The 57,671-nt window shown below is 67.9% G+C and carries 49 protein-coding genes and 3 tRNA genes (2 of these 52 cut by a window edge); 25 read left to right on the plus strand and 27 right to left on the minus strand.

Annotated elements, in window-relative coordinates; all coding sequences use genetic code 11:
* On the plus strand, positions 1–154 hold the final stretch of the coding sequence (locus OG584_RS16910; RefSeq protein ID WP_405778776.1) for an FMN-dependent NADH-azoreductase. Its footprint begins 461 nt before the window's first position; only the last 154 of its 615 coding nucleotides appear in the window; its start codon lies beyond the left edge, outside the window; its stop codon occupies positions 152–154.
* 168 nt (positions 155–322) lie between these two features.
* Here the strand turns inward: OG584_RS16910 and tatA are convergent, their stop codons facing one another.
* Positions 323–640: a Sec-independent protein translocase subunit TatA gene (gene tatA / locus OG584_RS16915; RefSeq protein ID WP_405778778.1), complete on the minus strand. Its 318-nt coding sequence runs from the start codon at positions 638–640 to the stop codon at positions 323–325.
* Positions 641–902: 262 nt separating this feature from the next.
* Here tatA and OG584_RS16920 point away from each other — a divergent pair, with 262 nt between their 5' ends.
* Positions 903–2,624 (plus strand): LCP family protein, encoded by a 1,722-nt coding sequence (locus tag OG584_RS16920; RefSeq protein WP_405778780.1) that lies wholly within the window; start codon positions 903–905, stop codon positions 2,622–2,624.
* A 208-nt stretch (positions 2,625–2,832) separates the two neighbouring features.
* Here OG584_RS16920 and mgtA read toward each other — a convergent pair whose 3' ends face one another.
* Positions 2,833–5,622, minus strand: coding sequence for a magnesium-translocating P-type ATPase (gene mgtA / locus OG584_RS16925; RefSeq protein WP_405784109.1), 2,790 nt, complete (start codon positions 5,620–5,622; stop codon positions 2,833–2,835).
* Positions 5,623–5,668: 46 nt separating this feature from the next.
* Positions 5,669–6,028, minus strand: a complete 360-nt coding sequence (locus tag OG584_RS16930; RefSeq protein ID WP_405778782.1) for an ArsR/SmtB family transcription factor — start codon at positions 6,026–6,028, stop codon at positions 5,669–5,671.
* A gap of 340 nt (positions 6,029–6,368) precedes the next feature.
* Here OG584_RS16930 and OG584_RS16935 point away from each other — a divergent pair, with 340 nt between their 5' ends.
* The 3 genes from OG584_RS16935 (at position 6,369) to OG584_RS16945 (ending at position 10,140) form a co-directional block, all read left to right on the plus strand.
* Positions 6,369–6,977: a TetR/AcrR family transcriptional regulator C-terminal ligand-binding domain-containing protein gene (locus OG584_RS16935; RefSeq protein WP_405778784.1), complete on the plus strand. Its 609-nt coding sequence runs from the start codon at positions 6,369–6,371 to the stop codon at positions 6,975–6,977.
* A 10-nt stretch (positions 6,978–6,987) separates the two neighbouring features.
* Positions 6,988–9,336, plus strand: coding sequence for a DHA2 family efflux MFS transporter permease subunit (locus OG584_RS16940; protein ID WP_405778786.1), 2,349 nt, complete (start codon positions 6,988–6,990; stop codon positions 9,334–9,336).
* 231 nt (positions 9,337–9,567) lie between these two features.
* Positions 9,568–10,140, plus strand: coding sequence for a helix-turn-helix domain-containing protein (locus tag OG584_RS16945; protein ID WP_405778788.1), 573 nt, complete (start codon positions 9,568–9,570; stop codon positions 10,138–10,140).
* A gap of 153 nt (positions 10,141–10,293) precedes the next feature.
* Here OG584_RS16945 and OG584_RS16950 read toward each other — a convergent pair.
* Positions 10,294–10,376, minus strand: a tRNA-Leu gene (locus OG584_RS16950).
* Positions 10,377–10,720: 344 nt separating this feature from the next.
* Between OG584_RS16950 and OG584_RS16955 the strand changes: the two genes are divergently transcribed.
* The 6 genes from OG584_RS16955 to pknB all read left to right on the plus strand — a co-directional run bounded on the left by OG584_RS16955 (position 10,721) and on the right by pknB (position 18,794).
* A complete protein-coding gene (locus OG584_RS16955) occupies positions 10,721–11,554 on the plus strand; it encodes an FhaA domain-containing protein (protein ID WP_405778790.1) in 834 nt (277 codons plus the stop codon).
* Positions 11,555–11,564: 10 nt separating this feature from the next.
* Positions 11,565–12,083, plus strand: coding sequence for an FHA domain-containing protein (locus tag OG584_RS16960; RefSeq protein ID WP_405778792.1), 519 nt, complete (start codon positions 11,565–11,567; stop codon positions 12,081–12,083).
* 129 nt (positions 12,084–12,212) lie between these two features.
* Positions 12,213–13,718, plus strand: coding sequence for a Stp1/IreP family PP2C-type Ser/Thr phosphatase (locus OG584_RS16965; protein ID WP_405778794.1), 1,506 nt, complete (start codon positions 12,213–12,215; stop codon positions 13,716–13,718).
* 24 nt (positions 13,719–13,742) lie between these two features.
* Positions 13,743–15,137: an FtsW/RodA/SpoVE family cell cycle protein gene (locus OG584_RS16970; RefSeq protein WP_405778796.1), complete on the plus strand. Its 1,395-nt coding sequence runs from the start codon at positions 13,743–13,745 to the stop codon at positions 15,135–15,137.
* Positions 15,134–16,597: a peptidoglycan D,D-transpeptidase FtsI family protein gene (locus tag OG584_RS16975; RefSeq protein ID WP_405778798.1), complete on the plus strand. Its 1,464-nt coding sequence runs from the start codon at positions 15,134–15,136 to the stop codon at positions 16,595–16,597. Before OG584_RS16970 ends, OG584_RS16975 begins: the two co-directional genes overlap by 4 nt.
* 172 nt (positions 16,598–16,769) lie before the next feature.
* On the plus strand, positions 16,770–18,794 hold the full coding sequence (pknB, locus tag OG584_RS16980; protein ID WP_405778800.1) for a Stk1 family PASTA domain-containing Ser/Thr kinase: 2,025 nt from the start codon (positions 16,770–16,772) through the stop codon (positions 18,792–18,794).
* A 158-nt stretch (positions 18,795–18,952) separates the two neighbouring features.
* On the opposite strand, the gene OG584_RS16985 is transcribed toward pknB, so the two are convergent.
* The 6 genes from OG584_RS16985 to OG584_RS17010 all read right to left on the minus strand — a co-directional run bounded on the left by OG584_RS16985 (position 18,953) and on the right by OG584_RS17010 (position 23,635).
* Positions 18,953–19,684, minus strand: coding sequence for a class E sortase (locus OG584_RS16985; RefSeq protein WP_405778802.1), 732 nt, complete (start codon positions 19,682–19,684; stop codon positions 18,953–18,955).
* A gap of 61 nt (positions 19,685–19,745) precedes the next feature.
* Positions 19,746–21,086: a class E sortase gene (locus tag OG584_RS16990; RefSeq protein WP_405784111.1), complete on the minus strand. Its 1,341-nt coding sequence runs from the start codon at positions 21,084–21,086 to the stop codon at positions 19,746–19,748.
* Positions 21,087–21,253: 167 nt separating this feature from the next.
* Positions 21,254–21,892 carry an aminodeoxychorismate/anthranilate synthase component II gene (locus OG584_RS16995; protein ID WP_405778804.1) on the minus strand — a complete coding sequence of 213 codons (639 nt, stop codon included), beginning with the start codon at positions 21,890–21,892 and terminating at the stop codon, positions 21,254–21,256.
* A complete protein-coding gene (locus OG584_RS17000; RefSeq protein ID WP_203598953.1) occupies positions 21,889–22,065 on the minus strand; it encodes a hypothetical protein in 177 nt (58 codons plus the stop codon). The genes OG584_RS16995 and OG584_RS17000 overlap by 4 nt, the downstream gene beginning before the upstream one ends.
* Before the next feature lie 60 nt (positions 22,066–22,125).
* Entirely contained in the window at positions 22,126–22,848 is a 723-nt protein-coding gene (locus tag OG584_RS17005) for a class E sortase (RefSeq protein ID WP_405778806.1), read from the minus strand.
* A 19-nt stretch (positions 22,849–22,867) separates the two neighbouring features.
* The gene (locus tag OG584_RS17010) at positions 22,868–23,635 is read right to left on the minus strand and encodes a DUF881 domain-containing protein (protein ID WP_405778808.1); all 768 of its coding nucleotides are present in this window, start codon (positions 23,633–23,635) and stop codon (positions 22,868–22,870) included.
* Between the two features lie 145 nt (positions 23,636–23,780).
* On the opposite strand from OG584_RS17010, the gene crgA reads away from it, so the two are divergent.
* Positions 23,781–24,038, plus strand: coding sequence for a cell division protein CrgA (gene crgA, locus OG584_RS17015; RefSeq protein WP_405778810.1), 258 nt, complete (start codon positions 23,781–23,783; stop codon positions 24,036–24,038).
* Between the two features lie 335 nt (positions 24,039–24,373).
* Here crgA and OG584_RS17020 read toward each other — a convergent pair whose 3' ends face one another.
* Positions 24,374–25,270: a rhomboid family intramembrane serine protease gene (locus tag OG584_RS17020; protein ID WP_405778812.1), complete on the minus strand. Its 897-nt coding sequence runs from the start codon at positions 25,268–25,270 to the stop codon at positions 24,374–24,376.
* 176 nt (positions 25,271–25,446) lie between these two features.
* Positions 25,447–25,980, minus strand: a complete 534-nt coding sequence (locus tag OG584_RS17025) for a peptidylprolyl isomerase (RefSeq protein ID WP_405778814.1) — start codon at positions 25,978–25,980, stop codon at positions 25,447–25,449.
* Between the two features lie 282 nt (positions 25,981–26,262).
* Between OG584_RS17025 and OG584_RS17030 the strand changes: the two genes are divergently transcribed.
* Both OG584_RS17030 and OG584_RS17035 read left to right on the plus strand, forming a co-directional pair.
* Entirely contained in the window at positions 26,263–26,958 is a 696-nt protein-coding gene (locus tag OG584_RS17030) for a DUF5324 family protein (protein ID WP_405778816.1), read from the plus strand.
* A gap of 201 nt (positions 26,959–27,159) precedes the next feature.
* The gene (locus OG584_RS17035) at positions 27,160–27,735 is read left to right on the plus strand and encodes a sensor domain-containing protein (protein WP_405778818.1); all 576 of its coding nucleotides are present in this window, start codon (positions 27,160–27,162) and stop codon (positions 27,733–27,735) included.
* Between the two features lie 441 nt (positions 27,736–28,176).
* Here OG584_RS17035 and OG584_RS17040 read toward each other — a convergent pair whose 3' ends face one another.
* On the minus strand, positions 28,177–31,323 hold the full coding sequence (locus OG584_RS17040; protein WP_405778820.1) for a BTAD domain-containing putative transcriptional regulator: 3,147 nt from the start codon (positions 31,321–31,323) through the stop codon (positions 28,177–28,179).
* A 1,052-nt stretch (positions 31,324–32,375) separates the two neighbouring features.
* Positions 32,376–32,448: transfer RNA gene (locus OG584_RS17045), tRNA-Ala, on the minus strand.
* Between the two features lie 151 nt (positions 32,449–32,599).
* Here OG584_RS17045 and OG584_RS17050 point away from each other — a divergent pair.
* Entirely contained in the window at positions 32,600–33,148 is a 549-nt protein-coding gene (locus OG584_RS17050) for a helix-turn-helix domain-containing protein (protein WP_405778822.1), read from the plus strand.
* Positions 33,149–33,185: 37 nt separating this feature from the next.
* The gene (locus OG584_RS17055) at positions 33,186–34,544 is read left to right on the plus strand and encodes a serine/threonine-protein kinase (protein ID WP_405778824.1); all 1,359 of its coding nucleotides are present in this window, start codon (positions 33,186–33,188) and stop codon (positions 34,542–34,544) included.
* A 44-nt stretch (positions 34,545–34,588) separates the two neighbouring features.
* Here the strand turns inward: OG584_RS17055 and OG584_RS17060 are convergent, their stop codons facing one another.
* From OG584_RS17060 to dnaA, 11 genes are all read right to left on the minus strand, one after another.
* Positions 34,589–35,755 (minus strand): hypothetical protein, encoded by a 1,167-nt coding sequence (locus tag OG584_RS17060; protein ID WP_405778826.1) that lies wholly within the window; start codon positions 35,753–35,755, stop codon positions 34,589–34,591.
* Positions 35,756–36,499: 744 nt separating this feature from the next.
* Positions 36,500–36,634 carry a DLW-39 family protein gene (locus tag OG584_RS17065; protein ID WP_003958712.1) on the minus strand — a complete coding sequence of 45 codons (135 nt, stop codon included), beginning with the start codon at positions 36,632–36,634 and terminating at the stop codon, positions 36,500–36,502.
* 153 nt (positions 36,635–36,787) lie between these two features.
* Positions 36,788–36,861 (minus strand) — tRNA-Ile (locus OG584_RS17070).
* A 59-nt stretch (positions 36,862–36,920) separates the two neighbouring features.
* On the minus strand, positions 36,921–37,451 hold the full coding sequence (locus OG584_RS17075; protein WP_405778828.1) for a DUF3566 domain-containing protein: 531 nt from the start codon (positions 37,449–37,451) through the stop codon (positions 36,921–36,923).
* A gap of 93 nt (positions 37,452–37,544) precedes the next feature.
* Positions 37,545–40,169 carry a DNA gyrase subunit A gene (gyrA, locus tag OG584_RS17080; protein WP_405778830.1) on the minus strand — a complete coding sequence of 875 codons (2,625 nt, stop codon included), beginning with the start codon at positions 40,167–40,169 and terminating at the stop codon, positions 37,545–37,547.
* A gap of 41 nt (positions 40,170–40,210) precedes the next feature.
* The gene (gene gyrB / locus OG584_RS17085) at positions 40,211–42,274 is read right to left on the minus strand and encodes a DNA topoisomerase (ATP-hydrolyzing) subunit B (RefSeq protein ID WP_405778832.1); all 2,064 of its coding nucleotides are present in this window, start codon (positions 42,272–42,274) and stop codon (positions 40,211–40,213) included.
* Between the two features lie 361 nt (positions 42,275–42,635).
* On the minus strand, positions 42,636–43,241 hold the full coding sequence (locus tag OG584_RS17090; RefSeq protein WP_405778834.1) for a DUF721 domain-containing protein: 606 nt from the start codon (positions 43,239–43,241) through the stop codon (positions 42,636–42,638).
* A complete protein-coding gene (recF, locus tag OG584_RS17095; RefSeq protein WP_405778836.1) occupies positions 43,238–44,368 on the minus strand; it encodes a DNA replication/repair protein RecF in 1,131 nt (376 codons plus the stop codon). Before recF ends, OG584_RS17090 begins: the two co-directional genes overlap by 4 nt.
* A gap of 31 nt (positions 44,369–44,399) precedes the next feature.
* The gene (gnd, locus tag OG584_RS17100; protein WP_405778838.1) at positions 44,400–45,278 is read right to left on the minus strand and encodes a phosphogluconate dehydrogenase (NAD(+)-dependent, decarboxylating); all 879 of its coding nucleotides are present in this window, start codon (positions 45,276–45,278) and stop codon (positions 44,400–44,402) included.
* A gap of 111 nt (positions 45,279–45,389) precedes the next feature.
* Positions 45,390–46,520 (minus strand): DNA polymerase III subunit beta, encoded by a 1,131-nt coding sequence (dnaN, locus tag OG584_RS17105; protein ID WP_405784114.1) that lies wholly within the window; start codon positions 46,518–46,520, stop codon positions 45,390–45,392.
* Between the two features lie 815 nt (positions 46,521–47,335).
* Positions 47,336–49,093 carry a chromosomal replication initiator protein DnaA gene (gene dnaA / locus OG584_RS17110; RefSeq protein ID WP_405778840.1) on the minus strand — a complete coding sequence of 586 codons (1,758 nt, stop codon included), beginning with the start codon at positions 49,091–49,093 and terminating at the stop codon, positions 47,336–47,338.
* Between the two features lie 365 nt (positions 49,094–49,458).
* On the opposite strand from dnaA, the gene rpmH reads away from it, so the two are divergent.
* The 9 genes from rpmH (at position 49,459) to OG584_RS17155 (ending at position 56,385) form a co-directional block, all read left to right on the plus strand.
* On the plus strand, positions 49,459–49,596 hold the full coding sequence (rpmH, locus tag OG584_RS17115) for a 50S ribosomal protein L34 (RefSeq protein ID WP_030990579.1): 138 nt from the start codon (positions 49,459–49,461) through the stop codon (positions 49,594–49,596).
* 18 nt (positions 49,597–49,614) lie between these two features.
* Positions 49,615–49,986: a ribonuclease P protein component gene (gene rnpA, locus OG584_RS17120; RefSeq protein ID WP_405778842.1), complete on the plus strand. Its 372-nt coding sequence runs from the start codon at positions 49,615–49,617 to the stop codon at positions 49,984–49,986.
* Positions 49,983–50,312 (plus strand): membrane protein insertion efficiency factor YidD, encoded by a 330-nt coding sequence (gene yidD, locus OG584_RS17125; protein ID WP_405778844.1) that lies wholly within the window; start codon positions 49,983–49,985, stop codon positions 50,310–50,312. The genes rnpA and yidD overlap by 4 nt, the downstream gene beginning before the upstream one ends.
* Positions 50,313–50,315: 3 nt before the next feature.
* Entirely contained in the window at positions 50,316–51,668 is a 1,353-nt protein-coding gene (yidC, locus tag OG584_RS17130) for a membrane protein insertase YidC (protein WP_405778846.1), read from the plus strand.
* A gap of 15 nt (positions 51,669–51,683) precedes the next feature.
* Entirely contained in the window at positions 51,684–52,199 is a 516-nt protein-coding gene (locus tag OG584_RS17135; protein WP_405778848.1) for a protein jag, read from the plus strand.
* A gap of 106 nt (positions 52,200–52,305) precedes the next feature.
* Positions 52,306–53,022 (plus strand): 16S rRNA (guanine(527)-N(7))-methyltransferase RsmG, encoded by a 717-nt coding sequence (gene rsmG / locus OG584_RS17140; RefSeq protein ID WP_405778850.1) that lies wholly within the window; start codon positions 52,306–52,308, stop codon positions 53,020–53,022.
* A 251-nt stretch (positions 53,023–53,273) separates the two neighbouring features.
* Positions 53,274–54,350, plus strand: coding sequence for a ParA family protein (locus tag OG584_RS17145; protein WP_405784116.1), 1,077 nt, complete (start codon positions 53,274–53,276; stop codon positions 54,348–54,350).
* The gene (locus OG584_RS17150) at positions 54,347–55,456 is read left to right on the plus strand and encodes a ParB/RepB/Spo0J family partition protein (RefSeq protein ID WP_405778852.1); all 1,110 of its coding nucleotides are present in this window, start codon (positions 54,347–54,349) and stop codon (positions 55,454–55,456) included. The genes OG584_RS17145 and OG584_RS17150 overlap by 4 nt, the downstream gene beginning before the upstream one ends.
* A 311-nt stretch (positions 55,457–55,767) precedes the next feature.
* Positions 55,768–56,385, plus strand: a complete 618-nt coding sequence (locus OG584_RS17155; protein ID WP_405778854.1) for a GNAT family N-acetyltransferase — start codon at positions 55,768–55,770, stop codon at positions 56,383–56,385.
* A gap of 87 nt (positions 56,386–56,472) precedes the next feature.
* Here OG584_RS17155 and trxA read toward each other — a convergent pair whose 3' ends face one another.
* Complete coding sequence (trxA, locus tag OG584_RS17160; protein ID WP_405778856.1) at positions 56,473–56,820, minus strand: thioredoxin; 348 nt, start codon at positions 56,818–56,820, stop codon at positions 56,473–56,475.
* A 50-nt stretch (positions 56,821–56,870) separates the two neighbouring features.
* Positions 56,871–57,671 carry the 3' portion of a thioredoxin-disulfide reductase gene (trxB, locus tag OG584_RS17165; RefSeq protein WP_405778859.1) on the minus strand. It continues 174 nt past the right edge of the window, so only the last 801 of its 975 coding nucleotides appear in the window; its start codon lies beyond the right edge, outside the window; it ends in the stop codon at positions 56,871–56,873.

The raw sequence follows: 57,671 nt of genomic DNA on the forward strand, positions 1-57,671 counted from the left end.
AGCCGAGGTCGACTTCATCATTCCCGAGCTGACCCTGGCCGCCTCGCAGCCCGCCATGGCTGAGTTCATCCCGCTCGCCGAGGCCTCTCGCACCAAGGCGCTGGAAGACGCGGCGTCGAAGGCAAAGGCGCTTGCCACGCGCCTGGCGGCCTGACGGAGCAGCCCGTACGGGCCCCATGGGCATGTGGGCCCCATAGCCATAGGGACACAGCAGGTTCCGCACACAAGCAGGTCCGTGCACGACGGATCCACACACACCTGAACCCCCGCACAGGGCATTACCTGTGCGGGGGTTTCACGTGAAACCTCAAGACGCCTTCGGTCAGGCCGCGCCGTCCGCCGCCAAATGCCCCTCGACCCGCGGGCTGTCGGCCGCCTGCTGCGCACTGGTTGCCTGCTGAGCGTCGAAGGCAGTCGGCGACTGAGCCCCCGAGGAATCAGGCTCACTCGAGAGCGTCACACCCGAAGGCTCCCGGGAGGCCACCCCGTCCTCCTTCATCGCCTTCGCCTCACTCTTGAGAATGCGCATCGACTTGCCCAGCGCGCGGGCGGTGTCGGGGAGCTTCTTCGATCCGAACATCACCATGACCACGATCGCCACGATGAGCAGGTGCCACGGCTCCAGTCCGTTGCGGAGCATGCCCACCCCACCCTTCTTCTCGTCGGCCGACGGCCAGTACCGCCGGAGGCATCACCAGAAAAGCTTGCTACATTGCGCAACTGTACAACCATGGGGCGGGGCCATTCGTCCCCTTCTGTACGGACGGATCTGCACGGCCGAACGGATCTGAACGGGCCGACTTGATCTGCACGGGCCGACTTGATCTGCACGGGCCGACTTGATCTGTACGGACGGATCTGGCTGAACAGATCCGTGGGGACAGACGAATGAAAGCGCGCACATGAAAACGAGCGATCGGACGACATCCGGCAACGACCGGATCCCCCGGCCCGCGCGCAGCGGGAAGAAGAGCAGTGCGAGGAGCCACACGAGCCACGGGGCGGCCGACGACGGAGCCGGTAGGCGTTCGGCTCCCGGGGCGGCCGGCGGGGGACACCACGGCACGGGCCGGGTGTCCGCGCGCCGCTCCCACCGTAAACGCAGCCACGTACGGGTCGTGCTCGCCATAACCGTCGCGCTTCTGGTGCTGGTCACCGCGGGCGCCGGGTGGGTCTACCTCCGACTGAACGGCAACATCAACTCCTTCGGCTCGGACGGGATTTCAGCGGATCGCCCCACCGGCTCAACCAAGGGGGAGAACGTGCTGGTCATCGGGTCGGACACCCGGACCGGTGGCAACAGTGCCCTGGGCGGTGGCGACAAGAACGACGTGGGCCGGTCCGACACGGCGTTCGTCCTGCACGTCTACGCCGACCACGAACACGCGATCGCCGTCTCCATACCCCGCGACACCCTCGTCACCATCCCGTCCTGCAAACTGCCCGGTGGAAGCTGGACCGAGCCGCAGGCCAACACGATGTTCAACGCGGCCTACTCGGTCGGCCGGACCGCCAAGGGAAACCCCGCCTGCACTCAGAACACGGTGGAGAAACTCACCGGGCTGCGCATCGACCACACCGTCGTAGTCGACTTCGAGGGGTTCTCCAGGCTGACCGGCGTCGTGGGCGGCGTCCAGGTGTGCCTGCCGCAGAACATCTATCAGCGGGATCTCGACCCGAACCGCGCCACGCGCGGCGGACTCCTCTTCGCCAAGGGCAAGCAGAGCGTGTCCGGGCAGAAGGCGCTGGACTACGTGCGGATCAGGCACGGTATCGGGGACGGCTCGGACATCGGGCGGATCAAGCGCCAGCAGGCCTTCGTCTCCTCATTGATCAAGAAGGTGAAGGAGGAAGGGTTCACGCCCACCAAGCTGCTGCCGCTCGCCGATGCGGCCACGCACTCACTGACCGTCGACCCGGGACTCTCGACCGCGGACAAGCTGCTCTCCTTCGTGATGTCGCTGAAGAGCATCGACCTGCACAACACCAAATTCGTTACGGTCCCCTGGCGTTACGAGGGTGCACGCGTCGCCATCGTCGAACCGGACGCGAACGACCTCTGGTCGGAGCTTCGGAACGACCGGACGATAGACGGCAAGGACGCGAGCGGCAAGAACGGCGGGCGTCGCGCCGCCACACCGTCCGCCCCCGCCACGCCTTCTGCGCCGCCCTCGTCACCGATCGCCGAACAGCCCGTGTCCGGTACCGGAATCGCCGTCACCGTCCAGAACGGCACCACCGTGCGCGGCCTCGCGGCCCGCGCGGCCCAGACCCTCAGGGACCACGGCTTCACCGTGAACGGGACCGCGACGGCGGGCGCCCAGGACCACACCTCCACCCTCATCACGTACGGCCCTGGTCTGCGGGCCGGGGCGGAGACCCTGGCGAGGCTCTTCGTGGGCGCGACCGTCCAGCAGGCGGGCGGCGTTCCGTCCGGCTCGCCGGCCACCGGCATCACCGTGACGCTGGGCCAGGTCTACGCCGACAACCCCTCAGCCACTCCGAGCAGCGGTAGGCCCTCCCCCTCCTCCCCCGCGTCCGCTTCCTCGTCGGCCCCCGCATCCGTGACGTCCGGCGCACGTTCCGGCGACGACGGGCCGTGCAGCGACCTGTCCTACGGATGAGCTGTCCTGCCGGTGGCCCGTCCCAGGGGTGAGCTGTGCTGCCCGTGGCCTGTCCCAGGGGTGAGCTGTCCTGCCGGTGGCCCGTCCTACGGGAGCTGTGCTGCGGGTGGCCTCTCCTACTGGCCCGCGGCAGCCTCCCGCGGCGGCCCCGCGCCCGCCCGTTCCGATGGGCGACCACTCACCGCCGACAGCCGACCGCTGCCGCCGCTCACCACGCTCGCGCGCGTTGCGTACGGCGGTTGTCGTACCGGCGGCGGGCTGCCACAAGCCCCACCGCGTACAGCCCGAGCACCACCACGAACAGCGGGTAGCAGAGCCCCGGCAGCGCCGCCATCCCCAGCAGCGGCCCCAGTGGTGAGAGCGGAAGAAGCAGTCCGACGGCGGCCAGAGCAGCGGCCGCCCAGCGGACCGGACTGCCCCCGCCCGGCCCGCGCCGGGCCCTGGCGCCCGCCGCCGGCCCGGCATCCCGCACCGGGACGAGCCCGGACGCAGCAGACCGGCCGAACGGAGCGGACCGGCAATACCGGCCGAACCGGCCAAGCCCACCGCTGGTCCCGCCACTGGTCCCGCCGCTGGTCCCACCGCTGGTCCCGCCACTCTCGGCGACCCTGCGTCCCGTACGCAGCAGAAGCATCACCAGCGCCTGGGTCAGCAGGTTCTCCACGAACCAGCCGGAGTGGAACACGGTCTCGCTGTCCGGCCCACCGGGACCGTGCACGGCGAGGGCCAGTACTGCGAACGTCGCGAGGTCGGCGACCGCGTTGAGGACGCCGAACCCCGAAATGAAAAGGAGGAAGTCGCGGGACCGCAGGGTGGCGGGCCTGCTCAGCACACCGGGGGCAGGGCGGTCGTAGGCGAACGCGAGCTGCGCCGCGTCGAAGCACAGGTTCTGTGCCAGCACCTGTGCCGGAAGCATCGGCAGGAACGGCAGCAGCAGCCCGGCGGCCAGCATCGCGATGACGTTGCCCAGGTTGGACGAGAGCGTGATGCGCAGATACGTCGCGATGTTGCCGCCGCTGTGCCGTCCGGCCATCAGGGCGTGTTCGACGGCCGAGAGGCCCTTCGCATGCTCGGCGAGCACCACATCCGCGCTGTCCCGCGCCACATCGACGGCATCGCGCGGACAGATCCCGACATCCGCCGCGTACAGCGCGGGCAGGTCGTTGACGCCGTCCCCGAGGAACCCGCAGACCCGGCCGTCGGCCCTGAGCACACGGACGATCCGCGCCTTGTGTTCGGGGGTGCACCGGGCGAAGACGACGGTGTCACGCCCCGCCGCAGCCAGCTGGGCGTCCGTGAGGGCGTCCATGTCGCGGGCGGTGAGTACGGTCCCCGGATCGAGGCCCAGGTCCTGGCAGGCACGGGCAGCCGTACCGGGGTGGTCGCCGGTGACCACCTTCACCGCGACGCCCATCCCGGCGAGCGCGGTCAGCGCGGCCGCGGCACTCGGCACCAGTGCGTCCCGCAGGGTCACGAAGCCGCGGAAGCTGAGGCCCCGTTCGTCGGCGGCGGTGTACGCCCGCTTGCGCGCCGGGCGGTCGGCGGTCGCGACGGCCAGCAGCCGCGCCCCGTCCCGTACATGGTGCCCGGCCACCGCGAGCAGCCGTTCCCGCTCCGCCGCGTCGAGCGCACACCGCTCAAGTACGTTCTCGACGGCGCCCTTCACCACCAGGGTGTCGACGCCCAGCCGGCCGGGACGGCGCACGACGGCGGTCGCAAGCCGACGCTCCGGATCGAAGGGCAGCGCCGCGATCCCCTCGTACTGCATGAACTCCTCGTCGTCCGAAGCGCCGAGGAGCGCCTCGTCGAGCGGGTCGGGGGCCGGCAGGTCGGCCAGCTGGAGGGTCCACCAGGCGTTGACCGCGGCCCAGCGCAGCACATCCCGGTCGTCAACGCCGTCCGTGTCCAGCGCCCGGTCGACAACGGGCAGGTCCTGGGTGAGCGTCCCCGTCTTGTCCAGGCACAGCACGTCCACCGCGCCCAGATCGTGCAGCGCGGGCAGACGTTTGACGATCACCCCGTGGCGGCGGGCGAGGAGCGAAGCCCCGCGTGCCAGACAACTCGTGACGATCACCGGGAGCATCTCGGGCGTCAGCCCCACCGCCACCGCGACGGCGAACGGCAGCGTCTCAAGACCTCGCCCCCGCAGCGCCGCGTTCGCCATCAGCACGAGCGGCGGAGTGAGCAGCATGAAGCGGATGAGGATCCACGAAATACCGTGCACCGACCGGTCGAAGGCGCTCGGGCCGCGCGGCCCGGCCGCGCGGTGCCCGGTGGCGAACCTGGTCCGTTCCCCTGTCTCCACCACGACAGCGCTGCCGCTGCCCGAGACGACGCTGCTCCCCTGGAAACAGAGATGCGCGCGGTCGGACCCCGTATCGCTGTGCGGGGCCCCGGGTACATCGGAGGCGGACTTGGCGACGGCGGCCGACTCCCCGGTGAGCACCGCCTGGTTCACGCTCAGGCCGACTGCCCGCAGGAGCCGCACATCGGCGGGCACCAGGTCGCCCGGACCGAGCCGGATCACATCGCCGGGCACCAGCTGGTCGACCGGTACTTCCCGGGCCACCGGGGCTGCCTCGTCGGTGGAGCGCCGCAGCACCGCCGCCGTGGTGGCCACCAGTTCCCGCAGGGCGGCCATCGAACGGTCGGCGCGGTGTTCCCCGGCGGCGCGCAGCACGCAGCTCACCACCACGAGCGCGGTGATGACACAGGCGGTGCCCCACGCCGCGACCAGCGACGACACCAGACCGAGGCAGAGCAGCACCGCGGTGAAGGGGTCACGCAGGCCGCGCAGAAACCGGACGAGCCGCGGAACGGCCCGCCGGGCGGGCAGGGTGTTCTCGCCGAACCGGCGCAGCCGCGCGTCGGCATCCGCGTCCGTCAGTCCGCGCGGGCCGCTGTCCAGGGCGCGAAGCACGTGGAGGGAGGTCAGCGCACCCAGGTCCGGTGCCGCACCGCCGGCCGCCGGGACACCGTACGAGTCCGCCACCCGCATGCCCCGGACGGAAGCCCCCGGAGCGGGCTCCGGGACCGCGGCGGCCTCAGGTGCCTGTCCCACGGAGGTGGCCCACCGGGGGAGCCCCGCCACCGCGCGCGGCCAGCTGGCCGACCACGAGCCGTACGACGGTCACGACATCGGGGTCGTCAACGAAATACACCTGCCGCCGCCCCTCCCGCCGGGAACGCACCAGGCCGGCCAGTTTCAGTTTCGTCAGATGCTGGCTCACCGCGGGCAGCGCTCCGCCCACCCGCTCCGCAAGACCGCTCACGTCGCTCTCACCCTGAGCCAGCGCCCATACGATGTGCAGCCTGGCCGATGAGGCGAGCAGTCCGAACGCGGCGGCCGCTTCCGCGAGTACCTCGGCGGAGGGATCCCCGAACCTCTCGACGCCTGCCGCCACTACGCCTTCCCCAACCGCTGGACCCGTGTTCCGAACCGCCCCAGTCTAAGGGCTGCCCCGTGATCCCTGGCGGGCTCACAAGGACAGCCGCGGCGCCTCGCCGCGTTACCGGAACGCACCAAGACGTCGGTATGCGAACGCCTCTCGGCCTCGCGCGGCACCGCATGCGTCGCCGCGCGCCGGCCCACCGGGGACGACGGGGCAGTCCTTCGTGCGGAACCAGGCCGCGGCCCGCCGCGCCCCGGCATCCGGCATGGCCCCGTGCCCAGGAGGTTTGCGCTTCACTGCCAGGCCCCCTAGCTTAACGGTACGAAACTGTTTCGTTTTATAGGAGCCCGGTATGACGCAGCCCGAAACCCGGAGAACACGGCTGTCCACCGAGCGCGAGGCAGAGATCTTCGATGTGACCCTCGACATGGTCCGTGAGGTCGGCTACGAAGCCACCCGGCTGGACGTCGTGGCGCAGCGCTCCCAGTGCAGCAAGGCCACGCTGTACCGGCGCTGGCAGGGCAAGCCCCGGCTGGTCTCGGAGGCGCTGCGGCACGGCAAGCCGTTCACTCTGGCCGGGCTGGACACCGGTTCCCTGCGCGGGGACCTGTACGAGATGACCTCCCGCATCGGTGACGCCAGGAAGGACCACGACCTGATGCGCGGCATCGCCCTGGCGATCCGGCAGGACACCGCGCTGGCCGAAGCGATGCACGAAACCCTGGTGCGGCCCGATCTGGAGGCGGCCCGGGGGATCGTGGACCGCGCCATCGCACGCGGAGAGGTCGATCCGGCGAACCCGGCCCTCGCCTTCTTCCCGCATCTGGTGCAGGGCGCGGGTTTCGCCCGGCTGGTGTTCGACCAGCGCGCACCCGACGCCGAATACCTGCACCGCTACGTCGACGCCGTCGTCCTGCCCGTGCTGCTCCGGGACATCGGCAGCACCACAGACACCACCTGAGGAGTACCTCATGAGTACCGCAACCGCCGACGCGGCCGTCGGCACCATATCTCCGTCCCCGCCTCCCAAGGCGGCTCCTCCACCGTCGCACCGCTGGTGGGCACTCGTCGTCATCGGGCTCGCTCAGCTGATGGTCGTGCTGGACGCGACCATCGTGAACATCGCACTGCCCTCCGCACAGCAGGACCTGGGCTTCTCCAACGACGCCCGGCAGTGGGTGGTCACCGCTTACTCACTGGCCTTCGGCAGCCTGCTGCTGCTCGGCGGACGGCTGGCCGACCTCTTCGGCCGCAAGACCACACTGCTGATCGGACTGGTCGGGTTCGCCGCCTCCTCCGCGCTGGCCGGAGCCGCGGGCGGCTTCACCATGCTGGTCGTGGGGCGCGCGCTGCAGGGCGCTTTCGGCGCGCTGCTCGCCCCCTCCGCGCTGTCGCTGCTGACCACCACCTTCACCGATCCGAAGGAACGCGGACGCGCCTTCGGGGTGTTCGGGGCCATCGCCGGCTCCGGCGGCGCGGTGGGGCTGCTGCTCGGCGGGGTGCTCACCGAGCACCTGAACTGGCGGTGGACGCTGTACGTCAACCTCGCCATCGCCGTACTCGCGGTGATCGGGGCGCTCGTGTTCATCCGCCGGCCCGCGCCGGCCCAGCGCCCCAAGCTGGACCTGCTGGGGACCCTGCTGGTCTCCAGCGGACTCTTCGGTGTCGTCTTCGGCTTCTCCAACGCCGAGACGTATGCCTGGAGCGACGTGATGTGCTGGGGCTTCCTGGCAGGCGGCGCCCTGCTCCTGCTGGCCTTCACCGGCTGGCAGACAAAGGCTGCGCACCCGTTGCTGCCGCTGCGCGTCTTCGCCGACCGCAACCGCAGTGCCTCGTACCTGATGGTGTTCGCCACCGGCGCCGGCATGTTCGGGATCTTCCTCTTCCTGACCTACTACCTCCAGCAGATACTCGGCTACACACCGGTGAAGACCGGGCTCGCCTTCCTGCCGATGATCCTGATGCTGATGCTGCTGGCACAGCTGTCCATCAACGTGCTCATGCCCAGGATCGGCCCCAAGATCATGGTGCCGATCGGTACGCTGCTCGCCGCCGGCGGACTGGTGTGGCTGACCAAGCTGGACCTGGGCAGCAGCTACACCGCGAACATCCTGCCGCCCCTGCTCCTCATCGGCGCCGGGATCGGCATGGTGATGCCCCCGGCCATGTCGCTGGCGACGCTCGGCATCGCACCCGGTGACCAGGGGGTCGCATCGGCGACCGTCAACACCATGCAGCAGGTGGGCGGTTCCATCGGCACCGCACTGTTCTCCACCATGGCCACGTCGGCCGCGAGCGACTACGCGAAGGACCACGGCGCCTCCAGGGCGGCCCGCGCCGAAGCCGCCGTGCACAGCTACGCCACCGTCTACTGGTGGGCGGCGGGCCTGTTCGCGCTCGGCTTCGTGATCGCGCTCTTCCTCTACCGCAGGGGCCGTCCGCTGGCGGCATCGCCGGCGCCTGCCGTTGCGGCCGCACCCGAGGACAAGGCCGTCGTCCCGCAGCCCGCAGAGGCCGCTCCGGAGGCCTCTGCCGCACCGACCGCGGCCTCGCCGCGGACGGGCGGCGCAGGGAGGGCCGACGTAAGGGGACGGGTCCTCGGTGAGCACGGTGCTCCCCTGGCATCGGCGGTGACGCTCATCGACCAGGCGGGCCGCCAGGTCGCGCGCGCCGTACCCGCACCGGACGGCTCGTACGCGCTCTCCGCGCCGTACGGCAGGTACGTCCTGGTCGCATCGGCGCCGGACTGCCGACCCAGGATCAGCGAACTCGTCCTGGGTGCGGGACCCGTCGAGCACAACGTCGAACTCTGCGGAACCGGCGGGCTGTTCGGCACCGTCGGCAAGGCGGACGGCCCGATCGAAGGTGCGCTGCTCGTCGTGACGGACGCGGAAGGCAGCGTGGTCGATTCGACCGTGTCGGCCGCCGACGGAAGCTACCGGCTGCCCGCCCTGCCGCCTGCCACGTACACCTTCACAGCCGGCGCGCAGGGCCACCAGCCCTACGCGGCCCTGGTGACGGTGAACGGCTCCGCACCCACCCGCCACGACGCGGCCCTCGCCCCATCCGCCACCGTCCGGGGCACGGTGTACGGCCCCCTCGGCACGCCGGTGGACGACGCCCGGGTCACGCTGCTCGACGCGGCGGGCAATGTTGTCGCTCGGCACACCACAGGCCCGGACGGCGTCTACACCTTCACGGGTCTCACCGGTCCCGACTACACGCTGATCGCCGCGGGTTATCCGCCCGCCGCGTCCCAGGTCACGCTCCCCACCGACGACCGGGAGGGGTTCGACGTGCTGCTCGGGCACTCGGACTGAAGCGGAAGCTCCCCCTCCGCTGTCCGGCCTGCCGGGGCCGGACAGCGGAGGGGCACGGCGGAGGGGGCACGGCGGACCGGACAGCGTGGGGCATCGGGTCGGTGGACACCTGCGGGCCCGTTCCGCCGCCGGACGGTCGGGCAGGCAGGCCGTCGTGGCGCTGCTTCGGCGACGGCCCCCGGGTGCGGCCGTGCTTGCAATTTCGCATGCCACTTCGGCAACCTGGCCGCTATGGGAACGACCAGGGACGACGTGCTGCGGGCGGTCGGGCCGCGCCTGCGGGAGCTGCGGCGCAAGCACGGCCTGACCCTTGCCGACCTCGCCGCACAGACCGGGATCAGCGAGAGCACCCTGTCTCGCCTCGAGGGCGGGAGCCGCAAACCGACCCTGGAGCTGCTCCTGCCGCTCGCGGAGGTCTACGCGGTCCCGCTGGACGAGCTCGTCGGCGCACCACGCACCGGGGATCCCCGGATCCATTTCCAGCCGGTCACCCGGGGCAGCGTGACCTTTGTGCCGCTCAGCCGGCCGGGCGGCGTCCAGGCCCACAAAATGCTGATCAGGCCCAGTCCGGACAGCGAGCCGGAGCTGAAGACGCACGAGGGCTTCGAGTGGCTGTACGTACTGGCCGGTCGGCTGCGGCTCATGCTCGGGGAGCAGACCCTGGTCCTCAGGGCCGGTGAGGCCGCCGAGTTCGACACCCACGTGCCCCACTGGCTCGGCCCGGACGACGGCCGGACGGTCGAGCTGCTCGTACTCTTCGGACGCCAGGGCGAGCGGGCCCACCTCAGGGCCCGCTCCGTTTGAACCACGGGAAATCAGTGCCGTTCCCGCGGTCGTCCGCCCGGACATCCGGCGGACCGGATTGCTGGACGGGACACAGCAGAACGGCCCGCATCATGATCACGATGCGGGCCGTTCCTCTGGTGATGCTGAACACCTCTATCGGTGTCCTGGTTGTGCGCGAGGGGGGATTTGAACCCCCACGTCCCTAAGGACACTGGCACCTGAAGCCAGCGCGTCTGCCGTTCCGCCACTCGCGCAAGTGGTGCATCCGGGGCTCTCTCACTGGTTTGTGCGAGCGCCTGGCGACATCCGGAAGATTAGCACGCTGGACAGGGTGGATTCACATCCGTTCCCCGGGGGAGACGAGCGGTGCCGGGGCGGGGGAAACCCACAGGTGGTCCGCCCTGCGGAACCGGGCGCCCGGCCCCCCACTCCTCCTCTGTGCACACCGAGTGCGGGACACTGTTCGGGGGCCACCTCTACGATCCGTGTGAGAGGTGACACTTATCCACAGGGGAGACAAGGGGAACCAGCCGTTTTCCCCATGCGTGGATACGATCAGTAAGCAGTACCAGGACGACAACGTCGGAGGAGGTGCCTCATGGGAGTCATGAAGAAGTTCGAGCAGCGTCTCGAAGGTCTGGTCAACGGCACCTTCGCGAAGGTGTTCAAGTCCGAGGTCCAGCCCGTCGAGATCGCCGGTGCGCTCCAGCGCGAGTGCGACAACAACGCGACGATCTGGAACCGCGAGCGGACGGTCGTCCCCAACGACTTCATCGTCGAACTGAGCACACCGGACTACGAGCGCCTCAGCCCGTACTCGGGACAGCTCGGCGACGAGCTCTCCGGGCTGGTCCGCGACTACGCCAAGCAGCAGCGGTACGCCTTCATGGGGCCCATCAAGGTCCATCTGGAGAAGGCGGAGGACCTGGACACCGGGCTCTACCGCGTCCGCAGCCGCACCCTGGCTTCGAGCACCAGCCAGCAGGGCGCCGACCAAGGCCCCGCCGCCCCGCCGGCCCCTCAGCGGGGCAACGAAGGCGGTTACGGCTACCCGCCGTCGGCGGCGCCGCCCATGCCCGCAGCACCTCCTCCCGGGACCAACCGCCCGGCACCCGGCCGGGCTCCGGCCCCGGGCCCCATGCCGAGCAGCCAGACGCGGCGCTGGATCGAGGTCAACGGCACCCGCCACCAGATCTCGCGCGCCACCCTGGTTCTCGGCCGCAGCACCGAAGCCGACGTGCGTATCGACGACCCCGGCGTATCCCGCCGGCACTGTGAGATCCGCGCCGGTTCCCCCTCGACGATCCAGGATCTCGGTTCCACCAACGGCATCGTGGTAGACGGACAGCACACCACCCGCGCTACGCTCCGCGACGGCTCGCGGATCGTCGTGGGCAATTCCACCATCGTTTACCGGCAAGCCGAAGGGTGAAGCGGGGGCAATGTCAGAGCTGACCCTGACGGTCATGCGGCTAGGTTTCCTAGCTGTTCTGTGGCTGTTCGTGATCGTGGCCGTCCAGGTCATCCGCAGCGATCTGTTCGGAACGCGCGTCACGCAACGCGGCTCACGCCGCAACGCGGACGCCCGCCCGGCGCAGGCCGCGCGGCAGGCCTCCGCGCCGCCGCAACCGCGTCAGCAGGCGGCCGGCGGCCGCCAGCGCCGGGGCGCGCCCACCAAACTTGTGGTCTCCGAGGGCACCCTCACAGGCACCACGGTCGCCCTGCAGGGCCAGACCGTCACGCTCGGCCGGGCACATGATTCAACAATCGTGCTGGACGACGACTACGCGTCCAGCAGGCATGCCAGGATCTACCCCGACCGTGACGGCCAGTGGATCGTCGAGGATCTCGGGTCCACCAACGGCACATATCTCGACCGGACCCGGCTGACCACTCCGACACCGATCCCGCTGGGCGCACCGATCCGCATCGGCAAGACCGTCATCGAGCTGCGGAAGTAGTACGACAATGAGCGAGCGGAGCGAGCGAGCCGCAGCGGTTCCGGCAACGGACCGGGGCGCGCTCCCGACCGGAGGGTGGGCAGTGTGGCTCGAGACCGGTTGTACCCGGAGCCGACAGGCGAGGTGCGCATGAGTCTGTCCCTGCGCTTCGCCGCCGGATCGCACAAAGGCATGATCCGCGAGGGGAACGAGGACTCCGGCTACGCCGGCCCCCGGCTCCTCGCCATCGCCGACGGAATGGGCGGCCAGGCCGCCGGTGAGGTCGCCAGCTCCGAGGTCATCTCGACGCTCGTCTCGCTCGACGACGACGTCCCCGGTTCCGACATCCTCACCTCGCTCGGCACGGCCGTGCAGCGGGCCAACGACCAGCTCCGCATGATGGTCGAGGAGGACCCCCAGCTGGAGGGCATGGGCACCACGCTCACCGCCCTTCTCTGGACCGGCCAGCGCCTCGGCCTCGTGCACGTCGGCGACTCACGCGCGTACCTGCTGCGGGACGGTGTCCTGACGCAGATCACCCAGGACCACACCTGGGTGCAGCGCCTCGTCGACGAGGGCCGCATCACCGAGGAGGAAGCCACCACCCACCCGCAGCGCTCCCTGCTGATGCGCGCGCTGGGCAGTGGCGAACATGTCGAACCCGACCTCTCCATCCGCGAGGTACGGGCCGGCGACCGTTACATGATCTGTTCCGACGGGCTCTCCGGTGTCGTATCGCACCAGACCATGGAAGAGACCCTCGCCAGCTACCAGGGACCCCAGGAGACGATCCAGGATCTGATCCAGCTCGCTCTGCGCGGTGGCGGCCCGGACAACATCACCTGCATCGTCGCCGATGTCCTCGACGTCGACTCCAACGACACCCTTGCCGAGCAGCTCAACGACACCCCGGTCGTCGTCGGCGCGGTCGCCGAGAACCAGGCGGCCCAGCACGACGACGGGGCCATGCAGACCCCCGCGGGCCGGGCGTCCGGTCTCGGCAGGCCAGTGCCGCCGCCACCCGCACCGGGCGGCTTCGGCCCGCCCGGAAGCGGCGACGGATACGGCGCCGCACCGGACGGGGCTTTCGGCGCGTACAGCGACGAGGACTTCGTCAAGGGGTCCGGCGGCCGCAAGTGGATCAAGCGCTCGCTGTTCATCGTGCTGGCCCTCGCCGTCATCGGCGGCGGCCTGTACGGCGGCTACCGCTGGACCCAGACCCAGTACTACGTCGGGTCCAACAAGCAGAACGTCGCGCTCTACCAGGGCATCAGCCAGGACCTCGCCTGGGTCTCGCTCTCGAAGGTCGAGAAGGACCACCCCGAGATCGAACTCAAGTACCTCCCGCCGTACCAGCGCAAGCAGGTCGACGCGACGATCACCGAAGGCAGCCTCAGCGAGGCGAAGCGCAAGATCGACGAGCTCGCCCAGCAGGCCGGTGCGTGCAAGAAGGACGCGGAGCGCCGCAAGGTCGAGGACGAGCTCAAGCCGAAACCGAAGCCGGACACGGGCAAGACCCCTGGTACCTCAAGCACTCTCTCCTCCTCCAGGAGCAACGACACCACCGCAAAACCCAAGCCCAGCGCCACACCCACGCCCGGCCCCAGCCTCTCGGAGGATGAGCAGAAGCTGGTCCCGCTGTGCGGTAAGCAGTAGAGCCGTAGGGGGCCTTTCACCACCATGAGCGTTGTCACCAACACGACCACGATCGGCGCGATCGAAGCACCGAGCCGTCGCAACACCGAGCTGCTGATGCTCGTTTTCGCCGTCGCCATCTCGGTGTTCGCGTACGCCAACGTGGGCCTCGCGATCAACGGCTCGCTGCCGGCGGGCATCCTCGGCTACGGGACGGGCCTCGCGCTGCTCGCCGCCGTCGGCCACATCGTGGTGCGCAAGTTCGCGCCGTACGCCGATCCGCTGCTGCTGCCGCTGGCCACCCTGCTGAACGGCATCGGGCTGGCCATCATCTGGCGGCTCGACCAGTCACCGCTGCTCAAGCAGTCCAACAGCTACTCGCCTGCCGCTCCCAATCAGCTGATGTACTCGGCGGTGGGTGTCGCCCTCTTCGTCGGCGTCCTCCTGCTGCTCAAGGACCACCGGATCCTCCAGCGGTACACCTACATCTCCATGGTGGTGGCCATGGTGCTGCTGATCGTGCCGATGTTCTTCCCCGCCGTGTACGGCGCCCGGATCTGGGTCAACATCGGCGGTTTCCACATCCAGCCCGGCGAATTCGCCAAGATCGCCATCGCGATCTTCTTCTCCGGCTACCTCATGGTCAAGCGCGACGCCCTGGCCCTGGCCAGCCGCCGCTTCATGGGCATGTACCTGCCGCGCGGCCGGGACCTCGGGCCCATCCTGGTCATCTGGGCGATGTCGATCCTCATCCTGGTCTTCGAGACGGACCTCGGGACCTCGCTGCTCTTCTTCGGCCTCTTCGTCGTCATGCTGTACGTCGCCACCGAGCGCACCAGCTGGATCGTGTTCGGCCTGGTGATGTCCGCCGTCGGCGCCGTGGGCGTCGCCTCCTTCGAGCCGCACGTCCAGCAGCGCGTCGACGCCTGGCTCGCCCCGTTCTCCAAGGCCACCCTGGCGCAGAGCGACCAGGTCGCGAAGTCCCTGATGTCCTTCGGGGCAGGCGGGACCATGGGCACCGGCCTTGGCCAGGGACACTCCGACCTCATCGGCTTCGCCGCCAACTCCGACTTCATCCTCGCCACCGTGGGCGAAGAGCTCGGGCTCGCCGGGACGATGGCGATCCTGGTGATCTACGGGCTGATCGTCGAACGCGGCGTACGTACCGCGCTCGCCGCCCGTGACCCCTTCGGGAAGCTTCTCGCCATCGGCCTCTCCGGAGCCTTCGCGATCCAGGTCTTCGTCGTCTCCGGCGGTGTCATGGGTCTCATCCCGCTGACCGGTATGACCATGCCGTTCATGGCGCAGGGTGGTTCATCCGTGATCGCCAACTGGGCCCTGATCGGCATCCTGATCCGGATCAGCGACACCGCGCGCCGACCGGCCCCGGCCCCCGCCCCGTCCCCCGACGCCGAGATGACCCAGGTGGTCCGACCGTGAACAAGCCCCTGCGCCGAATCGCGATCTTCTGCGGTCTCCTCGTTGTCGCTCTGCTCCTGCGCGACAACTGGATCCAGTACGTCACGGCCGACAGCCTCAACAGCCGCAAGGAGAACCGCCGCGTCGAGATCGAGCGCTACGCCCACGAGCGCGGCGACATCATCGTCGACGGGAAGGCCGTCACCGGCTCGACCGTGACCAAGGGCAGCATGTACAAGTACAAGCGCACCTGGAAGGACGGCCCCATGTGGGCGCCCGTCACCGGGTACGCCTCGCAGGCCTTCGGCGCGACGCAGCTGGAGAACCTGAACGACTCCATCCTGACCGGCAACGACGACCGTCTGTTCTTCGACCGGACGCTCTCCATGTTCACGGGTGAGAAGAAGCAGGGCGGCAACGTCGTCACCACGCTGAACGCCGACGCCCAGAAGGCCGCCTTCAAGGGACTCGGCAACAAGAAGGGGGCCGTGGCCGCCCTCGACCCGAAGACCGGCGCGATCCTCGCCATGGCCTCGACGCCCTCGTACGACCCCTCGACCTTCGCGGGGAACTCCACGAGCACCGACTCGAAGAACTACACGAAGCTCAAGGACGACAAGAACGAGCCGTTGCTCAACCGGGCGCTGCGCCAGACGTACCCGCCCGGCTCCGCCTTCAAGGTGGTCACCGCGTCGGCCGCCCTGGAGAACGGCCTGTACGACAGCGTCGACACCCCGACCCGGTCCCCGCTGCCCTGGCGGCTGCCGCTCTCGAGCAAGGACCTGCCCAACGAGGGCAATCTCCCCTGCAAGAACGCCACACTGGTGGAGGCACTGCGGGTCTCCTGCAACACGGTCTTCGGCAAGATCGGCGCCGACCTCGGTAACGACAAGATGCGGGCCGAGGCAGAGAAGTTCGGCTTCAACAGCCAGCAGTTCACGCCCACCCGCTCCAACGCCAGTGTCTTCGCTAAGGACATGGACAAGGCGCAGACCGCGCTCTCCTCGATCGGCCAGTTCAACACCTCGGCCACCCCGCTGCAGATGGCGATGGTCGCCTCCGCCGTGGCCAACGACGGCACGCTGATGAAGCCGTACATGGTCGACCGTCTCACCGCTCCCAACCTGGACACCGTCGCCAAGACCGACCCGGAGAAGCAGAGCGAGCCCCTCACCAAGGAGCACGCGCAGATGGTCCAGAAGATGATGGAGACGGTGGTCAGCAAGGGCACCGGCTACATGGCGAAGATCCCCGGCGTCACGGTCGGCGGCAAGACCGGTACCGCGCAGAACGGTGTCAACAACAGCGGTAACCCCTACGCCTGGTTCATCTCGTACGCGAAGACCGCCCAGGGTTCGCCGGTCGCCGTGGCCGTGGTCGTCGAGGACTCGGACGCGTCCCGTCAGGACATCTCCGGTGGCGGTCTCGCCGCTCCGATCGCCAAGGACGTCATGGCCGCTGTCATCAACAGCAAGAAGTGACGATCGTGGCGGAAGGCACACGGGGCACACGGCACCTGCCCGATACCGGTCCGATATCAGCTGATGGTCACGGACCGATCATCCATCCGCGGCCGGTAGCGTATCCGCGAACAGCACACCGCCGGACCACCCCAGGGTGCGGTCGGGACATACGGAGAGGGCTGGATTAGCTATGGAAGAGCCGCGTCGCCTCGGCGGCCGGTACGAGCTGGGCTCGGTGCTCGGCCGTGGTGGCATGGCCGAGGTCTACCTCGCGCATGACACCCGGCTCGGCCGCACCGTCGCCGTGAAGACGCTGCGGGCGGACCTCGCCCGCGACCCGTCCTTCCAGGCCCGGTTCCGCCGTGAGGCCCAGTCGGCCGCCTCGCTCAACCACCCCGCGATCGTCGCCGTCTACGACACCGGCGAGGACTACGTCGACAACATCTCCATCCCGTACATCGTGATGGAGTACGTCGACGGATCCACGCTCAGGGAGCTCCTGCACTCCGGCCGCAAGCTGCTGCCCGAGCGCACCCTGGAGATGACCATCGGCATCCTCCAGGCGCTGGAGTACTCGCACCGCAACGGCATCGTGCACCGCGACATCAAGCCGGCCAACGTCATGCTGACGCGCACCGGCCAGGTCAAGGTCATGGACTTCGGCATCGCCCGCGCCATGGGCGACTCCGGTATGACGATGACCCAGACGTCCGCGGTGATCGGCACAGCCCAGTACCTCTCCCCCGAGCAGGCCAAGGGCGAGCAGGTCGACGCCCGCTCGGACCTGTACTCGACGGGCTGCCTGCTCTACGAGCTGCTGACGGTCCGGCCTCCGTTCATCGGGGACTCGCCGGTCGCGGTGGCCTACCAGCACGTGCGGGAAGAGCCGCAGTCACCCAGCAACTTCGACGCCGAGATCACGCCCGAGATGGACGCCATCGTCCTCAAGGCCCTGGTCAAGGACCCCGACTACCGTTACCAGTCGGCCGACGAGATGCGCGCCGACATCGAGGCCTGCCTGGACGGCCAGCCTGTCGCCGCCACCGCGGCGATGGGCGCGGCCGGCTACGGCGGTTACGACGCCGAGCAGCCGACGACGGCCATACGGCAGCAGAACCAGACCGACGGCCAGACGTCCATGCTGCCCCCGGTCAATCCGGACGACGGCGGCTACGGCTACGACGACCGCCCCGACCGCAGACGGAGCCGGCCCCAGAAGAAGTCCAACATCTCGACGATCCTGCTCATCGCGGCGGGCGTCCTGGTGCTGGTCGGGGCGATCCTCATCGGCAAGTCGCTCACCAGCGGCGACAGCGACTCCGGCGCGGTCACCGTGCCGCAGCTGGTCGGCCAGTCGCTGGGCAGGGCGAAGGACGCGGTCGCCAACTCGAAGCTGAAGCTGACCGTCTCGGAGCGGAAGCCCTGCGACAACGCCGCGAAGGGCAATGTCTGCAGCCAGACCCCGAAGTTCGGCAGCGACAAGCTCAAGCAGGGCGCGACCATCTCGGTGGTCGTGTCCACGGGCGCCCCGAAGATCGAGGTCCCCAACGTCAACGGTGAGACCGAGGACGACGCCACCCAGGACCTTGAGGGCAAGGGCTTCAAGGTGAACCCGCAGCAGGTCGAGTCTGACTCGGAGGAGGGCAAGGTCTTCGACCAGTCCCCGAAGGGCAACACCGAGGCCCAGAAGGGCTCGGAGATCACGATCAAGATCGCGAAGTCGACCAAGATCCCGGTCCCGGACGTCAAGGGCCGCACCTTCGAGGACGCCTCCAAGCAGCTGACCGACGCGGGCTTCCAGGTCTCCCGTGCCGCCGACCAGGAGTCGGACGAGACGGCCGGGACGGTGATCAGTCAGGACCCGGCCGGTGGCGAGGCCAAGAAGAACGCGACGATCACGCTGACGGTCGCCAAGGCCAAGACAACGCCGACGCCGACGGCGGTCCCCGAGGTCAGGGGCAAGAAGGTCTCCGAGGCGAAGCAGATCCTGAACGGAGCCGGCTTCACCAACGTGCAGATCGCGGGCGGCAGCAACGGCGACGACAACGCGATCGTCACCGGAGCCGACCCCGGGGTGGGCACCCAGGAGCCCGACCCGGGCAGCACCACCGTCACGCTCACCACCATCGGCGGCGGTGGCGGGAACAACAACGGCGGCGGTGACAACCGCGGCGGAGGACACGGCGACGGCGGGATCCTCGACGGCTGGGGCTAGGTTCCTGCCCCACCACCGAACGAGCGCGCGGTACCGCACGGGCGAAGCCCCGGCACCCAGCAGGACTCAGGGAGTCCAGCTGCTGGGGGCCGGGGCTTCGCCCGTGGTCCAGGACTGTACGAGAAGGCGGTGAGCGGGGCGGCCGGTCCTGCCGGGCGTCAGCGCAGCTCGGCCGGCGGGGTGCGCTTGGCGTCGACCTTCTCCGTGCGCTCCAGCTCGCCCCACACGATGTACCGGTACCGCGAGGTGTAGACCGGGGTACAGGTCGTCAGCGTGATGTAGCGGCCCGGCTTCTTCTTGCCCGACTCCTTGGGCACCGACTGGAGCACATCGACGTTGTACTTCGACGTCTGCCGCAGCTCCTTGAACACCTTGTAGACGTACCAGGTGTTCTTGGTCTCGAAGACGACCGGATCGCCGGTCTTCACCTTGTCGATGTTGTGGAACTTGGCGCCGTGCCCGTCGCGGTGCGCGGCCAGCGCGAAGTTGCCCGTCTTGTCGGACGGAAGCCCTGCCTTCACCGGCTTCACGTAGTAGCCGGCGACCCCCTCGTTCAGGACGCTGGTGCTGGTGCCACGCCTGACCAGCACCTCACCGTTCTTCATCGACGGCACGTGGAGGAAACCGATGCCGTCCTTGGTGTTGAGGGCGCCGGGGCCGGTGCTGCCGTGCGACCAGTTGTCACGGATCCTGTGCCCCTGCGCGGCCGCGTGCCGGTCGGCCACGACATTCGTCCACCACAGCGAGTAGACGACGAAGAGTCCGAGTACGAGACCCGCTGTGATGAGCAGTTCACCGAAGACACTGACCGCGGTCGCTATCGGCCCCCGGCCACCACGGCGGGCCCGGGGCACGGTTGTCTGCTCGTTCTGTTCGGTCGTCGATGCCACCGCGCCTGTCCCCTGTAGTCCGTACGCTGTAAGTCCGTACCGCTGTAAAAGTCCGTACCGCTCAGCCTGTGGTCAGCGCTGCGGGCATCCCCTGGCTCCGTGGCCGCTCGTCAACCATCTTGCCCCACACGACCATTCGGTACGTACTGGTGAACTCGGGTGTGCACGTCGTGAGCGTGATGTACCGGCCCGGCCGGGTGAAACCGGATCCCGTCGGCACCGGCTGGATCACGGACACGTTGGACGGGGACGTCTGAGCCAGATGGCTCGTCACCTCGTAGGTGTAGTACTTGTCCTGCGTCTCGACGACGACCTTGTCACCGTCCTTGAGCTTGTTGATGTAGCGGAACGGTTCACCGTGCGTGTTGCGGTGCCCCGCAAGCGCGAAGTTGCCGGTCTTCGCCGACGGCATCGCGGTCTTGAGCTTGCCCTCGCTGTAGTGGCCGACCATTCCGCGGTCGAGCACCTTGGTCTTGCTGACGCCCTCCGCGATCGGCACGACCACGTCCAGCTCGGGAATGTGGATGATGGCGAATCCCTGCCCGGGCTCGAAGGCTCCCGGCGCGCCCTTCTTGTCGCCGCCCTTCGCCCAGTTGTCCTGGAGGCTGTGGGCCGTGCCGTTGGCCTCCTGGTGGGCGCGTACGTTCGTCCACCAGAGCTGGTACGTGACGAACAGCAGCATCAGCACACCGAGGCTGATGAAGATCTCACCGATGGCCCGGCTGGCGATGACCGCGGGGCTGTCCTTGAGGGCACGCGCCGCACGGCGCGCCTCCATCCTGGTGCGGGGGATGGCCGGGATCACCGGTTCGGCGGGCGCGGCGCTCTTGCGGCCCCGCCCCTTGGCGGCCTTACGGCGCTCGGCGCGGCCGCCCGTCGGTACCGGGGAGGCTGCTGCGGGCCGGGGCGCCCGCGACTGCGAAGAGGGTGAGTTCCCGGTGACCCGGAGGGCCACGGTCTCGTCGTCCCGTACGGGGGCGAAGACGGCCGTTTCCTGTTCCGCTCCGGGTGCCGGACCGGAACTCACGGCTGCGTCGGCGCCGGGGGGCGTGTGCGGGCTCGTGGCCGCGCCGCCCGCACCCACAGCCATCTGCGCGCCCGGAGGCGTGTGCGGGCTGCGGGGTGCGTCCGGGCCTTGTCGTGTGTGCGGGCTTCGGGGTGCGTCCGGGCCCGGAATCGGCCCCGGGAGGATCTGGGTGACCGGTTCCGGTGCGGGCTCCGGGGTGGGTGCGGGGGCAGGTGCGGGCGCGGATGCCTGGGCGGGCGCCGGGGCGGGCGTCGGGGCGGGCGCCGGGGCGGGCGCCGGGGCGGGCGCCGGGGCGGGCGTGGCTATCGGCTCGTACACCGCCTCCCGCCCGTACCAGTCCCGCGGCGGGTCCTGCACGGCAGGCGCCGGCGCCATGTTGTCCGCCCGGAACCACGGCGAACCGTGCCTGCCGGTCGGCAGCGGATCGGTGAGCGGGTCGTACTCCCGGCCAGGGGCAGGGGCCCCGGCCGCCGTCCCGGAACCTCCCGGTGGTTCCGGCGCCTCCGCCGGCCCCGAGCCGTCCTGTTCGGGGCGCAGTGACGTCACGCCGCGGCCTTGCCCACCACCGGCGCGAGCCCCGCCGACCGTCCGACTGCGCCCGCGTCCCCGCACTCGACCAGCCAGTTGGCCAGCATCAGGTGGCCGTGCTCGGTGAGTACCGACTCGGGGTGGAACTGCACGCCTTCGACCGGCAGTTCCCGGTGTCTCAGCCCCATGATGATGCCGTCCGCGGTCCACGCCGTCACAGCGAGCTCAGGAGGTACCGTCCGGGGCTCCGCCGCCAGCGAGTGGTAGCGGGTCGCGGTGAAGGGCGAGGGCAGCCCGGCGAACACACCGGCGCCCTCGTGCGTCACCGGCGAGGTCTTGCCGTGCAGCAGCTCGGGCGCCCGGTCCACCACACCGCCGTACGCCACAGCCATCGACTGCATGCCCAGACAGACCCCGAAGACGGGAACCCCGGTGTCGGCGCAGTGCCGCACCATGTCCACGCAGACACCGGCGTGTTCGGGTGTTCCGGGACCGGGGGAGAGCAGAACGCCGTCGAAGCCGTCCTGCGCGTGCGCGAGGGTGACCTCGTCGTTCCGCACGACCTCGCACTCGGCGCCCAGCTGGTACAGATACTGGACCAGGTTGAACACGAAGCTGTCGTAGTTGTCGACGACCAGGATGCGGGCGCTCATCGCACGGCCCCCATTCCCTGGTCGACCGTCACGTCGTTGAACGGAAGCAGCGGCTCCGCCCACGGGAAGACGTACTGGAAGAGCAGGTAGACGAGCGCGAGCACGAGCACGAGCGAGATGACCGCCCGCAGCCATACGTTGCCCGGCAGATGCCGCCAGATCCAGCCGTACATGCTGTCCCTTCCGTTCGTGGTACGGGACCAGAGTAAGGGGCTGCGGCAGGCGCTCGTGGGTCACCCGCGCAAAGCGGTGGGCTTGCCCTTCGTCACAGGCTGGGTGGAGTCGAGATGTCCCCAGGCGATGAGCCGGTGGCTGCTGCCCCATTCCGGGTCGCACGTGGTGAGTGTCAGATAGCGGCCCGCCCCCTGAAATCCCGACTTCACCGGCACCGGAGCGATGACCCCGGTGTCGGACGGCACGGTCAGATAGGGCTTCTTGTCGATGCGGTACGTGAACCACGTCGTCCCGTCCGTGAGCACCACGGCGTCACCGGGCCGGAGTTTCGGGAAGTCCTTGAACGGGTCTCCGTACGTCCGCCGGTGTCCGGCGACCGCGAAGTTCCCCGTGGCGCCGAGCCGCGCGGTCCCCGTGTAGTGGCCGAGACCCCGCTGGAGGGTCCCTACGGCGGTGTTCTGCAGCACGGGCCTGCTCCAGTGCCCTCCGAGGCGCGGGATGTACATCACCGCGAACGGCTTCCCCGCCCGGTAGGCGGCGGGGGCGGGCGGCGCGGCCGGTGCCTGCCCGGACGGGGACGCGGTCCCCGGGCCCGGCGCGGTACGGGGAGGTGCGGTCGCGCTGTGGGACCACTGCCGGTGCAGGTCGTCGATCTGGTGATCCGCGGCGTTGTCCGCTGTGATACCGGTCCAGAACAGCAGGTACACCACGAACAGCACGATCAGCGCGCCCACGGTGATGCAGAGTTCGCTGAAGCTCCTGACGATCAGTCGCACCGTCACAGCCGTCCGCCTCCCTGAACTACCCCACAGGTGCCGCGTAATGGAGATCCACTGTGCCCGAGTAGCCGGGAAGAGTCACCGCCCGGTAGTCGTCGACTTTCCAGCCGAGCCCGTACGCCTGCACGTACTGCAGGTAGTTCTGGATCGCCGGGGACGCCGTGAGCGCCTTCTTCAGCTTGTCCGGGCTGCCCACGGCCGTCACCTTGTAGGGAGGCGAGTAGACCCGGCCCTGGAGCAGCAGGGTGTTCCCCACGCAGCGCACGGCGCTGGTGGTGATCAGCCGCTGGTCCATGACCTTGATCCCCTTGGCGCCGCCCTTCCAGAGAGCGTTGACCACGGCCTGCAGGTCCTGCTGGTGGATGACGAGGTCGTTCGGCTGCGGTTCCGGGTATCCGGGATTGGCGGTCGTGTTCGGCGGGGCGTCGTTGAGCGTGACGGACACCGCCCGGCCACTGAGTTTCTGTGTCCCGGCCGACTTCTCCAGAGCGTCGAGGTCGGCGTCCTCTTTCTTCGTGATGCCTCCGTCACGCTGGGCGAGCGCGTCGACATCCCGGCGGACGGCCGCGGTGGAGTCGCCGAGCGCCTTGTTCTTGCCGTTGCGCTCCTGGATGAGGTCGGAGAGTTTCAGCATCGACGCGTCAGTGCGGATATCGGTGCCCTTGGCGGTGTTGAAACTCGTGACGAAGATGAGTCCGGCGAGCGCGAAAACGGCCGCGGTGAGTACCCGGACCGGCCGCCAGGCACGGCGGCGGGTGGCCCCTGTGGGAGAGTCGTCGGAATTGCTCAACGTACCCTTATCTCCTTCCGCACCCCGGAAGCACTACGCTAACGGACGCCCGGGGGAGGCCATGCGCCCCGTCTCATCCCGCTCCCGGCATTCCCACACAGTTCCCCCTGCGCGGTCACGCAGCGCATCGACAGGAGAGTCCCTCGTGCCGAAGTCACGTATCCGCAAGAAGGCCGATTTCACGCCGCCGCCCGCGACGAAGCAGGCGACCGCCATAAAGCTGACGAATCGCAGCTGGGTGGCCCCGGTGATGCTGGCCTTCTTCTTGATCGGTCTCGCCTGGATCGTTGTCTTTTATGTCACGGATGGTGATATGCCCATCAAACCGCTCGGGAACTGGAACATCGTGGTCGGCTTCGGCTTCATCGCAGGCGGCTTCGGCGTCTCGACCCAGTGGAAGTAGCCCGTACGGCGACCCGCGGGACCCGCACACGCCCTTGTGACCGTCAAGCCCTGCCCTGAGTTATCCACAGCGCTATCCACAGCCGGGGAAAACTCAGAAGATCTGTGGATAACTTTCGGGTGTTGACGCCGGTGTGACTACTCGGTGCCATACCACAGCAGCAGCCAGCCCCTTGCCCTTCCTGGGGAAACCCAGGTCAGCGGCGAGGGGCACTGCTGTTCCCCACAGGACGCACAGGAACAGCCACTCGCTGTGGACAACTCCGGCCGCAGCCCGGTTGTGGCAGGGCTACGGCCGCGGTGGTGGGCTCAGGACCGCCGTCCTGGACGGCTCTCTCAGGTCAGCATCGCGGTTCTGGCGAGCACCATTGCGACGGTCGCCAGCAGAACCAGCGCGCAGGTTCCGAACTGAAGCAGCGTCCGGCGCTCGCGCGGGGCGTGCACCATACCGATCGCGATGATGATCCCGGCGACGAAACCACCGAGATGCGCCTGCCAGGCGATACCGCCGGTGAAGGTGAAGATCACATTGACCACGAGCAGACCGAAGAGCGGCCGCATGTCGTAATTCATGCGCTTCATCAGGACACCCGTGGCACCCAGCAGCCCGAACACGGCACCGGACGCCCCGAGCGACGGCTGGTTCGGAGCGGCGATGAGGTAGGTGAGCGCGCTGCCGGCCAGTCCGGAGAGCAGATACAGCGAGATGTAGCGGGCCCGGCCCAGCGCTGCCTCCAGCGGCCCGCCGATCCACCAGAGGCTCAGCATGTTGAACCCGATGTGCGCGTAGCCGCCGTGCATGAACATCGCGGTCACCAGCCGGTACCACTGCCCCTGGGCGACGCCGACCAGCGGCCCGAACGGCGTGGTCTGCGCCTGGCCCACCAGCTCGTAACTCGAGTCGAAGCTGTTGTTGTTCGCGACCTGCAGGATGAACACCAGGACGTTGATCCCGATGAGGATCTTGGTGATCATGCGGGGATCGGCGGTGACCGACCCGCCCGCCACCGTGCGCGGCCGGCTCGCGGCGGCCGGGGTACTGCCCGTACCGGACCCGCCGCGCACGCACTCCGGGCACTGGAAGCCGACAGAGGCGCTGATCATGCACTGCGGGCAGATCGGCCGCTCACAGCGGACGCAGCTGATGCCCGTCTCCACACCGGGGTGACGGTAGCAACTGGGCAGACCGCCCGCCGCGGGCTGCCGCTCCGGGCCTCCTGGCAACTGTTCCATCGGGTTCCCTCGTCTCGTACGGGTCGCGTACGCACTGCACCCGCCCCGCTCGTCATACGGACGAACGGGGCGGGTGGTTCCCGCACCGGGTACGGGAATGGCTTTCCGGCCCCAGGTCCCGCCGCCCCGCCGCGCCCGAGCGCGGGCTCAGCGGCCGGACCGGCCGCCGCGCGGACTCAGCTCTTGCGGGTCTCGACGACGACGGTCTCGATGACGATGTCCTCGACCGGCCGGTCGGTGCGCGGGTTGGTCGGTGAGGCGATGATCGCGTCGATGACCTTCTGGCTCGCGGCGTCGGTGACCTCACCGAAGATGCTGTGCTTACGCGTCAGCCATGTCGTCGGCTGCACCGTGATGAAGAACTGCGAGCCGTTGGTCCCCGGCCCGGCGTTGGCCATGGCGAGCAGATACGGCTTGTCGAAGGACAGGTCGGGGTGGAACTCGTCCCCGAACTCATAGCCGGGGCCGCCCGTGCCGTTGCCCAGCGGGTCGCCGCCCTGGATCATGAAGCCACTGATCACCCGGTGGAAGACCGTCCCGTCGTAGAGCCGGTCGGTCGACTTCTGGCCGGTGGCCGGGTGGGTCCACTCCCGCTCCCCCTGAGCGAGCTCGACGAAGTTCCTGACCGTCTTCGGCGCGTGGTTCGGCAGCAACCGGACCTCGATATCGCCCTGGCTGGTCTTCAGGGTGGCGTAAAGCTGCTCGGCCACGATGTGCCTTCCGTAAGTCTTCGCTGGCGTGCACCGATCCTCGCACGGACCTGAAGCACGGATCCGCGCCCGCAGGAAAAGCACCCGAGTGACCACGGAACCGGCGCGCCCCGGGCCGAACCATGGCATTGTCTGCCGCAGACTCCCCCTTGCACCACAATGAGCGATTGAGCCTTTCTGACCCGGATGCCCGCTCTCACGTGCCGCGATGGTCCCGGACAGGCATGATTTCGAAAAGGGTGGACAGGCGAATGACAGAACGCCACCGATGAGGAGGAACCCGTGACCCGCATGGACAGCGTGCGCGCCGCGACCGGTACGGCGAAGGAGAACGTGCTGCACGCCGCGGAAGTGGTGGCGCCCTACGCCGGATCGGCCAAGGAACAGACCACGCATTACGCCAACGAAGCTCGTGTACGACTGGCCCCGAAGGTCTCGCTCGCAGCACAGCAGGCCCGTAGCCAGTACGACGCGCGGCTCGCACCCCACGTCGACCAGGCCCTCGCTCATGTACCGCCGAAGGTCGACGCGGCGGCGCAGCGCGCCGCGAAGGCCGCCCGTCAGGCACAGAGCCAGCTCGCACCTCGGGTCGAGCAGGCCGTGGCGGCGGCCCAGCCCGTGCGTGAGGAGGCCGCGGCCCGCACTGCGGCCGCTGTGGCGGCGCTCCGCGGTCAGGTCTCCGCGAAGCAGATCCAGAAGCTGGTCAGAAAACAGCAGCGGTGTGCGAAGGCAGGCCGGCTGGCCAAGGGCGTCTTTGTACTCAGTGCAGTTGCCGGGGGCGCCTTCGCCGCCTGGAAGTGGTGGGACAAGCAGGCCAACCCTGACTGGCTGGTCGAACCGCCCGCGCCCACCGAGGTCGGCGACCGGCCGCCGCTCAGCGCGGTCGACGGCAGCGCCGACGCGCTGGACCCCGAGGTCAAGGCCAAGCAGGCCGAGGCCGAGGAGTCCGATGAGGGGCGCGACGAACCCCGGGGCTGATCCAGGTCATTCAGGCCACAAGCCCGAGCGTGCGGGGCGTCAGGAGACTCACCTCTCCTGGCGCCCCGCAGGCTTGTGCGGGGGCGGCCGGTACCGCGCAGGCCCTTGTGGCCGCCCGGCATTTCCCTTTCGATAACGAAAGGAAAACCTGCCTCGGTAGTTTCTCCTCGTCGACCTCGGCCCACGAAGGGGAGTCCCACCATGTCCACCTCTGTCTCTGTTCCGGAGTCCGGACGCATCAGGCTGCTGACCGCGCCGTTCCGGCAGCGGACGTGGCGGCATGTGCTGTACGCCCTGGTGGCGGTCGGCCCACTGCTGCTGTTCGTCCTCCCTTACGCCATGAAGTCCACCCAGGGCCACGGCGCACAGCAGCTGGGAGTGCTGGTTCTGCTGGTCATGCTGGTGGTGGTCGCGTTCGTCGGGCCCGTGGTCGAGCGGCTCCGCTCGCGGCTGCTGCTCGGCGAGGACATCGGGCACCGCCAGGGCGCCGGCCGGGTCGGGCGCGGCCTCCTCTTCATGCTGGTCAACCTACTGACCAGCACCGTGTCGTTCGGGCTCGTCGTGGGCTGGTTCATCGTCTCCGCGCGCAATCTGACCTACCCGATCTGGGGCTGGGCTCCTTACCCCGACCCCGCCTGGGGAGGCCCCAGCCCGGCCGGTGCGGTCGCGCTGCACTTCGCGGCGGGTGTGGTGGCGTTCTTCTGCGGCCCCTTGCTCATCGTCACGGTCACCAACTGGCAGGTACGGGTGGCCCGTAGCATCATCGGCGCCGGCTGACCTGTCGCTATCGCGGCAGCCTCTTACGAGCAGGCCGTGACCCGGCGCAGGAGTCCACAAGGAACGCGGGCTCACCTTCCGGAACGCGGGCTCACCTTCCGGCTGACACGCTGCCTCCGGCTGACCCGCCGCTTCCGTTCGGCCCACTCGCTGCGGACCGGGCTGCCGATCCGGTGTCCGGTGGCTACCGCTCCGGTCCGGCAGGCCGGTTACGGTCCGGGCTGCCGATCCGGTGGCGGGCGTGGGGCTGGTGGGGGGCGGGCTGCCGCGGGCTTGCCGCCTGCCCGGCGGGCTGCTCGCGGGCGCGGTCCTGTTATGGGCGGGGTCCTGCTCACGGGCGGGTCCTGCGTACAGGCGCGGTCCTGCTCACAGGCGCGGTCCTGTTCGGGGACGGCCCGTCGTTCACAGTGGGCCCTCCGTACTTGGGCGCTGCCCTCCGCCCTACGGACCGTTCTCCCCGCACGCGTTCTCCACCGGCAGTGCAAGCAGCTGCCGCTCAGCCTGCGCGGCGCGCTCCTGCCACGGCCTCGTACCCACCATCTCGAAGATCCGCTGGGCGGCCAGCAGATGCTGCCGGGCAGCGGCGATGCGCCTCGTTCTCCCGTACGTGTCCGCGAGCGCCAGACGGATCTGTCCCTCCACCAGCGGGCTGTTGGTCCGGGTCACGATTTCAAGGGCGTCCGCCAGCGTGTGCTCGGCCTTCTGCGACGCGCCCGCACCGAGCCGGGCCTCGCCCAGACCCAGAAGCGCGTACGCGAGGCCCACCATGTCCGACTTCTCCTTGACGATCCGCACCACCCGCAGAAAGGCTTCCTCGGCCCGTTCGAACCTGCCCTGCGCCAGATACGCACGGCCCAGCCGGTGCGTTCCCTGGGCAACACCGCGGGCGCCGCCTTCGCCGATGCTCTCCGAGACGGCCACCGCCTGCAGACCCAGCCGGACGGCGGTGTCCGGGCAGCCCCGGTCGAGTTCGATCTGCGCCATGTTGTTCAGCGCGTGTGCCTCGGAGGAACGGTCGCCGACGCGCAGGAACACCGAACGGGCTTGCTGGAGACGGAACATCGCCGTATCCAGGTCGCCACGCATCCGGTCGATGATCGCCATGTTGCGCAAGGTCAGTGCGGCGCCGTGTTCCTCGTCCGTGGCACGGTGCAGTTCCAGCGCCGACGCGAAGTACGCGTCCGCATCCTCCAGTCTGCGCAGCCGCAGCGCGACCGCGCCCAGATCGTGCAGCATGGCCGCTTGGCCGCGCACATTGCCGGCTGCCCGCGCCGCCCCCAGGGCGTGCTCGCAGCACACCCGCCAGTCCTCCACGTAGTTCCGGATTTCGAACAGCGGCACCATCGACATGGTCAGATCCCACGCCAGGTCATCCATGCCGAGGCCCGCCGACTGCTCGATCACACTGAGCAGCGCCGGCCGCTCGGCCTCGAACCACTCCAGCGGCACGGCCAGCAGTCCGGACACCACCGCAGGGTCGAGATTCCGGCGCTCCACCTCGCTGTGAAGCACCGAGAAGTCACCGCCGTACTCACGCCGGTGGGCCTGTTCGGCGAGTGTGAGGCAGGTACGGAAGACCCGGTCGCGGGCCGCCCACTGATCGGCGGCGCCCTCTTCCTCCCGGGCGCGCTCATGTGCGTACAGCCGCAGCAGGTTCTGGAAACGGAAACGCAGTTGCCCCGTCGCGTCCACCCCGACGGCCTCCAGGAACTGTGCGTCGACGAGGAGTTCGATGAGCCGCTCGGCCTCCAGTACACCCACGTCCAGCAGCGCACCGGCCACCCACACCGCGAAATCGGGCACCTGGAGCAGACCGAGCCGCCGGTAGAGGCAGGCGGCCTCGGGCGGCAGATGCCGGTAGCTGAGCGCGAAACTGGCGCGCACCTGGGACTCCCCCTGGCTGAGCTCGTCCAGCCGGCGCCGTTCGTCGCTCAGCCGGTCGGCGAGGTGCCGCACCGACCAGTGCGGCTTGGAGGCCAGCCGGGCGGCGGCGATGCGCAGTGCCAGCGGCAGCCGGTCGCACAGCTCCACCAGTCGCAGGGCGTCGGTGCGCGCGGCCGCGATCCTGCCCTCGCTCACGATCCGGCCCAGCAGCTGCATCGCTTCCTCGCCGGACAGCAGACCGAGATGTACCCGAGCCTGCTGCGGCCAGGTGACCAGCTCCTCCAGCTGCTCCCGGCTGGTGATCAGTACACAGCACGCCCCGCTGCCCGGCAGCAGCGGCTTGACCTGCGCGAACGAGCGTACGTTGTCGAGGACCAGCAACACTTTCCGGTCAGCGAGCACGGTCCGGTAGAGCATGGTCCGCTCCTCCAGCTCCGCGGGAATCTGCTCACTCGGCACACCCAGCGAGCGCAGCAGCCTGCTGAGCACATCCCTGGCGGACGCGGGTTCGTGATGTTCGTCGTAGCCGCGCAGATCGGCGAAGAGCCGACCGCCGGGGAATCGTTCGGCGACCTGGTGCGCCCAGCGGAGTGCCAGCCCCGTCTTGCCGATGCCGGCGACACCGGTGATCAGCCCGACAGCAGGAGACTGCGTCGCGGCCGCCTCTGCTTCTGCCCCTGCCTCTCTTCCTGTCTCTGCCCCTGCTCCTGTCTCCTTCGGCCATGCCGTTGCCGTTGCCGTCCTCGTCACCAAGCGGTCCAGCGCCTCCAGCTCGCGTGACCGGCCGGTGAAGCCGGCCACTTCGGGAGGAAGCTCGGAAGGGACCAGCGCGGTGCCCGGCCAGACCGACTCGGCCGCCATGGGGGCACGTGCGGTCCCGGACGCGATGGGCGCAAGCGAGGGATCATCGCGCAGGATCGCGTCCCGCAACTCCTGGATTGCGGGGCCGGGTTCCAGGCCCAGCTCATCAATGAACAGCCGACGGGCGAACCGGAACGCTTCCATGGCATCAGCCCGTCGCCCCGACCGGTACTGGGCCAGCATCAGATGGTGCAGGGTCCGCTCTCTCAGCGGATTCCCCCTTACCGCCAGGAGGAGTTCCGGGATGACTTCCTGATGCCGGCCGAGTTCCAGCCGTACCGCCGTCGAGTCGTCAAAAGCGTTGAGCCGCAACTCCTCCAGCCGCCCGGCCTCTTCTTCGACTGCCCGGCCGCCCACCCCGGCCAGCGCCGGGCCCCGCCAGAGGCCAAGAGCCTGCGTGTAGCGCTGCGCCGCCTCGTCCGTCCGCCGCTCCCGGACCGCGGCCTCGGCCTGGGCCACCAGTTCGTCGAACTCCGCCGCGTCGAGGGAGTGCCCCTCGGTACTGAGCAGGTATCCGGGGTGCGTGGTCACGATGAGGTCATCGGTGACGCCCTCGGTCCTGAACGTCTTGCGCAGCGCAGCGATGACAATGGCCACCTGCGTCCGCGCGGTGGCCGGAGGGCGGCCGTCCCAGACGGCATCCACCAGTGTGTCCACCGGAACGGTCCGTCCGGGGCTCAGGAGCAAGAGCGCCAGAATCGTGCGCTGCCGGGCCCCTCCCGCCGATATCCTCCGGCTTCCCACGGTCACGGACAGCGGACCGAGGATCCGAAAACCGAGTCGTTCCCCCACTGGACCCTCCCAGCCCCACGCCCCGACCCCGAGGCATGCGAGATCCAACATAGCCGCCTGGGCAGCAGGTCAGCGGCCTCCCCGAGATCCTGCCCTCCGGCCGTGGCCCGAGCGTCTCACCGGGCTCCATGATCCGTAGGCGCGCTTCCTGGGCTGCTTCTCCGGTGTCCGTGCTTTCGCAATCTCCCTTAACGGGCAGCCAGTTCGGGCGTCGTACGCCGTCCTACGTCATCAGAACGGGCGCCGAAGGGCTCGGGTGCTGCGCTGGTGGTACGTGAAACACAGGCTGGGCCGCAGGGGGTCCGTGCGCTTCTTCCATGGAGCGCTCACCGCCGCACTCCGCACGACCGAACAGGAACTGTCGGGCCGCAGCCTGCCCGCACGTTACCCGTGGCCGCTCGGTCCCTGACACCGGTGGCAAGCTGTGCAGCAGCCGGCCGAACGGGCCGGCGGCAGGCCCAGGACAGGATCCGGCGCCTGCTGTCGAACACGGGAGTACGGCTGTGACGGAAACAGTGATCGCGGTGACAGGGCACATGGACCTGACAGAGGACACCGTGCCCCTGGTCCGTACAGCGCTGCAGGACCTCCTCCGCTCCTACGCCCTGACCCGGCCCACTCGTAGGGGTCTCCTGCATCGCGGAGGGCTCTGACTCGCTGTTCGCCGAGGCCATCCTGGCCAACGGCGGACGCCTGGCCGTCGTCATCCCCTCCCGGGACTACCGCACCAAGACCGTCCGCCCAGACCACGTACCGCTCTTCGACCGCCTCGTGTCCGCGTCCGACGACGTCGTGGTCCTCCCCGAGGAATCCGGCCGGGCCTGCGGCCTGCGCCGCCGCCAACCGCCCTCCTCCTGGAACGCGCCGATCGCCTTGTGGCCGTCCGGAACGGGGGACCCCCGACCGGTGAGGGCGGAGGCACAGCGAACGTGGTGCTCGCAGCACGGGCGAAGGGGATGCCGGTGGAATTCGTCTGGCCCGAGACGGCCCGTCGAAAGGGGGAGCCGCCCGAAGGACCGACCCGTACGGCCGGACCATCAACGGCACCGACCGAGCAAAGACCCCTCCTGACCAGCTTTCCGCCGGTCAGAAGGGGTCGCCTGTGGAGCCTAGGGGAGTCGAACCCCTGACATCTGCCATGCAAAGACAGCGCTCTACCAACTGAGCTAAGGCCCCGAAACGGGTTGGTGCGAGAACAAGAGTAGCGGGTCACAGGCGTGATCTCACAAAAGGATTGGGACTCCCGGTCCGTGACCACTCTCCGTAGGATGCACCAGGAGGTTCGCGGCAGCGAAGCCGCCGCCTGGGGAAGCGATGGGGAGACGCAATGGACGCAGCACAACAAGAGGCCACCGCGAGAGCGAGGGACCTCCAACGCAGTTGGTACGGAGAGCCGCTGGGGGCGCTCTTCCGTCGCCTGATCGATGATCTGGGCCTCAACCAGGCCCGTCTCGCCGCAGTACTCGGGCTGTCTGCGCCCATGCTCTCTCAGCTCATGAGCGGCCAACGCGCCAAGATCGGAAACCCGGCCGTGGTACAGCGCGTCCAAGCGCTTCAGGAGCTGTCGGGTCTGGTCGCCGACGGCAGCGTGAGTGCGGGCGAGGCCACTGACCGGATGGAAGAGATCAAGAAGTCCCAGGGCGGCTCGGTCCTCTCCAACAACGGTCAGACCCCGTCCACCACGGGCGCACCGACGGTGCGCCGCGTGGTGCGTGAGATCCAGTCGCTGCTGCGCTCCGTATCGGCTGCGGGCGACATCATCGACGCGGCGGACACCCTCGCCCCGACCCATCCCGAGCTGGCAGAGTTCCTCAGGGTGTACGGCGCCGGGCGCACGGCGGAAGCTGTCTCGCACTACGAGGCGCACCAGAGCTGACGCTGCGGCTCAGCTGACAGGGGGGCGGGCACAGCGCATGGGTGAGGTCTTCGCCGGGCGTTACGAACTGGTCGATCCAATCGGACGCGGGGGCGTCGGGGCCGTCTGGCGCGCTTGGGACCACCGAAGGCACCGCTATGTGGCGGCCAAGGTCCTTCAGCAGAGCGATGCCCACACCTTGCTGCGCTTCGTACGGGAGCAGGCACTTCGCATCGATCACCCTCATGTGCTCGCCCCTGCCAGCTGGGCCGCGGATGACGAGCAGGTGCTGTTCACCATGGAACTGGTGAGCGGCGGTTCGCTCGTCCACCTCATCCGCGACCACGGCCGGCTGCGGCCACGGTTCGTCTGTACTCTGCTCGACCAGTTGCTGGCCGGGCTGGCCGCCGTCCATGCGGAGGGCGTCGTCCATCGCGACATCAAACCGGCGAACATCCTGATGGAAGCGACCGGAACCGGGCGGCCGCACCTGCGGCTGTCCGACTTCGGTATCTCGATGCGCAAGGGCGAGCCCCGCCTCACCGAGACAAACTATGTGGTGGGGACGCCCGGCTACTTCGCTCCGGAGCAGATGCTGGGTGCCGAACCGGACTTCACAGCCGACCTCTTCGCGGTCGGTCTGGTCGCGCTCTATCTGCTCCGCGGTGCACAGCCGGATTCCAGAGCCCTTGTGGAGCACTTTGCGGCCCACGGCACACCCGGTGCGCCCGTCGGAATCCCCGAGCCGCTGTGGCAGGTCCTCGCCGGTCTGCTCCAGCCCGATCCCCAGGCACGGTTCCGTACGGCGACGGGGGCCCGCAAAGCGCTGACCACGGCAGTGGAACTGCTGACCGATCCCGGCCCCGGCGGGACGCCCATCGAGGTCTTCGACCAGATCGGGCCGCTTCCCACTGGGTTCGCCCCCGGTGGGCCGGCCCGGCGGCAGAACGGGCCCGACCCGATTGGCCCTCGGGAAGGAGCTGCATCGCAGCGGCCAGTACAGCAACAGCCGGCACAGCAGCCGACCTCGCGGCAGGGCGTACCGGCCGACGGCCCTCAGCCCGGACAGCAGCCCGCACCCGGTCAGCAGCAGCCCCAGCACGCTGCGATGTCGGAAACGGGGAGCTTCCATCTCGCCCCGCCTCCCCGGCCGACCGCCACCGGCCCGGCTGCGGCACCAACACCCGCCGCCACCCACGCAGGCCCCACGGTGTCGCATCAGACCTCCCCCCTCCCTGCTCAGGTCCCGTACGAACAACCTCACACTGATACATACACCGCTCGCCCCTCCCAGGTTCCCGGCCCGTCTCCGATCCCGCGCACACGTCCTGGACCGCCCCCGAAGGTGGCCGTGCCGGTCCTGGTGATCGCGCTGATCTGTTTCGCGGTGGGTATCTGGGCACTGACGCAGAGCTGACACAGAGCACGCGGGGGCCTCTCCGCATCACATCGAGGGCCGGGCTACCAAGCGGGAGGCGGCCCGTACTGGGCCGGGGGCTGCTGCCCCGCCCCCGGGGCGGCCATCATTCCTGTTCGTCGTCGCGCGATCAGTGTCCATACGCCGAGCACCAGAACCAGCACGGTGCCCGCACCGATCCCCGCGACGCCCACCAGCTTCATGCTGCTGCGCCCCGCGTCACCGCCGCCCGACGTGCCGAAGCGGGGCGTGGCACCCGTGTACGCGGGCGGGGGACTCTCTTCGCCCTTGACGCTCAACCGCAGCGTCAGCCCGTACTGCTTCTCCCCGAACGCCTTCGCGACGTCCGGGCTGAGCGTGACGGCCAGGTAATAGTCACCTGCTATCCCTGCCCCGCTGACGTCACCACGCACGCTGTACCGGTTCTTGTACGCGACCGGAGGCATCGGGTCCGGCCCCGTCGACTTCGGCTTCCCGTCGTATGCCGTGGATCCCTCGGTGATCGCGGACCGCACCGGGTTGTACAACTGCACAGCGAAGGCACTGGCCACGAAGCCGTCACCGGAGGAGCTACCGAGGTCGGCACCGGCGAAGAGCTGCTGCCCCCAACCGACAGGTACCCGGTAGAAACGAGTCTGTCCGGGTGTGATCCGGTCGTCCCACACTCCGGGCTTCAGCACAGTCGCATCGTTGAACCCCGTACCGCCCTCGGTCCGGTCGGCCGTACCTGTCGGTGGAACCGGTGATGCGGACGGCCAGCTGGTCGGCGCTGCCGTCGGGCCGCCAGAGCCGGCCTTGAGGCCCGGCTCTGAATCGACGCGGATCTCCAGCCCCCAGTCCTCCTGCGCGGCGGCAGCCTTGGTCGTCCGCTCGATCAGCACGTAGTACGGTCCCGCCGCCTGGCAGTACAGGCCGTCCTTCTTGATGCGCCGGCCGGCCTGAGCAGCGATCGGGCGAGGGTATTCCGCGGAGCCGAACACCGCGTCACCATCGTTTCCGCAGGAGTCGCCCTGAAGGTCCTGGAGGGTCACCTTGATGCCGTCGGTGTAGTCCACCTTCACCTGTGGGCCCAGCTTGGGGACCGCGACAGCTGAGACGTAGGCATCGGACGTGGCGTCCAGCGCCACCTGGTAGTACAGCCGGGCGCCGGGCCCGATGGAGGAGCGATAGACCGCACCATCCTTCAGCTGCGCCGCTTCAGTGCTGGCCACAGCCCCCGCCACTGTCTTCGCGTGCTGATCGAAGGCATACGGGTCACGATCACCCACCGCCCCGGCATTGCCCGGTAGTGCTCCCACCGCGCACATCGCCGCCACTGCGGTCAGCGCGACCCGACCCCTGCTGCGGTGCCTCGTCACCTGTCTCCCCTCGTTGTCCGCCGACAGCCAGGGGACGCCCCCGCCAGAAGACCAGCCGCGCGATCACCGAGATCACGAGGACGACACCAGCCACCGCAGCAGCGAGCGTGGTTTCGGCCTATCCTGCCCCGCCGGTCATCGCGTTGTCTGCGTACAGAGCCGAAACATCCTCACCGCGCACACCTCACCGCCTCGGCATGGATGGGATCGACTGAAGCCTGTTCCGCCGTGCGTCCCCGGCTCAGACGCTGGCCCCAAACGCCGATGTTTCACGTGGAACAACCAGCCGCCCCGCGGAGAGCCCGCCCCGCAGGTGGATCCGCAGTCCCAGAACGAGGCGCTGCAATACGCCCGAACCCACCAGGGCGCCACGAGCCGCCGGGCATGGCCCCCTAAGGGCACTGGCAGCCATCTCCGGCAAGGGGGAGTGAGAGGAGAGGCCCGCGGACCCTACGCTCCCCCGCCGCACTCTTGAGCGCGGCATGCTCTTCGACCGGTGCTCTGCGAGGAATACCAATGGCTCCGATGTCACGTCGTGAACGCGGCAGGGCCCCAGCCGCAAAAGCGGCCGGGGCCCTGCAATCAAGACGCTGTGTCTCACACACCCGAACCTGCGGGCACGGAGTCAGTCGCCTCCGTCCACAGGTCCTGCTCGGCGCGATCCGCCTGGATCTGGCGGTACACGAGGAGCCCGCCGATGGCAGCCAGTGCGACCAGGAGAAGCTTCTTCACCGCGCGACCTCGTCTTTCCTTGACGTGAGGGACTTCTGGCGCCCGACTATACACACCGGCCGATACCGATCGGTGACCTAGTTCCCATCCAACTATCCGGCCCGGTAATGCAATCGGCCCGGACAGAGACTCTGTCCGGGCCGATGTTCGCGGTGGGGCTAACAGGATTTGAACCTGTGGCCTCATCCTTATCAGGGATGCGCTCTAACCAACTGAGCTATAGCCCCGCGCTGCCCCTGAAGATTAGCGCACTTCAGGGCCAGTCCCAAAATCGATAGCCGGCGCTCTACTCATCCTCGGCGAGAGTCAGCTCGACACCGCCGACAAACCCGGCCGACAGGTTGTAGATGAAGGCCCCCAGGGTCGCCAGAGCAGTGGCCAGCACGACATCGATCACGGCGATGACCGCTGTGAACAAGAGCACCCGCGGCAGCGAGAGGAACGACTGAAGATCGAAGCCGCTGCCGTCACTTGAGCCGGTAGCCTCGCTGATCGTCCCGCCGACCGTCGAGAAGACGCCCATGGCGTCCATGACCATCCACAGCACTGCGGCGGCCACGACGGTACACACGCCCAGCGCGATGGACAGCAAAAAGCTGACCTTCATCACCGACCACGGATCGGCCTTGGCGACCCGGAGCCGCGCCTTCCGCGTACGTGGAGTCGTGCGCGCCCCCGTACGGGTTCGACGTACCCCTGCCTGCGTACCGCCGGCGGTACGCTGACCGCCGTGCGTACCGCCCGGCGACGGGTACGCCTGCGGAGGCTGGTACGGCTGGGACTCGTACTGAGGCTGCGCCCCACGCGTGTCCGTCACCGTTCCCCGTTGAGAGTCCGCGGCAGGGCCACGGGCACTGCGTGCTCCAGCTCCGGAAGCGGCCGCTCCGTCGCCCGTGGCTCCACTCACGTTCTACTCCTCGTGCTCCCCTGCCGAAGGCTCGGTGCCTTCGACTACCGCTTCGACCGTGTCACCGTCGACCGGACCACCTTCGACAGCGTCGCCGTCGACAGCGTCAATCTCTTCGGCCTCTCGGCCGGCCTCGGCATTGCGGGCGATGCCGACCACGGCATCGCGCTTGCCCAGGTTGATCAGTTGGACGCCCATGGTGTCACGGCCCGTCTCCCTGACTTCATTGACTCGCGTACGAATCACACCACCGCCGAGCGTGATGGCGAGGATTTCATCCGTACTCTCGACCACCAGCGCGCCGACCAGCGAGCCCCGGTCCTCCACGATCTTGGCGGCCTTGATTCCCAGGCCGCCGCGACCCTGGACGCGGTACTCGTCGACGGGGGTCCGCTTGGCGTACCCGCCGTCAGTGGCAGTGAACACGAAAGTACCCGGCCTGACGACATTCATCGAGAGCAGCTCGTCGCCCTCGCGGAAACTCATGCCCTTCACACCGGATGTCGCACGCCCCATGGGGCGCAGCGCGTCATCCGTCGCCGTGAACCGGATCGACTGGGCCTTCCTGCTGACCAGCAGGAGATCGTCCTCGGCGGATACGAGCTCGGCCCCGATCAGTTCGTCGTCACTGCCGTCCGGCGTCTCCCGCAGGTTGATCGCGATGACGCCGCCGGAACGGGGCGAGTCATAGTCCTTGAGAGACGTCTTCTTCACCAGACCACCCTTGGTGGCAAGGATCAGATACGGCGCCGCGTCGTAGTCCCGGATCGCCAGGATCTGTGCGATCTGCTCGTCCGGCTGGAACGCCAGCAGGTTGGCGACGTGCTGGCCGCGGGCATCGCGGCCGGCGTCCGGGAGTTCGTACGCCTTCGCCCGGTACACCCGGCCCTTGTTGGTGAAGAACAGCAGCCAGTGGTGGGTCGTCGAGACGAAGAAGTGGGCGACGATGTCGTCCTGCTTCAGCTTGGTGCCCCGCACGCCCTTGCCGCCACGCTTCTGCGAGCGGTAGTCCTCGGTCTTGGTGCGCTTGACGTAACCACCGTTGGTGATGGTGACGACGATGTCTTCCTCGGCGATCAGGTCCTCAATGGACATATCACCGTCGAAGGGTACGAGCTTGGAGCGCCGGTCGTCGCCGAACTTGTCGACGATGACCGCCAGCTCCTCGCTGACGATCTGCCGCTGGCGCTCGGGCGAGATCAGGATCGCGTTGTACTCGTTGATCTTCGCCTGGAGTTCGTTGTGCTCGGACGTGATCTTCTGGTGTTCCAGAGCGGCCAGCCGCCGCAGCTGCATCTCCAGGATCGCGTTCGCCTGGATCTCGTCGATCTCCAGCAGGCCCATCAGGCCCTCGCGCGCCACCTCGACCGTCTGGCTGCGCCGGATCAGCGCGATGACCTCGTCGATCGCATCCAGCGCCTTGAGCAGACCGCGCAGGATGTGTGCGCGCTCCTCGGCCTTGCGCAGCCGGAACTTGGTGCGCCGGACGATGACCTCGATCTGGTGCGTCACCCAGTGCCGGATGAACGCGTCGATCGACAGGGTGCGCGGTACACCGTCGACGAGCGCCAGCATGTTGGCGCTGAAGTTCGACTGGAGATCCGTGTGCTTGTAGAGGTTGTTCAACACGACCTTGGCGACCGCGTCCCGCTTCAGCACGACGACCAGGCGCTGACCGGTGCGCGAAGACGTCTCGTCCCGCACGTCAGCGATCCCGCCGACCTTGCCGTCCTTCACCAGGTCGGCGATCTTCTGAGCGAGGTTGTCCGGGTTGGTCTGGTACGGAAGCTCGGTCACCACCAGGCACTGGCGGTTCTGGATCTCCTCGACCGCGACCACCGCGCGCATCGTGATGGAACCACGCCCGGTGCGGTAAGCCTCCTCGATGCCCTTACGCCCCACGACCAGCGCGCCGGTCGGGAAGTCCGGGCCCTTGATGCGTTCCAGGAGGGCGTCCAGGAGCTCCTCGTGCGAGGCCTCCGGATTCTCCAGGTACCACTGGGCGCCGGCCGCCACCTCACGCAGATTGTGCGGAGGAATGTTGGTGGCCATACCGACCGCGATCCCCGCGGATCCGTTGACGAGCAGGTTCGGGAACCTGGCCGGGAGGACCACCGGCTCCTGGTTACGGCCGTCGTAGTTGTCCTGGAGGTCGACGGTCTCCTCGTCGATGTCCCTGACCATCTCCATGGAGAGGGGCATCATCTTGCACTCGGTGTACCGCATGGCGGCAGCCGGGTCATTGCCGGGAGAGCCGAAGTTCCCGTTCGAGTCGACCAGCGGCATACGCATCGACCAGTGCTGGGCCAGCCGGACCAGGGCGTCGTAGATCGAGGAGTCGCCGTGCGGGTGGTAGGTACCCATGACGTCGCCGACGACACGCGCGCACTTGTAGAAGCCCTTCTCGGGCCGGTAGCCGCCGTCGTACATCGCGTACAGCACCCGGCGGTGGACGGGCTTCAGACCGTCCCGCACGTCCGGCAGCGCACGCGACACGATGACGGACATCGCGTAGTCGAGGTACGAACGCTGCATCTCCGTCTCGAGCCCCACCGGCTCGACACGCATGCCGATACCGGGGACGGCGGGCGGCTGTTCGGGCATCACAGGGGAATTCTCGTCGGCCATTGCTGGTCAAAGTCCTTTCAGTGCGGTCAGCCGAGACCGACTCAGATGTCGAGGAACCGGACGTCCTTGGCGTTGCGCTGAATGAACGAGCGCCGTGCCTCGACGTCCTCACCCATCAGCACCGAGAACAGATCGTCGGCCTGTGCCGCGTCGTCCAGGGTCACCTGGCCGAGCACCCGGTGGTCCACGTCCATCGTGGTGATACGCAGCTCCTCGGCGTTCATCTCACCGAGGCCCTTGAAGCGCTGGATCGAGTCGTCCCTGACCCGCTTGCCACTCTGCTTGCCGAGCTGGACCAGCGCGTCCCGCTCCGTGTCCGAGTACGCGTACTCGAAGTCGTCCCGACCCCACTTGATCTTGAACAGGGGCGGGCGCGACAGATAGACGTGTCCGGCCTCGACCAGGGGCCGCATGAACCGGAACAGGAAGGTCAGCAGCAGGGTGTTGATGTGCTGGCCGTCGACGTCGGCGTCCGCCATCAGGATGATCTTGTGATAGCGCAGCTTCTCGATGTCGAAGTCCTCGTGAACTCCGGTGCCGAACGCGGAGATCAGCGCCTGGACCTCGGTGTTCTGGAGGATCTTGTCGATCCGCGCCTTCTCGACGTTGAGGATCTTCCCTCGGATCGGCAGGATCGCCTGGTACATCGGGTTGCGCCCGGACTTCGCCGAACCACCGGCGGAGTCACCTTCGACGATGAAGATCTCGCACTTCGTCGGGTCGTTCGACTGGCAGTCGCTCAGCTTGCCCGGCAGGGAGGCGCTCTCCAGCAGCCCCTTCCGGCGGGTCAGGTCACGCGCCTTACGCGCCGCGACTCGTGCCGTCTGCGCCTGGATGGCCTTGCGGATGATGTCGACGGCCTCGTTCGGGTTCCGGTCGAACCAGTCCGTGAGGTGCTCGTAGACGACCTTCTGCACGAAGGTCTTCGCCTCCGTGTTGCCCAGCTTGGTCTTCGTCTGGCCCTCGAACTGCGGCTCGCCGAGCTTCACCGAGATGATCGCCGTCAGACCCTCACGAATGTCCTCGCCCGAGAGGTTGTCGTCCTTCTCGCGCAGCAGCTTCTTCTCGCGCGCGTAGCGGTTGACCAAACCCGTCAGAGCGGCCCGGAAGCCCTCCTCATGGGTGCCTCCCTCATGCGTGTGGATCGTGTTCGCGAAGGAGTAAACCCCCTCGCTGTACTGCGAGTTCCACTGCATCGCGATCTCGGCCGAGAGGAGGCGCTCCTTGTCCTCGGCCTCCACGTCGATCACCGTCGGGTGGATGAGCTCACCCTTGCGCGAGTTGAGGTACTTCACGAAGTCGACGATGCCGCCCTCGTAGTGGTACGTGACCGTGCGTACCTGCTCCTCCTCGGCGACCTCCCCCACAGTGTCGGCGCCCGCGGTGGCCTTCGCCGACTCGCGCTCGTCGGTCAGCGTCAGGGTGAGGCCCTTGTTGAGGAACGCCATCTCCTGGAAACGCCGCGACAGCGTCTCGAAGGAGTACTCGGTCGTCTCGAAGATGTCTCCGTCGGCCCAGAAGGTGACGGTGGTGCCACTCTCGTCCGTGGCCCCGTTACGGGCCAGCGGCGCCGTCGGCACACCGAGCTTGTAGTCCTGGGTCCAGCGGTAGCCATCACGCTTGACGTCCACCGCGACCCTGGCGGAGAGGGCGTTGACGACGGACACACCCACGCCGTGCAGGCCACCGGAGACGGCGTACCCGCCACCGCCGAACTTGCCACCGGCGTGCAGCACCGTCAGGACGACTTCGACGGCCGGCTTGTTCTCCGAAGGCACGATGTCGACCGGGATACCGCGGCCGTTGTCGACCACGCGCACCCCACCGTCGGGGAGGATCGTCACATCGATGGTGTCCGCGTGCCCGGCCAGGGCCTCGTCGACCGAGTTGTCGACGACCTCGTACACCAGATGATGGAGTCCACGCTCACCGGTCGAGCCGATGTACATGCCGGGCCGCTTACGGACCGCGTCCAGCCCCTCAAGGACAGTGATCGCGCTGGCGTCGTACGAGGCAGTTACCTCGCCGTGCTCACCGACAGTGGACGGGGGGATCTCATTGGGGTTGCCGGAATCGGCCACGAAGCGCCCTTTCTGGCACAGCACAGGCCTCTCCAGGGCAGGCAGGAGCGGCTGCGTCGTTCGACATGTTCCGCGAGTGGCGGGATTACCTCTCAGTCTACCGGTAGCGCAGACATCAATGGGGGTTTGCCGGTACCTGAGTCCACATGTGCCGCCCTGAACCGGCGCCGAACGACTCCCCATATCAAGGAAGGGGCTCCAAGAGGCTCACACGGGCTTTCAGCGCCTCGGGCTGTCAACCTCCCGCTACGGTGAGGGACGCTCCTCGGGCGGCACTCCATCCAGCACGGTCCCACTGTGTGCTGTTTCACGTGAAACAGCACACATTACGGGGGAAAACGGAACGGGCCGACGACGGAGAACCCGCGCCCGCCCCAGGCCGACATCAGCCGTATGTGTCGCCCGGCCCCTTGCTTCCAGGTGCCCGCAGAGGTCCGAACCGCCGGGGCGGCCCACCCGGCCCCAGCACCTTGAGCAGCTTCACCGTCCCGTGCCCCAAATCCGCGTTCAGCCGGGCCACCAGCTGCGGGGCCAGCAACCGCAGCTGCGTCGCCCATGCCGTCGAGTCGCACTGCACCGTCAGCACCCGGGCATCCTCGTCATAGCGCTGCGGCACACAGTGGTTAGCGAGGTCGTCCCCCACGATCTGAGGCCAGCGGCCCATCACCCCGCCCACAGCCGCCGGGGTCTCCCAGCCGCGCTCGGTGATAAGCCGATTGATCGCGGCACCCAGTGTGAGTGGGTCACGTCCGTCCGCGCGTGCCCCCGACCGCAGGCCACCGCGCTTGGCCTGCTTCTTCTGCTGCGCGGCCGCCCCTCGGGCCCGCGCCTGCTCCTTGGCCGCCCGCAATGCGACCCGGGCCAGGTCGATCCCCGAGGACTCCGGGATCTTCGCCGCTTCTGGCCCCTGCGGAAGACCGGTGCCGCCGGGTGTCCGGGAAGCGAGCGGATCCGCGCCGCCATCGTCGCCCGGAGTGGAAGATCCGGTCATACCCGGTCCACCGCCCCTTCCGACACGGCGAACCGGACCCCCGCCAGGACACCCGGCACATCGTCGTCGACCGCCGCCGTCACCAGTACTTGTTCTCCCGGTGCCACCAGTTCGGCCAGCCGCTCCCTGCGCCGCACATCCAGCTCCGCGAAGACGTCGTCCAGGACCAGCACCGGCTCATTGCCCTCGGTTCGCAGCAAGTCGTACGAGGCGAGTCTCAGCGCCAGCGCGTACGACCAGGATTCACCGTGGCTCGCATACCCCTTCGCCGGCAGCCGGCCGAGCTTCAGCACCAGATCGTCGCGGTGCGGACCGACGAGAGTCACGCCTCGCTCGATCTCCTGCTTACGGACTCCGGCCAACGCCGCGATCAGCTGCTCGTACAGCCCGTCTCTCGACTGAGCAGCCTCGACTTCCTCGCCCAGCGAGCTCCGGTATTCCAGTACAACCGGACCGCCACCGGGCGCCACCTGCTCGTACGCCTTGTCGGCCAGCGGCTGCAACGTGGCGATAAGGTCCAGCCGCTGCGCCAGCAACTCGGCGCCCACGCGCCCCAGATGCTGGTCCCAGACATCGAGTGTGGACATGTCCATGGACCGGCCGCCGTGCCTGCGGGCCATCGCCGCGGACTTCAGAAGCGTATTGCGCTGCTTCAGCACCCGCTCGTAGTCGGACCGCACACCGGCCATCCGGGGCGAGCGCGCCGTGATGAGTTCGTCCAGAAATCGCCGGCGCTCACCCGGATCGCCCTTCACCAGGGACAAGTCCTCCGGCGCGAACAGTACGGTCTGCACGATTCCCAGCACATCACGCGGCCTGACCTGCGAAGAACGGTTGATCCGGGCTCTGTTGGCCCGTCCCGGGTTCAGTTCGAGCTCAACCAGCTGGGACCGTTCCCCTTGGGTGACCGCTGCACGGATCACAGCCCGGTCGGCCCCCATCCGTACCAGCGGCGCATCGGAGGAGACCCGGTGGCTGCCGAGCGTCGCCAGATAGCCGACGGCCTCGACGAGATTGGTTTTGCCCTGGCCGTTGGCCCCCACAAACGCAGTGACGCCCGGATCGAGAGGCACCTCGACCCGGGCGTACGAGCGGAAGTCGGCCAGCGACAGATGCGTGACGTGCATGGACTGTGCGCCGACCTTCCCTGCTGCTGGCTTACTTCTTGTTCTCGACCGCGTGGCCGCCGAACTGGTTGCGCAGTGCAGCGATCATCTTCATCTGCGGAGAGTCGTCCTGCCGTGAAGCGAAACGGGCGAAGAGCGACGCGGTGATGGCGGGCAGCGGTACCGCGTTGTCGATCGCGGCCTCGACGGTCCAGCGGCCCTCGCCCGAGTCAGCGGCGAACCCGCGGAGCTGGTCGAGGTGCTCGTCGTCGTCCAGTGCGTTGACCGCGAGGTCCAGCAGCCAGGAACGGATGACGGTGCCCTCCTGCCACGAGCGGAAGACCTCGCGCACGTCGGTGACGGAGTCGACCTTCTCCAGGAGCTCCCAGCCCTCGGCGTACGCCTGCATCATGGCGTACTCGATGCCGTTGTGGACCATCTTGGCGAAGTGGCCGGCGCCGACCTTGCCCGCGTGGACGGAGCCGAACTCGCCATCGGGCTTGAGTGCGTCGAAGACCGGCTGCACCTTCGCGACGTTCTCGGGGTCGCCCCCGTACATCAGCGCATATCCGTTCTCCAGGCCCCACACGCCACCGGAGACACCGCAGTCCACGAAGCCGATGCCCTTGATGCCCAGCTCGACGGCGTGCTTCTCGTCATCGGTCCAGCGCGAGTTACCGCCGTCCACGACGACGTCGCCGGGGGAGAGCAGGTCCGCCAGCTCGTCGACCGTGGACTGGGTCGCGGCACCTGCCGGGACCATGACCCACACGACGCGGGGGCCCTTGAGCTTGCCCACAAGCTCTTCCAGGCTGTGGACATCGGCTACGTCCGCGTTGCGGTCGTAGCCGATGACGGTGTGACCAGCGCGGCGGATGCGCTCGCGCATGTTCCCGCCCATCTTGCCGAGGCCGACGAGACCGAGCTCCATCAGAAGATCCTTAGTGACGTGGTGGCGTTTCGTACCCGCGTCCGAGCGTACGCCGGGACACGGGCACACACCTGCGGGGTGAGCCGCTCAGACGTACGGCGGCGAACCGGCTCAGCCCGACAGCCGTACCGGCATGATCAGGTACTTGTAAGCGTCGTCCGCCTCAGCGTCGAGGGCAGGCCTGCCACTGAGCAGCGCGGGCTTGGTCGACGTCGTGAACGACAGCTGAGCGACAGGGGAGTCGATCGCACTGAGGCCGTCCAGCAGGAAGGTCGGGTTGAAGGCGATCGAGATGTCATCGCCGTCGAGCTTGGCGTCCACGCGCTCCACAGCCTGTGCGTCGTCGCTGGACCCGGCCTCCAGGATCAGCACACCCTGCTCGAAGCTGAGCCGTACCGGGGTGTTCCGCTCGGCGACGAGCGAAACACGCTTGACGGCCTCGACGAACGCGGGGGTCTCGATGACGGCGATCGAGTTGAACTCGGTCGGGAAGAGAGTCCGGTACTTCGGCAGATCGCCCTCGAGGAGCCGCGTGGTCGTACGCCGTCCCGCACCCTCGAAACCGATCAGACCCTCACCCGCTCCCGACCCGGACAGCGCGAGAGTCACGGTGTCACCGCTGGTCAGAGACTTGGCGGTGTCCAGCAGAGTCTTGGCAGGCACCAGCGCCACCGCAGATGCCTCCGGGTCCTCCGGCTTCCACAGGAACTCACGGACCGCGAACCGGTAACGGTCGGTCGACGCCAGGGTGACCCGGTCGCCCTCGATCTCGATACGGACGCCGGTGAGAACGGGCAGTGTGTCGTCGCGGCCGGCGGCAATGGCCACCTGCGCCGCCGCGGAGGCGAAGACATCACCGGGAACGGTGCCGGTGGCGGTCGGCATCTGGGGCAGCGCCGGATACTCCTCCACCGGCAGGGTGTGGAGGGTGAACCGTGACGAGCCGCAGACCACGGTCGCCCGGACCCCGTCCGTGGAGATCTCCACCGGCCGGTTGGGAAGGGCGCGGCAGATGTCGGCAAGCAGCCGACCGGACACGAGGACCGTCCCCTGCTCCTCGATCTCCGCGTCGACCGAGACCCTCGCCGAGACCTCGTAGTCGAAGCCGGAGAGGCTCAGGGCGCCCTCCTCGGCCTTGAGCAGCAGCCCCGCAAGAACGGGCACCGGCGGACGGGCCGGAAGGCTGCGGGCCGCCCAGGCCACCGCCTCCGCGAGTACATCGCGCTCCACCCGGATCTTCACCGGAACCGCCTCCTGCTGTTGCTCGCTCGCCCTGCTGGCCTTCGTCGTCGGCTTCTTGCCGGTGACCAGTCTGACGTACGCCGCCGACAGTCGGTGCGCATCGGGGTCAAGTCGTGCCGAGCCGGCCTGAGGGCCTCGGCGGCGAGTTGTGCACAGCGCCCACTTCGAAGCCAATTCCCCGGTAACTATAGGAGGCAGTAGTAGTAGGGGCTGTGGAAACCGTGGATAACCCCGTTTTCGCAGCTCAGAGGCGTTTTTTTGTCCACCGTGCCTGTGGGTGGAGCCGGTGGAAAAGTAGGCCGCTCTGTGGACGGCTAAAAGTTCTGCACACTCGGTGCACAGGGAGGGGCCAGTTCTCCCCAGCTCCGTCCCCAGCTTTACCCAGGTTGCCCACAGCCCAACCGACCACCTTGGTGTGACGGCTTTCACTCGACCCAGTGAGCTCGGGTGTTTCGTTGCCGAACAGTGGACAAGGGTGTGGAGAAGCTGGGGACAACACGGCCCTCCCTGTGGGCCGCCGGTGGACAACGTAGGTCCAGGTCTGTGGGCAAAAAATCTGTCCACAGGGTGTGGACAGTGGTTGGCCACAAATCCACAACCCTCTGACCTGGCCTGATGGCGTATCAGTCGCAATGCCTGTGGACACAATCTGGACAACTGATCAGTCCCCAGGGTGTGGACGGAGCATCTCGCCCAATGCTGTGGAGAAGATACGCGGGCGGCGCCGTATTCGAACAACGTCGGCGTCATGAACAACGAAGGGCGCCCAGGAACAGAGTCCCTGGGCGCCCTTCGAAGGTTCTGGAAGTGCCCGTTCAGCCGTTCTTGATGCGGTTGGTGAGCTCAGTGACCTGGTTGTAGATGGATCGTCGCTCGGCCATCAGCGCACGGATCTTCCGGTCCGCGTGCATCACGGTCGTGTGGTCACGGCCGCCGAACTGTGCACCGATCTTGGGGAGTGAGAGGTCCGTGAGCTCACGGCAGAGGTACATCGCGATCTGCCGGGCCGTCACCAGCACGCGGCTGCGCGACGATCCGCAGAGGTCCTCGATGGTCAGCCCGAAGTAGTCGGCCGTCGCTGCCATGATGGCGCTCGCGGTGATCTCCGGGGCTGCGTCCTCGCCGCCGGGGATCAGGTCCTTGAGGACGATCTCGGTGAGCCCCAGATCCACCGGCTGCCGGTTGAGCGAGGCGAACGCCGTCACCCGGATCAGCGCCCCCTCCAGCTCACGGATGTTCCGCGAGATACGGGAGGCGATGAACTCAAGTACTTCCGGAGGGGCGTTGAGCTGCTCCTGAACCGCCTTCTTGCGGAGGATCGCGATCCTCGTCTCCAGCTCCGGGGGTTGTACGTCGGTGGTGAGACCCCACTCGAACCGGTTGCGCAGACGGTCCTCCAGGGTCACCAGCTGCTTGGGTGGCCGGTCGGACGAGAGCACGATCTGCTTGTTGGCGTTGTGCAGCGTGTTGAAGGTGTGGAAGAACTCCTCCTGCGTCGACTCCTTGCTCGCGAGGAACTGGATGTCGTCGACGAGGAGGATGTCCACATCGCGGTAGCGCTTGCGGAAGGTGTCGCCCTTGCCGTCGCGGATCGAGTTGATGAACTCGTTGGTGAACTCCTCGGAGCTCACATAGCGCACCCGGGTGCCCGGGTAGAGGCTGCGGGCGTAATGGCCGATGGCGTGCAGCAGGTGCGTTTTGCCGAGACCGGACTCGCCGTAGATGAACAGCGGGTTGTACGCCTTTGCCGGCGCCTCGGCGACGGCGACGGCGGCCGCGTGCGCGAAGCGGTTGGACGCGCCGATGACGAAGGTGTCGAAGAGGTACTTCGGGTTCAGCCGGGCCTGCGGCTCACCCGGTCCGGGTGCCGGAGCGGGCTGTGCGGCCAGGGGCCCCGGAGCCCCGCTGGGGGCGGGCAGGTGGCGCTGCGAGGACTGGGGGTCGCGGAGGTCGTGCCGCTCGGTCCGCTGCTGCTCGTAGTGCTGCCGGTCCGGCTGCTGCTGCCTGTAGTCGTGCTGCGACTGTGAGCGCGGCCCGGTGTAGGGGTCGCGCTCCTGGAATCCCCCGAGCCGCGGCTGCTGCCAGGACATGTCCTCCTGCGTGCGTGGCCAGGCGCCGGGGTCGGGCCGATGCTGCTGGTAGTCCGGGTAGGCGGGACGGGCCGTCGGCATCCCGTCGTCCGACGGGCGGTGTCCGTACCCGTCGTAGGTGTCCCCGTGCCGGGGCTCGTCGTGCTGCGGGTGCTGATAGCGCGACTGCTGTGGCTGCTGCATCGGCGGAGCCGGCGGGGAAGGATCGCCGATCGTGTCGTCCACCGTGATGGCGATCCGGATCGGGCGCCCGCATTCGTGACTCAGCGTTTCGCCGATGAGAGGAGCGAGCCGGCCTTCGAGGACGCGCTTGCCCCACTCATTGGGGACGGCGAGGAGCGCGGTGTCCGCCACGAGAGCCAGGGGCTGGCAGCGCTCGACCCACTGCTTGTCCTTCGGCTCGATATTTTGCTGGCCCTCACCGAGGAGACGTTCGAGAACTCGCGGCCACACTGCGGCAAGATCGGCAGGTACGTCAGCCACGGGGCACGCTCTCTCGCAGGTCCCACGAATGTGTGGTTCTCGGGACGGGGGGTGAAGACAGGCAGGAAAAAGACTTGGGAGTTCCGCCAAGGTAGTCAGGGCGACCCGCGCGGTTCAAGTTGTTGTCCACAGCCTGTGCATAGTGGGGGCCGATGAAAGGGCTGGTTTGACCGGATGGCGTAGCCGCGCGTACCGTGACCAGGTCGAGTTGTCGATGGCTGCTGCCGCCTGCCTCCGATGGGCAATGATCACGATCTGTGGTCGTGTAAGCGGTGCACACGGGCGTATTCGCGAGCTACTCGTGGGCGCACGGTGACAGCCAGGCGATGTCCCGCCATCACCCGATTCATTTCTGGAGCCCCCGAGTGAGCAAGCGCACCTTCCAGCCGAACAACCGTCGTCGTGCCAAGACCCACGGTTTCCGTCTTCGTATGCGTACCCGCGCCGGTCGTGCCATTCTGGCGACCCGCCGTGGCAAGGGTCGCTCCCGCCTGTCCGCCTGATCTCGTACAGGTCATGACGTGCTGCCTACCGAGAATCGGCTGAGGCGGCGCGAGGACTTCGCAGCCGCAGTACGGCGAGGGCGCCGAGCCGGACGCCCATTGCTCGTCGTCCATCTACGCAGCGGTACAACGGACCCGCATGTGCCTGGGGAGAGCACTCCCCCGACACGTGCGGGTTTCGTCGTAAGCAAGGCAGTGGGCGGTGCGGTCGTCCGCACCGCCGTGAAGCGGAAGCTTCGCCATCTGGTGCGCGACCGGCTCCCCCAGCTGCCCCCCGGTAGCCTGGTTGTCGTACGGGCGCTGCCCGGCGCGGGCACCGCCGACCATGCACAGCTGGCCCGAGACCTGGATGCCGCCCTGGTGCGGCTGCTGGGAGGGGGCGCGCGATGAAGTACCCGCTGCTGGCTCTCATCAAGCTGTACCAGTGGACGATCAGCCCCCTTCTGGGGCCTGTCTGCAGGTACTACCCGTCGTGTTCCCACTACGGATATACGGCTATCGACCGGCACGGTGCGGTGAAGGGAACGGCACTCACGGCTTGGCGCATCCTGCGATGCAACCCCTGGTCGCCGGGTGGCGTGGACCACGTTCCGCCGCGCAAACGTCCGCGTTGGCACGAACTGCTGCGCAATGCGTGGCGGAGAAGCAAGGGCGGGCACTCCGGTCAGGAGACCGGCCCGGCCGCAGAGACCTCGCCCAATGCTCAAGGAGCCTGATTAGTGGACACGATTGCCAGTCTGTTCAGCTTTATCACTACCCCAGTTTCGTGGGTCATCGTCCAGTTCCACTCGCTGTACGGAGCCATCTTCGGCCCGGACACGGGCTGGGCCTGGGGCCTGTCCATCGTGTCCCTGGTGGTCCTGATCCGGATCTGCCTGATCCCGCTCTTCGTGAAGCAGATCAAGTCGACCCGTGGCATGCAGGCGCTCCAGCCGAAGATGAAGGCGATCCAGGAGCGCTACAAGAGCGACAAGCAGCGTCAGTCCGAAGAGATGATGAAGCTGTACAAGGAGACCGGTACTAATCCGCTCTCCTCGTGCCTGCCGATCATCGCGCAGTCGCCGTTCTTCTTCGCGCTGTACCACGTGCTCTCTGCCATCGCCAACGGGCAGACGAAGGGGTACATCGACAAGCCGCTCCTCGAGAGCGCGCAGAAGGCGCACATCTTCGGCGCCCCGCTGGCGGCGAAGTTCTTGGACAGCTCGGACAAGGTCGCGGCGCTGGGCGCCACGCTGACCGACGTCCGGATCGTCACCGCAGTCATGATCATCATGATGTCGGCGTCGCAGTTCTACACGCAGCGCCAGCTGATGACGAAGAACGTCGACATGTCCGTCAAGACGCCGTTCATGCAGCAGCAGAAGATGCTGATGTACGTCTTCCCGGTCATGTTCGCCGTTATGGGTATCAACTTCCCCGTCGGTGTTCTTGTGTACTGGCTCACCACGAACGTGTGGACCATGGGACAGCAGATGTTCGTGATCCACCGGAACCCGACGCCGGGCAGCCAGGCACAGTCGGGCCTGCTGGAGCGTATGCAGAAGCACCTCGTCACGCACGGTTCGACACGGACCCGGCACCAGCGCAACATCATCAAGGGCATCGCGTCCAAGGAGACCAAGGACCGCAACGACGCCGAGCGCAAGTTCATCACCACGCTGAGCAAGGCCGGCCTCGTTGCACAGGCCGACGGCACGGTGGAGAAGAGCGATGCGGCCGTGGCCGCCGAGGCTGACGGCATCAGCTTGGCGGATGCCGCGCCCAAGCGGCAGCAGCCCAAGCGGCAGACCAAGGCGAAGCGCCAGACGGGTGCCGCTCAGGCGGGTGCTACTCAGACAGGTCAGGCGCAGACAGGCGGGGCGAAGGGCTCGGAGAAGCCCGCCGACGCCAAGGTGGCCGAGGAAGTTTCCGAGGAGACCGCTGACTCGTCCGGGAAGACATCGCTGGACAAGAGCGAGCAGCAGGACGCCGGCTCCAAGGCGGACGCCAAGCCCGCTTCCCGCAATGCACGCCAAGCCAAGGCCGGGCAGCGCAAGGGCCAGCAGCGCCCCAAGCACCCGTCCAAGAAGTAAGAAGGAGTCCATCCCGTGACGGAAGGCACCACCACCTCCGCCGCCGCCGCCGAGGGCGACACGCTGAGCAGGCTCGAGCAGGAAGGCGAGATTGCGGCTGACTACCTCGAAGGCCTGCTCGACATCGCGGACCTCGACGGCGACATCGATATGGACGTCGAGGCCGACCGCGCCGCAGTCTCGATCATCAGTGATGCGAGCAGTCGCGATCTTCAGAAGCTTGTGGGGCGTGACGGCGAGGTGCTGGAGGCGCTCCAGGAGCTCACCAGGCTCGCGGTGCACCGGGAGACCGGGGACCGCAGCCGTCTGATGCTGGACATCGGGGGCTTCCGGGCCAAGAAGCGTGAGGAGCTCGCGGCGCTGGGCGCCAAGGCTGCCGACGAGGTGAAGAGCTCCGGTGAGCCCGTGAAGCTCGACCCGATGACGCCGTTCGAGCGCAAGGTCGTGCATGACGCGATCGCCGCCGCCGGGCTGCGCAGCGAGTCCGAGGGCGAGGAGCCACAGCGCTTCGTCGTCGTGCTTCCGGCCTGACCTGCGCATTGCTTTCTCGGCCCCGTCTGTTTCGCAGGCGGGGCCGAACTTTGTCAGCCTGTAGTCAGCCATCCATGCGGTATCGCAGTCAGGAAGGACAGTCCCCGTGACGGAGTCAGCGGAGCTCCCCCAGGCGCCGGAAGTGGCGCATGAGGTTTTCGGCGAATTCTTCCCGGAAGTCGTCCGGTACGCGGAGCTGCTGGCGGACGCGGGGGTCACGCGAGGTCTGATCGGTCCGCGAGAGGTGCCCAGACTCTGGGAACGGCATCTGTTGAACTGTGCAGTGCTGTCCGAGGTGGTCCCCCAGGGGGTGACCGTCTGTGATGTGGGATCCGGCGCCGGGTTGCCGGGCATCCCGTTGGCTCTGGTCCGCAGGGATCTGAAGATCACGTTGCTGGAGCCGCTGCTGCGGCGGACCAATTTCCTGCAGGAGGTCGTGGAGCTGCTGGGCCTCGATCACGTGACCGTCGTCCGTGGGCGGGCGGAGGAGGTCTTGGGTACGCTTCCACCGGTCCACGTGGTGACGGCCCGCGCGGTGGCTCCGCTGGACCGGCTTGCAGGCTGGGGTGTTCCTCTGCTCCGGCCGTACGGCGAGATGCTGGCCCTGAAGGGCGATACCGCCGAGGAGGAAATCCAGGGAGCGCGAGCAGCGCTGAGCAAGCTGGGCGTCGTGGAGACTTCTGTTCTTCAAGTCGGTGACGGGGTAGTCGATCCCCTGTCCACGGTGGTGCGGGTCGAGGTAGGGGAAAGCCCTGGGGGTGTCCGGTTCGCTGCGAAGCGAGCCAAGGCGGCGCGGGTGAGTCGGACTCGTCGGCGCAGGTAGACGACTACGAGACCGCCAAACACCCCTAAAGCCGCTAAAAATGCCCAATTCGGAGTGTCGTGACGTTGTGACGTGACGGCAGGGGCATCGTGTTTCACGTGAAACGTCGCTCTCTGCTGCATGGGATCATCAGTCGCAGTCGCGCGGCATCCACGCCGCGTGACCGTAGGCCCTTCGGGGCCACAGAGTTGTCCACAAAGGTGGATTCATCCACAGAAGAACATGCCTCGCTGGTTCACAACCCCGAAAGCATGGCAGGCTCTGTGCATTGCGAGCCTGAAGTCGAGGAGAGTGAATCCTTGCGGTCCGACGCCAACATCGCGGGCCCGATGACCGATCCGGTCCCCGGCCCCCGTACCGAGTCGGCGGGAGCAGATGTTTCACGTGAAACACCGCCGCCGATGGACGACACCCCTATTGGTCGCGCTGCCCAACTGGCCGTAGAAGCGCTCGGCCGTGCCGGCGAGGGCCTGCCGCGGCCGGAGCAGACGCGCGTCATGGTCGTTGCCAACCAGAAGGGCGGCGTCGGGAAAACCACTACAACGGTCAACCTTGCCGCCTCGCTCGCGCTGCATGGTGCGCGTGTTCTGGTGATTGACCTGGATCCTCAGGGGAACGCCTCCACAGCGCTGGGGATCGATCATCATTCCGAAGTTCCGTCGATCTATGACGTTCTGGTGGAGAGCCGACCGCTGTCCGAGGTTGTGCAGCCGGTTCCTGACGTGGAGGGGCTCTTCTGTGCTCCGGCGACCATCGACCTCGCGGGTGCGGAGATCGAGTTGGTGTCCCTCGTGGCTCGGGAGAGTCGCCTGCAGCGGGCTCTTCAGGCGTATGAACAGCCACTGGACTACATCCTCATTGACTGCCCACCTTCCCTGGGGTTGCTGACAGTCAACGCGATGGTGGCAGGGGCTGAGGTACTGATCCCGATCCAGTGCGAGTACTACGCACTTGAAGGGCTGGGCCAGCTCCTGCGGAATGTCGATCTGGTCCGTGGGCACCTCAATCCTGAGCTCCACGTGTCGACGATTCTGCTCACCATGTACGACGGCAGAACGCGACTTGCCTCACAGGTGGCGGATGAGGTGCGCAGTCATTTCGTTCGCGAGGTTCTCAAGACGAGCATTCCGCGGTCGGTGCGGATCTCGGAGGCTCCGAGCTATGGGCAGACGGTACTCACCTATGACCCGGGCTCCAGCGGTTCGCTGTCCTACCTGGAAGCGGCGCGTGAGATCGCACTGCGTGGGGTCGACGTGCACTATGACGGTCGGCACGCGCACACGGGCAGTCAAAACAGTCAGCAGAGTATGTCGAAGGGGATCCAGTGAGTGAGCGACGTAGAGGATTGGGACGTGGGCTCGGTGCACTGATCCCCGCCGCACCGCAGGAAAAGGTAGGACTCGCGGGAGCCGATGCTCCGTCCTCCCCTGGATCTGCCCAGGTGATGACAGCGGAGCGAGGAGTGGCAGCTGCGAAGCTGGCGGCGCTGCCTGCCGGCGGGGCTTCACGAGAAGCCCTCGTGCCTGCGCAGGAGTCGGCGCATGATGGCACGGCGGAGTCCGAGGAGCCCGCCGGGGCTTACTTTGCCGAACTGCCGTTGGACTCGATCACGCCCAACCCGCGTCAGCCGCGTGAGGTATTCGACGACGACGCTCTGGCTGAACTTGTCTCCTCCATCAGGGAGGTGGGCCTGCTGCAGCCTGTTGTCGTACGTCAGGCCGGCGCTGAGCGCTTCGAACTCATCATGGGTGAGCGGCGCTGGCGAGCCTGCCGAGAGGCGGGCCTGGAGCGCATTCCGGCGATCGTCCGAGCAACGGACGATGAGAAACTTCTCCTCGATGCGCTGCTGGAGAACCTGCACCGGTCCCAGCTGAATCCGCTTGAAGAGGCTGCTGCCTACGATCAGCTGCTCAAGGACTTCAGTTGCACGCACGATCAGCTTGCCGACCGCATCGGCCGCTCGCGGCCTCAGGTATCCAACACCCTGCGGTTGTTGAGGCTCTCGCCCCCGGTACAGCGCCGAGTTGCTGCCGGCGTTCTGTCTGCAGGGCATGCCAGGGCCCTGTTGTCAGTGGACGACTCCGAGGAGCAGGACCGGTTGGCGCACCGCATCGTGGCAGAGGGGCTCTCCGTACGTGCGGTTGAGGAAATCGTCACGCTGATGCAGTCGCGTCCTGAGAGTTCTCCGAAGGCCAAGGGGCCCCGAGCCGGGGCACGTGTATCGCCGGCGCTCTCCAGCCTTGCCTCGCGACTCTCGGACCGTTTCGAGACGCGCGTGAAGGTCGATCTGGGACAGAAGAAGGGGAAGATCGTCGTCGAGTTCGCCTCGATGGATGATCTGGACCGGATCCTTGGTTCGCTCGCACCGGGCGAAGGCCGAGTTCTGGAGAAGCACCTCACCGACGATGCCGCCGAGGAAGATGACGAGGGCTGAGTCCGCAACTGGGACCTGCTCAAGGGGCGGGGCGTGATCCGGAAGCCGGAACACGCCCCGCTTTTGCTTTCTCACGGTATCCGTCCGATCACCGAGATGGATACGATGCGTTCTGGCATGGCGCATCCATCTTGACCCACCTCGGACGGAGGGGGAGGGGCCCAAGCGCACGGTGAACCGCAGCAAACTGGTGACTGCAGGGGGCTCGGGCTGGCAATGGGAGGCGGGGTTGCTGGCGGCCTGCTCAGAGAGTGGTGCGTGCTGGGAGTCGCATGCGATGCGGCGGGTGAGAGAAGTGAGGAACATCGTTCATGGGGCGTCGGCTTGCACCGCTCACGCTGGACAACCTTCCGGACCTCCCCGAGCGATGCCATTCATGTGTCTTCTGGGAGCTCGATCCAGTCCGCCAGGAAGCTGCGATAAAGGCCGGAACTCCGGAGCTGGAAAAAGAGGCGTGGATCTCCGCCGTCCTGCTGGAGTGGGGTTCCTGTGGCCGGGTCGTCTATGTCGATGATGTGCCGGTTGGATTCGTCCTCTACGCGCCACCTGCCTACGTGCCGCGGTCACTCGCCTTTCCGACAAGCCCTGTCTCGCCGGATGCTGTGCAGTTGATGACCGCGTGGGTCATGCCCGGCTACCAGGGGCAGGGACTGGGCCGGGTACTGGTGCAAACGGTGGCCAAGGACCTGCTGCGGAGGAATTTCAAGGCAATCGAGGTATTCGGCGATGCCCGGTGGAAGGAGCCCGCGTGTGTGTTGCCCGCGGATCACTTGCTGGCGGTCGGCTTCAAAACCGTACGGCCGCATCCGAACTACCCCAGGCTCCGGCTCGAGCTGCGCACAACTCTGTCCTGGAAGGAAGACGTGGAGCTTGCCCTGGACCGCCTCCTGGGTGCAGTGAAGAAGGATCCAGTGCTCCGTCCGCTGTGAGGATCGCGCTCACAGAAGCCCCCGCCGCTGCGAAAACGGGGGCCGCCTTCGTGGGCGGCCCCCGTTTCACGTGAAACGTAACTGGCTTCAGGCCTTGGTGGCCTCGCTGCCGATGAAGCCCTCAAGGTCACGAACAATCGCGGCCTTCGGCTTGGCGCCGACGATGGTCTTGGCCACCTCGCCGCCCTGATAGACGTTGAGCGTCGGGATGGACATCACGCCGTACTTCGCGGCAATGCCCGGGTTCTCATCGATGTTGAGCTTGACGACCTCGATCTGGTCACCGTACTCGGCTGCGATCGCCTCGAGCGACGGAGCGATCTGGCGGCAAGGACCGCACCAGGAGGCCCAGAAGTCGACCAGCACAGGCTTGTCGCTCTTGAGTACGTCCTGCTCGAAGGAGTCGTCGGTTACGTTCTTCAGGGTGCCGGCCACGGCGGGCTCCTCTTTCGTCACGGGGGTGTGGGATGGGCAAGCGGGGGTGGTCAGATGCTGGCGATCTTCTCGGGCTCTGCGGCCTTCTCGCTGGCGGCCAGGGCCGACAGGTAGCGCTCGGCGTCGAGGGCGGCGGAGCAACCCGTCCCGGCAGCCGTGATGGCCTGTCGGTAGGTGTGGTCAACGACATCCCCAGCACCGAAGACACCGGTGAGGTTGGTGCGAGTCGACGGCGCATCGACTTTCAGGTAGCCCTCGTCGTCCAGGTCCAGCTGGCCCTTGAACAGCTCGGTCCGCGGGTCATGGCCGACAGCGATGAACAGACCCGTCACCGCCAGCTCGGAGGGTTCACCGGTCTTGGTGTTGCGCAGCGTCAGGCTGGAGAGTTTCTGTTCCCCGTGGATCACGGACACTTCGCTGTCCCAGGCGAACTGGATCTTCGGGTCGTCGATCGCGCGATCCTGCATGGCCTTGGAGGCGCGCAGAGTGTCGCGGCGGTGGACGATGGTGACGGACTTGGCGAACCGGGAGAGGAAGGTGGCCTCCTCCATCGCGGTGTCGCCACCGCCGACAACGGCGATGTCCTGGTCCTTGAAGAAGAAGCCGTCACAGGTGGCACACCAGGAGACACCGCGCCCGGAAAGGGCGTCCTCGTTGGGCAGGCCGAGCTTACGGTGCTGAGAGCCGGTCGTGACGATGACAGCCTTGGCACGGTGCACGGTGCCTGCGGTGTCGGTAACGGTCTTGATCTCGCCGGTCAGATCAACGGCCACGACGTCATCAGGAACCAGCTCGGCACCGAAGCGTTCTGCCTGGGCGCGCATGCCGTCCATAAGATCCGGACCCATGAT

It is taken from the genome of Streptomyces sp. NBC_00859 (assembly GCF_045161865.1).
In the GTDB taxonomy this organism is placed as follows: Bacteria; Actinomycetota; Actinomycetes; order Streptomycetales; family Streptomycetaceae; genus Streptomyces.

What these genes read in the sequence shown, in the direction of transcription:
- tatA (WP_405778778.1), bottom strand. Translation starts at nt 640, where the DNA reads ATGCTCCGCAACGGACTGGAGCCGTGGCACCTGCTCATCGTGGCGATC.
- OG584_RS16920 (WP_405778780.1), top strand. Translation starts at nt 903, where the DNA reads ATGAAAACGAGCGATCGGACGACATCCGGCAACGACCGGATCCCCCGG.
- mgtA (WP_405784109.1), bottom strand. Translation starts at nt 5,622, where the DNA reads ATGCGGGTGGCGGACTCGTACGGTGTCCCGGCGGCCGGCGGTGCGGCA.
- OG584_RS16935 (WP_405778784.1), top strand. Translation starts at nt 6,369, where the DNA reads ATGACGCAGCCCGAAACCCGGAGAACACGGCTGTCCACCGAGCGCGAG.
- OG584_RS16940 (WP_405778786.1), top strand. Translation starts at nt 6,988, where the DNA reads ATGAGTACCGCAACCGCCGACGCGGCCGTCGGCACCATATCTCCGTCC.
- OG584_RS16945 (WP_405778788.1), top strand. Translation starts at nt 9,568, where the DNA reads ATGGGAACGACCAGGGACGACGTGCTGCGGGCGGTCGGGCCGCGCCTG.
- OG584_RS16955 (WP_405778790.1), top strand. Translation starts at nt 10,721, where the DNA reads ATGGGAGTCATGAAGAAGTTCGAGCAGCGTCTCGAAGGTCTGGTCAAC.
- OG584_RS16960 (WP_405778792.1), top strand. Translation starts at nt 11,565, where the DNA reads ATGTCAGAGCTGACCCTGACGGTCATGCGGCTAGGTTTCCTAGCTGTT.
- OG584_RS16965 (WP_405778794.1), top strand. Translation starts at nt 12,213, where the DNA reads ATGAGTCTGTCCCTGCGCTTCGCCGCCGGATCGCACAAAGGCATGATC.
- OG584_RS16970 (WP_405778796.1), top strand. Translation starts at nt 13,743, where the DNA reads ATGAGCGTTGTCACCAACACGACCACGATCGGCGCGATCGAAGCACCG.
- pknB (WP_405778800.1), top strand. Translation starts at nt 16,770, where the DNA reads ATGGAAGAGCCGCGTCGCCTCGGCGGCCGGTACGAGCTGGGCTCGGTG.
- OG584_RS16990 (WP_405784111.1), bottom strand. Translation starts at nt 21,086, where the DNA reads ATGGCGCCGGCGCCTGCCGTGCAGGACCCGCCGCGGGACTGGTACGGG.
- OG584_RS16995 (WP_405778804.1), bottom strand. Translation starts at nt 21,892, where the DNA reads ATGAGCGCCCGCATCCTGGTCGTCGACAACTACGACAGCTTCGTGTTC.
- OG584_RS17000 (WP_203598953.1), bottom strand. Translation starts at nt 22,065, where the DNA reads ATGTACGGCTGGATCTGGCGGCATCTGCCGGGCAACGTATGGCTGCGG.
- OG584_RS17020 (WP_405778812.1), bottom strand. Translation starts at nt 25,270, where the DNA reads ATGGAACAGTTGCCAGGAGGCCCGGAGCGGCAGCCCGCGGCGGGCGGT.
- OG584_RS17035 (WP_405778818.1), top strand. Translation starts at nt 27,160, where the DNA reads ATGTCCACCTCTGTCTCTGTTCCGGAGTCCGGACGCATCAGGCTGCTG.
- OG584_RS17040 (WP_405778820.1), bottom strand. Translation starts at nt 31,323, where the DNA reads ATGTTGGATCTCGCATGCCTCGGGGTCGGGGCGTGGGGCTGGGAGGGT.
- OG584_RS17050 (WP_405778822.1), top strand. Translation starts at nt 32,600, where the DNA reads ATGGACGCAGCACAACAAGAGGCCACCGCGAGAGCGAGGGACCTCCAA.
- OG584_RS17055 (WP_405778824.1), top strand. Translation starts at nt 33,186, where the DNA reads ATGGGTGAGGTCTTCGCCGGGCGTTACGAACTGGTCGATCCAATCGGA.
- gyrA (WP_405778830.1), bottom strand. Translation starts at nt 40,169, where the DNA reads ATGGCCGACGAGAATTCCCCTGTGATGCCCGAACAGCCGCCCGCCGTC.
- OG584_RS17090 (WP_405778834.1), bottom strand. Translation starts at nt 43,241, where the DNA reads ATGACCGGATCTTCCACTCCGGGCGACGATGGCGGCGCGGATCCGCTC.
- recF (WP_405778836.1), bottom strand. Translation starts at nt 44,368, where the DNA reads ATGCACGTCACGCATCTGTCGCTGGCCGACTTCCGCTCGTACGCCCGG.
- gnd (WP_405778838.1), bottom strand. Translation starts at nt 45,278, where the DNA reads ATGGAGCTCGGTCTCGTCGGCCTCGGCAAGATGGGCGGGAACATGCGC.
- yidD (WP_405778844.1), top strand. Translation starts at nt 49,983, where the DNA reads ATGAAGTACCCGCTGCTGGCTCTCATCAAGCTGTACCAGTGGACGATC.
- OG584_RS17145 (WP_405784116.1), top strand. Translation starts at nt 53,274, where the DNA reads ATGGCAGGCTCTGTGCATTGCGAGCCTGAAGTCGAGGAGAGTGAATCC.
- OG584_RS17155 (WP_405778854.1), top strand. Translation starts at nt 55,768, where the DNA reads ATGGGGCGTCGGCTTGCACCGCTCACGCTGGACAACCTTCCGGACCTC.